The organism is Xanthomonas arboricola (assembly GCF_002940665.1).
GTDB classification, from domain to species: Bacteria; Pseudomonadota; Gammaproteobacteria; order Xanthomonadales; family Xanthomonadaceae; genus Xanthomonas; species Xanthomonas arboricola_B.
Map to the genome: position 1 here is coordinate 455,529 of NZ_MIGY01000001.1, position 57,671 is coordinate 513,199.

The window sequence follows — 57,671 nt, forward strand, 5'->3', positions numbered from 1 at the left end:
CTGGCGACTTGACCGCACGCATGAGCGGCGAATTCCGCGGTGTATTCGCACAGATGCGCGATGACGCCAACACCACGGCCAGTCAGCTGGCGCAGATCGTCGGCAACATCCAGGAATCGGCCGTGTCGATCAACTCTGCGGCCAGCGAAATCGCCGCCGGCAACCAGGATCTGTCGCAACGCACAGAGCAGCAGGCGGCCAACCTCGAAGAAACCGCAGCATCGATGGAAGAGCTGACCTCCACCGTCAAGCAGAATGCCGAAAGCGCACGCGAGGCCAATCAGCTGGCGATCGGCGCCGCACGCGTTGCCTCGCAAGGTGGCGAGGTGGTCGGCAAGGTCGTGGACACGATGACCGGTATCGAGGCCTCGTCCAGGAAGATCGCCGACATCATCAGCGTCATCGACGGCATCGCCTTCCAGACCAATATCCTGGCCCTGAACGCGGCAGTGGAAGCGGCACGTGCCGGCGAGCAGGGTCGCGGCTTTGCCGTAGTGGCCTCCGAGGTGCGCACGCTCGCGCAGCGCTCCTCCGGCGCCGCCAAGGAGATCAAGGACCTCATCGACGACTCGGTGCAACGCGTGGCCGAGGGCTCGGTACTGGTGCACAGCGCCGGCAAGACCATGGGCGAGGTGGTGGCGAGCGTGCAACGCGTCACCGACATCATGGGCGAGATTTCCGCTGCCTCGCAGGAGCAGTCGGCCGGCATCGAGCAGGTCAACCAGACCATCACGCATATGGACGAAACCACCCAGCAGAACGCCGCGCTGGTGGAAGAAGCCACTGCCGCCGCACGCGCAATGGAAGAGCAGGCAGTGCAGCTCACCGATGCGGTGGCGATCTTCAAGATCGACGCACGCCAGGCGCGGCAGTCCGCCACGCGCGCAGCGGAGCCAGTGGCACAGCTGCTGAGCAAGGTCCGCAATGCCTGAGCAAGCGGCCGGCACTGCGCCGTCGATCGGATCGTCGGTGCAGGCACGCTGATGCGACGGTGCGGATGTGCCCGCAGCCATTGACGCTATCGCACAAGAAGAAGCGCCCGTCAGGGCGCTTTCTTCGTTTTATCCCGCAAGCTCCACCGGCATCCGACGCAGACATCTCAGACACCCGTAGCGCGCGCTCAGTGCACACAAAACAACCTGGAAACCAGACACTCGAGCCACCCAAAAGCGCTGGTTTCCAGCGCCATGCCTGGCTACGCTGCGCCGGTCGAAAGAGAGCAGGCCGGAGGGTAGCCCGGCCACCGTCTGCAGCGCAGGTGGCACCGCTCGGCACGCCTTCTCAATCGCAGAAGGATCACCCCTGAACACCAGCATCGACAGTCACGATCTGCATCACCCAATCAACGACAAGCACGCCAACCTGCATGCTCGCGCTTTCGCAAGGGACGCAGGCGGTGACCGGCACGACGATGCCTTATCGCACTGGCGACGAGCCCGTCTCAACGCACGCGTGATCTGGCGGCGGCAGCTCACGCTCCAGGACGGCATGCCGGTGCTGTTGGAAGCCTGGCAGATGCCGCACTCGCTGCGCTGGGAGTGGGAGGCCGTCGACCTGCCGCAGGATCGGTAGCTGTCCGGCGGCAACTGCGATTTGTCGCTGGCGGCAATGCGCGCTGCCGATGCCTGGCCGGCGCTGTGCCGTGACGAGGTCACAGTGCTTGCCTAACACCACGCAGCCCGACAGCGCGTTGAACCGTCTTTCTGCCCCGACGCAGCCCCATGCCGGTGCGGCCGCGCAATAGCCTTGCCATCGCGGCTAGCGCGTGTAGAGGCCGGGACGATAGCGTTCCATCAGCGACTGCGGAGACAGCGGTGGTGTGAAGCCGTAGCGCGCATAGAGACCATGCGCATCGCTGGTAGCCAGGCTGAAACGGCGCAGCCCCTGCAGATCGGGGTGCGCCATGACCGCATCCATCATTACCTTGCTATAGCCCTTGCCCTGGTGCTCGGGCAACACGAACACATCGCCCAGATAGGCGACGGTTGCGTAGTCGGAAACCACCCGCGCAAACGCCACCTGCCCGCCCTCCAGAAACCCGCCGAAGCACAGCGAGTTGGCGATGGAGCGCTGTACCAGAGCAAGCGGGATGTCCCTGGCCCAATTGCTGTGCTGCGCCAGGTAGCGATGGATCAGCGCAACATCGAGCTCGGATTGATCGGTGGAAACGCGCAGCGGCGACATGACAACAACTCCGGCAACAGTGGGCCTCAGGTTAGCGCTTGCGAAGGCGGCAGCAACAGTGCGCACAGCACCAGCATGAATTCTGCGATGGCCGCATCCAGCACACGCCATGCGCGCGGATCGCGGGAGGCCGGCTGCAGCAAACGCGCGCCATAGCCCAGACCGGGAAACCAGGCGATGCTGGCCAGGCACGCACCCAATGCGAATACCCAGCGCAGCTGGCCTGAGTAGCGCGCGGCCAGACTGCCCAGCAACAGCATTGTGTCCAGATGGGACATGCGGGTTGAGAAAGGTAAATGCCAGGCACGCCAGCATGGCGCGCTGCCAGCGTTGCGCACCGGCCTGCGACGGCGTCAACCCGCTGGTGCCACGCCAGGCCCTGCGCGCAGCCATCGCTCCATATGCCGCGAGAAATGCAGCTCCCGCATAGCGAAGTCCCTGCAGCAGCTGCGGCCATCGCGTCACCAGTACGCCGATGCCGGCCACGCGCCCAGCACGATCAGCGCGATATCGCCGAACGCGCAGATGGACGACCAGGACCACACCCTGGAGCTGTTGCGCTCCGGGGCGGTGCTCGGTGCCGTCACCGCCGAGCGCAAATCGTTACAGGGCTGCAACGTGCAAGCGCTGGAAGTGATGCGTTACCACGCCATCGCATCGGCCGCATTCGTTGCGACGCATTTCAAGCAGGGCTCAGCGCAACGGCCCTGGCCCACGCGCCGATGCTGGTGTTCAACCGAAAGGACACGCTGCAAACCCGCGTTGTCCGCCGCATCACCCGCACGCAGGTAGCGCCGCCGATCCACTACCTGCCGACCTCGACCAGCTTTGTCAAAGCGGCCGCACGCCGACTCGGATGGTGCCTGGCGCCGGAATCGATGGTCGTGCCTGCCGTGCGCGACAGGCAGGTGGCCATCATCGACCCGACACGCTGGCGCGATGTGCCGCTGTATTGGCAGTGCGCTGCGGTGCGCTCGAACGCCTTGCAGCAGCTTGGCCAGGCCCTGCGCAAAACAGCGGCTGCGAGCCTGCGCTGAGATCAGCCGTGCGCACGCGAAGCGGGCAGGCAACACCGGAGCCTGAGACAACCAACCGCCGGCAGGACGTCGCACCCGATTGACGTGCAGATGCGGTCGCTACCCTGCCCGCGCACGCTTGGCACAGCCGCGTTGCCTGACATCCTGCTACCGCCGCAGCGATTGCCGGGTCGCCGTGCCACGCCGAGCCTGCTAGCCTTTCCGCCTATTCCGTTGTGATTGCCGATCCGTCATGAAAAAAGCCGTTGTTCTGTTGTCCGGGGGCATGGATTCCGCTGCCGTCATCGCGCTTGCGCAGGAGCAGGGCTTTGCCGTGCATGCCTTGAGCGTGCGCTATGGCCAACGCCATACCTCCGAGCTGGACGCCGCCGCGCGCGTGGCGACGGCGCAAGGCGTCATCGCGCACAAGGTGGTGGACGTGGACCTGCGCAGCATCGGCGGCTCGGCGCTCACCGACGACATCGACGTGCCCGATGCCGGTGGCGACGGCATCCCGATCACCTACGTGCCAGCGCGCAACACCATCATGCTGTCGCTGGCACTGGGCTGGGCCGAGGTGATCGGCGCCAACGACCTGTTCTGCGGCGTCAATGCGGTCGATTATTCGGGTTACCCCGACTGCCGGCCCGAATTCGTGCGCGCCTTCGAAGTGCTGGCCAACCTGGCCACCAAGGCCGGCGTGGAAGGCGCCGGCCTGCGCGTGCATGCACCGCTGCAGTTCCTCAGCAAGGCCGACATCGTGCGTGAAGGCGTGCGCCTGGGCGTGGACTTCGGCCTGACCGTGTCCTGCTACCGCGCCGACGCCGACGGGCGCGCCTGCGGCCACTGCGACGCCTGCCGCCTGCGTGCCGCCGGTTTCGCCGACGCCGGCGTCCCGGACCCCACCCACTACGCCATTTCGCCTTGACGCCGGTGTAGGGTAGAATGCGCACCCCGGCGCACTGCCGGGACAGTGGGCCGTTAGCTCAGTCGGTAGAGCAGAAGACTTTTAATCTTTTGGTCGATGGTTCGAATCCATCACGGCCCACCAATCACATCAGCAACTTGAAGAGCGCCGAAGGCGCTTTTTTTGTGCCTTTGAAAAACTCATCGGAATGGTGAGCGGCCGGGGAAGATGCCCCACAGTCACAAGATTGACCAGATGCTTCGCCTGCCGAAGCCGGTCAACGCAAGAAGCACAACGCTGCGACCACGGCTGCGAATAAACACGGCGAAAGCACTGCACGCGGAGCCAGCAAAACCTGAAACTCCCGCACGTCGCGCTGGGCGATCAGCTGGGCCGATGCGTCTGGCCCTCGGGACTAGTGCGACCAACTAACGCAGTGATCGTCAGGCGGGTACGGACGGCATGCCAGCAACCGCAGCGGAATGTGGCACATGCCGATTGCGGGCGACCGGCTGCGCCCGCCTGCGGGGAGCGCAGGCGTTCTATCGGTCGGGTTTAGCGCCCCGGCTCGTCGTTCCACAGCAGCTTGTGCAGCTGCATCTGGAAGCGTACCGGCAGACGATCGGCCACGATCCAGTCGGCCAGCTGCCGCGGCGTCACTTCGCTCTTGCTGGGCGAAAACCACACCGTGCAGCGGCGGTCCAGCGCATGCGCGGCGACAATCTCGCGCGACCAGTCGTAATCGGCGCGGCTGCAGATCACAAACTTGATCTGGTCGCGTGCGGTCAGCAGCGGCAGATTCTCCCAGCGGTTGCGCAGTTCCTCGCCGGATGCGGGCGTCTTGATGTCGACCACGCGCGCCACGCGCGGATCGACAGCCGACACATCCAGTGCACCGGACGTCTCCAGCGAGACATCGAAACCGGCATCGCAGAGTTTCTGCAGCAGCACCAGACAGCGCTTCTGCGCCAGCGGTTCGCCGCCGGTCACGCAGACATGGCGCACGCGGTGGCTGGCCACCTCGGCGACGATCGCATCGATGTCGTGCCATTCACCGCCGTGGAAGGCGTAGGCGGTGTCGCAGTAGTGGCAGCGCAGCGGGCAACCGGTCAGCCGCACGAACACGGTCGGCCAACCGGCGGCCTCGGCTTCGCCCTGCAGGGACAGAAAGATTTCGGTGATCTTCAATCGCGGCAACGGCGACTGGACGATCTCGCTGGGGACGGCGGCGGCGTTCATGGGCAAAGTATGCGTCACCCCCGAAGGCGCGCACGCGCGGGCTCAGCGCAGTTGCTGGCCCAGACGGATGGACTGCAGACGCTCCTGGGCCACGCGCGCTGCGTCGGAGCCGGGATACTGCGATGCGACCTGCTGCAAGGTCTGCTGGGCCTGGTCGTTCTTGCCTTCGCCATACTGCGACAGGCCAAGCTTCAACAGGCCGCCAGCGGCCTTGTCATGCGTGGGATAGCGGCTGACGAGATCGCGGAACTGCGCCTCGGCAAGCTGGAAATTTCGGGTGGCGTAATAACTCTCGCCCAGCCAGTACAAGGCATTGGGGGTGTAGACGCCATTTGGATACAGCTCCAGAAAACTCAGGAACAACTGCGAGGCATCGTCGTACTTGCCGTTCTTCAAAGCATCGAAGGCGACATTGTAGGCAGTGCGCTCCTCGTTGCTAACGGCCAGGGTGCCTGGATCGCCATGCACGCTGGGCGGCTTCTCGGAAGTTGCCGCCGCTGCAGGCCGCGCGGCCGGAGCCGGGGCGGGTGTGACGCTGCCGGTGGGCGATGGCAATGGCGGGGTTGCGCCACCTGCACCTTCCAGCCGATTCAGGCGTCCGTCCAGATCGAGATACTGATCCTTGGACTGCTGCTTGAGTTGTTCGTTGTCGTGCTGCAGTTGCTCCACGGTCGCTCGCAAGCCCTGCAGGTCAGAACGCGCCTGCTGCAGCTGATTGAGGAGATCGTTGTTGGCCTGGCTGTTGGCCTGCTGCTGCTCGAGAACGGCAACACGATCAGCGAGACTGGCTCGCTGCGCGTGCGCCGGCGCGGCGACCACAAGGGCCGCCGCGACGAACAGGGATGTCACTCGAAAGCGCATCGCTTCTTACTGAGCCGTGTACACGATTTCGACGCGACGGTTCTGCGACCAGCAGCTTTCGCTGGTTTCGGTGCAGACCGGACGCTCTTCGCCGTAGCTGACGACGGTCAGCTGGCTGGCGGAACCGCCGGCAGCCTGCAACGAGGACGACACGGCATTGCCGCGACGCTCGCCCAGACCCATGTTGTACTCACGCGAACCGCGCTCGTCGGCATTGCCCTGCAGGGTGATGCGCGAGGAAGGACGGTCACGCAGGTACTTGGCGTGGCACGCCATGATGGCCTGGAATTCCGGCTTCAGGGAGTCCTGATCCAGATCGAAGTAGACAACGCGCTGGCGCAGGCAGGCATCGGTATCCAGGTCGCCCGGGCCGTACAGGCCAGAGGTGGACGGGCCGGTGGGAACGGAGGAACCAGCGGTGGTGTCAGTCGCGGGAGGCGGAGTTTCCTTCACCTTCTTCGAACAACCGGCCAGCACGGCAACGGACAACAGGGAGACAAGCAAGACGCGGGTGGACTTGTTCATGGGATACCTATGGAGGCTCTGGGCCAATGAGTGGTTTAACGCAGCGAAATATTAACATTAATGCGCGGTTCGGTAAGGCCCCCATGCAGGTTCTCTCACATCTCCATCGGCCAGTACCAGACGCTGGCGGACGCGAGCGTCGGCGGATACCGCATAGAGCACCCCGCGACCACCCTCACGTGCGGCGTACAGCACCATGCTGGCGTTCGGTGCGAAGCTCGGCGACTCGTCCAGCGACCCCGGCGAGAGCGTGCTCCAGCTCGGCGAACCCAGGCTGCGATCCATCATGGCGATGCGGTAGCTATTGCCGCTGCCCTGTGCCACGGCAATCTTCTTGCCGTCGAACGAGACGCTGGCGGTGGCGTTGTAGTTGCCCTGGAAGGTCACGCGGTTGGCGCTGCCGCCACTCGCGGCCACTTGGTAGATCTGCGGGCGACCGCCGCGATCGGAGGTGAAGTAGATGCTGCCGCCGTCCGGCGCCCAGGTCGGCTCGGTGTCGATGCCGAAGTGATTGGTCAGCTGGGTCAACTGCTTGCTGCCCAGATCCATGACGTAGATTTCCGGGTTGCCGCTGCGCGACAGTGCCAGCGCCAGGCGGCGGCCGTCCGGCGAGAACGACGGTGCACCGTTGATGCCGCGGAAGCTGGACACCAGCTCACGCGCACCGGTGGCGATGTCCTGCAGGTAGATCGACGAATTGCCGCGCTCGAAGCTCACGTAGGCCAGCTTCTTGCCGTCCGGGCTCCAGTTCGGCGACAGCAGCGGCTCGGCCGAACGCACGATGGTCTGCGGGTTGTAGCCGTCCGAGTCGGCCACCATCAGCGCATAGCGCATCGCGCCGCCCTTGCCGCTGGCGGTCACATAGGCGATCCGGGTCCAGAACGCGCCACGCACGCCGGTGATCTTTTCGTAGATCGCGTCGGCCATCTGGTGCGAGACATCGCGCATCGCATTGGCACGTGCGGTCATCGCCAGACCGAGCAGGCGCTCGCCCTTGGCCACGTCGAACAGTTCGTACTCGACGCGGTAGGCGCCTTCGCCGGCATCCATGACGCGACCGACCACGATGTAGTTCTGCTTGAGGGTGCGCCAGGTCTGGAACTGCACCTCGGTGCCGCGGGTCGGCTTTTCGACGATCTGCGCGACCGGCAGCGTGCGGAACTGGCCGGAACGGTCCAGGTCGGCGCCGACGACGGCAGATACATCGGTCTGCGGCGCCGTGCCGGAGCCCTGGTACGGCATGGGCACGACGGTGATCGGCGTCGCCGAAGCGCTACCGCCGACGATATCGATGGTGAGCCCTTGCTGCTGCGCGAATGCGCTCAGCGGCAACAACAGGGCGGTCAAGGCAGCTAGCCAACGCAGCGGTTTTTTCATGGACGGCTCGGATCGGGCAGGAAAAGTGTGCAAGGGATACCAATCAGCGAGTGAACATACTCGCAATCGTGAACGAAACAGCGTGAAAGTGGAGCGAGTGGTCAAGCACCGGGCATTCCGTCGGCCAGATGCGTGGGCATGCGTGCGGTGGCGCAGCAATATCCACCCGGCAGAGCGCCACTCAGTCGACCACACCCCGCGAATCTATATCCCAGCCGGGGCGCAGCGCAGGTCATGCGGCCGCGCCCCTGACCTGGGGCTACTAATCCTGCGGGGTGAACACAAACGTCAGGTTGCGCTGGAACACCGATTCGAACCCACGATACGGCAATGGCTGGGCACTCAGCACCGCGGCTTCGATCGAGCGCTGGCCGGCCTCGTCGTAAGGGCAACCCGGCGCCACCTTGGCCTCCATCACCGTGCCACCCGGCAACTGACGGATGTTGATGCTGCACTTCTGGCCCGGCGGCACCGACGGCGGGCGCACCCACTGCGCCAGCACCTTCTGCTGGATCGCCGCGGCGTACTTGGCCGACAGATCGGTATTGGTTCCGCCCTGCCCTGCCGTCGGTTGCGCAGTGGCGGCGGCAGCCGACGAAGCCTGCTGCGCACGCGCGGCGGCGACCTGCCGCAACTTCTGCTCGGCCAGTGCGGCTTCCTTGGTGGCCTGTTCGCGCTGGCGGCGGATGTCTGCGATCTTCTTCTCGCGCTCGGCATCGGCAGCGGCCTGCTGCGCTGCGGCCTGCTTCTTCTTGGCGTCGGCTTCTTCCTGCTGCTTGGCCAGGCGCAGTTTCTGCTCGGCCTCTTCCTGGCGTTTGCGCTCGGTCAGGTCGATCTGCTCCTGACGGCGCTTGGCCTCCTGTTCCTGCTTGGCCTTTTCCGCCGACAGCGCCAGTGCGTCGACGCGGTCCTGGTCGACCTTGTCCGGCTGCGCGACGCGCTCCTGTGCCTGCGCCTGTTGCGGGGTGGGCGCATCCTGCGGACGCGGCTCAGGAATCGGCTGCGGCGGCGGCACGGTATCTTCGGGTGCCGGTTCGGGCAGCGGCGCCGGCGGTGGCGGCGCCTCCACCGGCGTGGCCTTCAGCGCCTGGCGCGCAACCCGCGCTTCGGCCGCGGACACGTCCAGCGAGGCTTCCATGCTGGGGTCGCCCGCTGCCGGCTCGACCGAGCGTTCGGGCGACCACAACCAGCCGGCGATGAACACCAGTGCGACCAGCACGTGCACGACCAGGGCCAGCACGACCGGCCGCAACCAGCCATCCTCGCGCGCCGTCTGAGTGGGGAATGCGTCAGCGTGCATCGCTGCCTGCAGTGCCGCCGGAGTCGGAAATCAGGCCGACCTTCTCGACCTTGGCCTGCTTGAGCACGTCGATGGCGTCCATGATCTTTTGATACGGCGCGGCACGGTCGCCGGCCACGACCACGCGCGCGTCCTTGTCCTGCGCCACGATGGCGGCCAGTTGCGCCTGCAGCGCCGCCACGTCCATCGCCTGCGGCTTGCCCTTGGGCAGCTGCAATGCGAGCTGGCCGTCGGCGGCGACCACCACCACGACCGGATCCTGCTTGCTCTCCAGCGCCTTGGCGCGTGAGCTGGGCAGGTTGACATCGGTGCTCAGGGTCAGCAGCGGCGCGGTCACCATGAAGATGATCAGCAGCACCAGCATCACGTCGATATACGGCACGACGTTGATGTCGGATTTGAGCTTGCGCTTCTTACGGCGGGAAATACCGGAAATCATCGCGGAACGTTCCTATTGATCCCCCGCACATGGATGTGCGGGCTCGTGCGAGGGACTCGCCCATCCAATCCCTCGCATACGTGTGTGCGAGCTGTCGCGAGAGGCTTGCCTGTCCAATCCCTGCGCCGCGCCAGACGCGCGTGTGCGAACGCCCCGCCTGCCACGTCCACGCACCGGAATGTGCGTGCCGTGACGGGGCATTCGCCCGGCTGCCGGCTGGCGCAGGGCATGCGCATTACTCGTCCGCGCCAGCCTGGCGCTGCAGGATCGAGCTGAACTCGTCGGCGAAGGTCTCGTAGCGCACCGACAGCCGTTCCACGCGGGTGGTGAATCGGTTGTAGGCCCACACCGCGGGAATCGCCACGAACAGGCCGATGGCGGTGGCGAACAGCGCTTCGGAAATACCCGGTGCGACCGCGGCGATACCGGCCTGCTCGCCGCTGCTGACCATGTCGTGCATGGTCACCATGATGCCGAACACGGTACCGACCAGGCCGACGTACGGCGCGGTGGAACCGATGTTGGCCAGCAATTCGAGATTGCGCTCGAGCTGGTCGACTTCGCGGGTGAAGGCAGTGCGCATGGCGCGCTGTGCGCCTTCCAGTTGCACCCGCCCGTCCAGCCGGCGGCGGTCGCGCAGGCGAGAGAACTCGCGGAAGCCGCTCTCGAACATCGACTCCAGGCCGCCGACGGTGCGGTTACGGTCGGTGGCCGACGCGTAGAGCTTGGCCAGATCGGCGCCGGACCAGAAGCGGTTTTCGAACTCGTCCGCCTCGCGGTTGGCCTGCTTGAAGGCGCGCGCCTTGCGGAAAATGATCACCCAGCTGATGAACGAGCCGATCAGCAGCAGCAATACGATGATCTTGACCGGGATACTCGCTCGCAGGATCAGATCGACATAGTTGATGCTGCTGTTGTGCGCCACGCTGGCGGTCTGTGCCGCAGCGGCGGCAACGTCCTGCGGTAGTGCTTCCACTACCGTGTCCTGCAGGGCCAGGAGCAATGCAATCGACATCCGTTTGTTCCTCAGTAATCGGATTCTGGGGTTTCTAGAGCTTTCAATACGTCATACAGCGCATCGTCCATCCCGCGCGGGCGGAAGTCGCTGGTACCGAGTGCGGCAATGCGCACCTCGGCGGTCAGCAGCACTTCGCCCTCGCGACGTACCGACTGCGCAAACAGCAGGCTGGCCCGTTTGCATCGCAGCAGTACCGCCGACACTGACAGCGCGTCGTCGAGCCGGGCCGGCTTGAGGAAATCCAGTTGCATCGAGCGGACCGCGAACACCAGGTCGTGCTGCTGGCGCATGCGTTCCTGCCCATAACCGAGTGCGCGCATCCACTCCGTGCGCGCCCGCTCCATGAAAGCAACGTAGCGCGCGTGGTAGACCACGCCCCCGGCGTCGGTATCTTCCCAGTACACGCGTGTCGGCCAACTGAATACAGGCGGGGATTGGGGACTCGGGAGTCGGGAATCGGATGTCATGGGCACGGAATGTTGGTCGAGACGGCCCGGGCGCGCGACGAACGGAGCGTCATTAGAACAAATCTCCCGGCTCGCCGATTGCAGGGGCGCGGTCGCGCGGCGGTTTCAGGCCCAGGTGCAGATAGGCCTTGGTGGTGACCATGCGCCCGCGCGCGGTGCGGATCAAAAAGCCCTGCTGGATCAGGTAGGGTTCGATCACGTCTTCCAGCGTGCCGCGCTCTTCCGACAGCGAGGCGGCCAGCGACTCCACCCCGACCGGGCCGCCGTCGAAGTGGTCGACGATGGTGCGCAGCATGCGGCGGTCAAGCTCGTCGAAGCCTTCCGGGTCGACCTTGAGCATCTGCATCGCCGCCTGCGCCACCGGCAGGTCGATATGCCCTGCCGCCTTGACCTGGGCGAAGTCGCGCACCCGCCGCAGCAGCCGGTTGGCGATACGCGGGGTGCCGCGCGCGCGACGGGCGATCTCGGCCGCGCCCTCGGGCGTGCAGTCGATGCCCAGGATCGCCGCCGAGCGGATCACGATGCGGGTCAGTTCCTGCGGCGAGTAGAACTCCAACCGCTGTACGATGCCGAAGCGGTCGCGCAGGGGTGCGGTCAGCAGGCCGGCACGGGTGGTGGCGCCGATCAGGGTGAACGGCGGCAGGTCGATCTTGATCGAACGCGCGGCCGGGCCGTCGCCGATCATGATGTCGATCTGGAAATCTTCCATCGCCGGATACAGCACTTCTTCCACCACCGGCGAGAGGCGATGGATCTCGTCGATGAACAGCACATCGTGCGGCTGCAGATTGGTCAGCAGCGCGGCCAGATCACCGGCCTTCTCGATCACCGGGCCGGAGGTCGAGCGCAGGTTCACGCCCAGCTCGTTGGCGATGACATGACTGAGCGTGGTCTTGCCCAGACCCGGCGGGCCGAAGATCAGCACGTGATCCATCGCCTCGCCGCGCGCCTTGGCCGCTTCGATGTAGATCTCCATCTGCTCGCGCACCGGCTGCTGGCCCAGGTAATCGGCCAGGCGCTTGGGCCGGATGCTCGCATCGGCGGCATCGTCTTCGCGGGTAGCACTGCTGGCGATGATGCGGTCCATTAGAGCGGGGATTGGGGATTCGTCAACCGGGATTGGCAGCGCACTAGTATGGGCCGCGGGGCGCCTCCGGCGCTACGCTCTTGCCGATCCCGAATGACCAATCCCCAATCCCGGGCCGCCACCGGCGGCCTCAGATCTCCACCTGGGCGCCCAGCTCGACCAGGCGGTTGCCGGGGATGCGGAAGAAGCCTGTGGCCGGGGCGGCGTTGCGATGCATCAGCGCGAACAGCTTGTCGCGCCAGATCGGCATGCCGCGGTTGGCGCTGGCCACGATGGTCTCGCGGCTGGCGAAGAAGGTGGTGTCCATCGGGTCGAAATGGATGCCGCCCTGGTCGCAGGAACGCATCAGCGCCAGCGGCACGTCCGGCGTTTCCATGAAGCCGAAGCGCACATAGACGCGGTAGAACTCGTCGCCGATCGATTCGATCTGCAGCCGCTTGTCCGCCGGCGCATACGGGATCGGCAAGGTGTCGACGTTGAGGAAGATGTTGCGCTCGTGCAGCACCTTGTTGTGCTTGAGGTTGTGCATCAGCGCATGCGGCACGACCATCGGGTCGGCGGTGAGGAACACCGCCATGCCCGGCACGCGCGCCGGCGGGGCCAGCATCAGGCCCGGCAGGAAGCTGTCGATGCGGATGCCGTCCTTGCGGATTTCCTCGCGCAGCAGCGCGCGGCCGCGGCGCCAGGTGCGCATCAGGGTGAACACCACGATGCCCAGCGCCAACGGGAACCAGGCACCCTGCAACAGCTTGGCGCCGTTGGCGATGACGAAGGCCAGCTCGATGAAGAAGAACACCACGCACAGCGGCAGCACCCAGTTGCGCCAGCGCGGCCACAACGAGCGCGCCACCAGCGCCAGCAGCAGGGTGTCGATCAGCATGGTCATCGACACCGAGATGCCGTAGGCCACCGCCAGATTGGTGGAACTGCGGAAGATCAGCACCAGCGCGATCACCATCACCATCAGCAGCCAGTTGATGCCGGGCACGTAGATCTGGCCGATGGTGGTGCGCGAGGTGTGCTTGATCAGCATGCGCGGGATGTAGCCCAGCTGCATCGCCTGGCGGGCCACCGAATAGGCGCCGGTGATGACCGCCTGCGACGCGATCACGGCCGCCAGCGTGGCCAGGATGATCATCGGATACAGCGCCCAACCCGGCACCGCTTCGAAGAACGGGTTCTTCAGTGCGGAGGGGTGATTGAGCACCAGCGCGCCCTGCCCCAGGTAATTGAGCAGCAGCATCGGCAACACGAAGAAATACCAGCCATGCCGGATCGGCCTGGCGCCGAAGTGGCCCATGTCCGCGTATAGCGCCTCGCCGCCGGTCACCGCCAGCACCACCGCGCCAAGAATGAACACCCCGTGCCAGCCGTGCTCCATGAAGAAGCGGATCGCCCACCACGGATTGAAGGCCTTCAGCACCTCCGGCGCATCGACGATGTTCCAGGCGCCGATCGCCCCCAGCGACAGGAACCACAGGCAGGTGATCGGGCCGAACACCTTGCCGACATTTTCGGTGCCGAAGCGCTGCACCATGAACACCACCAGCAGCACGACCACGGTGATCGGCACGATGAAGGGATGCAGGCTGGGCGCGGCGATTTCCAGGCCTTCCACCGCGCCCATCACCGAGATGGCCGGGGTGATCACGCCATCGCCGAAGAACAGCGAGGCGCCGAAGATGCCGAGGATGCCGACTACATACGCCGAGCGCGACCCGCTGCGCAGGGTGCGCTGGGTCAGCGCCATCAAGGCCATGATGCCGCCCTCGCCCTCGTTGTCGGCGCGCATGATGATGGTGACGTACTTGAGCGTCACCGTGACCATCAGCGCCCAGAACGCCAGCGACAGCACACCCAGCACGGTGTCGTGGTCGCTGGTCAGCCCGTAGTGCGGCGAGAACGCCTCCTTGAGGGTGTACAGCGGACTGGTGCCGATATCGCCGAAGACGACGCCAATGGCACCGATGACCAAGGCCATATGGCTATTGGCAGGCGCATGGCCGTGGCCAGCTGCGGAAGTGGGGGTCTGGGACATGAAGTGGGCAGGGTATCGCCAAGTGGCGTGAAGGAGAGGAGGACGGCGCGACCTAACGCAGCGCGGCCTGGAGGGCCTTGCGAATGACCGTGGCGACTTCGTCGCCTTCTGCCCCGGCCTCGCGTGCCATGCGTGCGGCCTCGGCCGGCTTGTAACCCAGTTGCTGCAACGCCACCGTGGCTTCGGACACGGCATCCGGGCCGAGCTGGCCGGTGATCGGCGCGCCACTGCTGAAGTCGGCCGCGCGGTCGCGCAGCTCCACCACCATACGCTCGGCGGTCTTCTTGCCGATGCCGGGGATGCGCGTCAGCGCGGTGATGTCGCCGCTGGTGATCAGGCGGGCGAACTCGTCCACGCTGACCCCGGACAGCACCGCCAGCGCGATCTTGGCGCCGATGCCGGTGACCTTCTGCACGTCGCGGAACAGCCTGCGCTCGCCTTCGCGCAGGAATCCGTACAGCGACACGCTGTCTTCCTTCTGCGCGTAGTGGGTAAACAGGATCACGTCGCGGCCGACATCGGGCAGGTCGTAGAAGGTGCTCATCGGCGCCTCCAGTTCATACCCCACCCCGCCCACATCGATCACCAGCCACGGCGGCTGCTTGTAGGCCAGGAGCCCGCGCAGGCGGCCGATCATTGGGCACCGCCTTGGCGGTGCCGGGAATGGGGAATCGGGAATGGGGAATCGCAACAGCGCGCGCTGCTGTGGACTCTGCGTTTGCAATTCCCGATTCCCGATTCCCGAATCCCGATTCTCATTTCTTGCGGCTCCAGGCCTGTTGGGTAGTGACGCCCAGGCGTTGCGCGGTGGCGCGTACGTGGGCGTGGGTGATGGCGACCGCCAGCGCGTCGGCGGCGTCGGCCTGCAGCTTGCCTTTCAGGTTGAGCATGATGCCGACCATGTGCTGGACCTGCACCTTGTCCGCCCCACCCTTGCCGACCAGTGCCAGCTTGATCTCGGTGGCAGCGTACTCGTGCACCGGCAGATCGCGCAGCACCACCGCGCAGATCGCCGCACCGCGCGCGTGGCCCAGCTTGAGCGCGGAATCGGCGCTCTTGCCCATGAACACCTTCTCGATCGCCACTTCCTGCGGCCGGTAGGTCTCGATCACCTCGCCCAGCCCGTGCAGCAGGCGCTTGAGCCGCTGCGCGAAGTCGCCCTCGCCCAGCAGCACCAGCGGCGCGTGATAGACATGCCGGCTGCGACCGCTCTCGTCGACGTCGATGATGCCGAGCCCGGTGCGTTGGGAGCCGGGATCGATGCCCAGGATGCGGGTCATCGAAGCGCCGGGATTGGGGATTCGGGATTCGGGATTGGTGACGCACCTGCAGTGCGGCGATCGCATTGCCGTTGCGAATCCCGAATTACGAATCCCGCCATCCCGACCTTCATCAGGCGCCGAGCGCCGCTTGATCGACGTTCGAATAGACGTCCTGGACGTCGTCCAGGTCTTCGAGCATGTCGAGCAGCTTGCGGACCTGCACGGCGGTGTCGCCGTCCACGGCGATGTCGTTTTCGGCGCGGAAGGTGATTTCGGCGTGCGCCGGTTCCAGGCCGGCGGCGGTCAGCGCCTGCTTGACCTGGGCGAAGGCGTCCGGGGCGGTCAGCACGTCGATGGCGCCGTCTTCCGGGTAGACCACCACATCGTCGGCGCCGGCTTCGATCGCCGCGTCGGTGAGGGTGTCTTCGTCGGTGCCGGCAGCAAAGCTCAGCACGCCCAGGCGCTTGAACATGAAGGCCACCGAGCCGTCGGTGCCCATGTTGCCGCCGCACTTGCTGAAGGCATGGCGCACGTCGGCCACCGCGCGCACACGGTTGTCGGTCAGGCAGTCCACGATCACCGCCACACCGCCGGGGGCGTAGCCCTCGTAGCGCACTTCTTCGTATTCCACGCCTTCCAGCTCGCCGGTGGCTTTCTTGATGGCGCGCTCGATCACGTCCTTGGACATGTTCGCCGACAGGCCCTTGTCCACCGCCACGCGCAGGCGCGGGTTGTTGGACGGATCGCCACCGCCGCCGCGCGCGGCGACGCTGATCTCACGAATGATCTTGGTGAACATCTTGCCGCGCTTGGCGTCGGAGGCGTTCTTGCGGCCTTCGATGGAGGGGCCTCTACCCATGGGTGGTTCCAGACTGGCTTGGATGACAGGGCGCGGATTTTACCTGATTGCTCGCCCGCACCGGGGCGGCGGCGTTCAGTGGCGGAACCGGCCCTGGCGCAGGAAGCGCAGCACCTGCTGCGCGGCCTCGGGCGAGCGCAACAGACCGCTATGGCTGGCCTGCACCACACAATGGTCGCGCAGCCCGGGCAGGCGGGTTTCGGCCAGCGCCACGGTGCCGTCCGAGCTGCCGTCCAGCGGCGCCAGCCAGTGCCCCACCCCACGCGCGACGGTGCCGGCGATCTGGCCGATTTCCGCCTCGCCCTCCCATTGCACGACACCGTGCTGCAGCAAGGCCGCGCTGCGCCCCAGCGCCCAGCGCCCGCCGCGGCGGGCCAGGCCGCGCGCGGCGGCACTGCCGCACAACGGCGAGCCCAGACAGACCACGCGGCGCACCGGCAATTCGGGCGCGGCGCGCAGCGCCTGCAGCGCGACCAGCCCGCCCAGGCTGTGACAGACCAGCAACTGCGCGCCGGTCGCCTGCAGGCGTTCGATCAGCCGTGGCACCGCCTGCGCGGGTCCGCCGAGGACACTGGCGTAGCCGAACAGCGCCGGCGCCAGGCCCTCGGCACGCAGCCGGCGCGCGAGCGGCAACAGCCAGTGCGCGGTGTTCCAGATGCCGTGCACCAGCAGCACGTCGGCGGTCGCGGCCGTGTCCCGCTCGCGCAGGATGCGTTGGCGGCGACCCGGAAGGATCGAGGATGCGCCGGACGCGGACGTCATGACCGCGACAGGGCGCCGGCTTCGGGTGAGCGCGACGACGTGCCGGAGCTGACGTGGGGCGCTCGCGCGCCAGTCAACGCCACCCGCGCCGGGCCGGCAGGCCGGCAACCGATGGGCGCCGGCGGTCGTGGTCGCACGCCGCATAAGCCGGGCATCGGCGCGCCGTTCAATCGGCCGCAATGCGCGGGGTGCGGCGCAGGATGAATTCGCGGTCGAGGATCTTGCCGACCGGGAAGTCGTACTCGCCGACCTTCTCGAACCCGTAGCGGGCGTAGAAGCGCTGCGCACCGAAATTTTCCGACCACACGCCGATCCACAGCGTGCGCGGGCCGTCTCGTTCCAGCCACTCCAGCGCGGTCTCGAACAGGCGACTGCCCCAGCCGCTGTTCTGGTAGTCCTTCAACAGATACAGCCGCTTGAGCTCACCGTCGCCGGGACGCACGTCCTGGTGCGGCAGCCCGCAGGGGCCGGCGGCGGCGTGGCCGACCAGCAGGTTGTCCATCTCCAGCAGCCAGATCGCATAGTCCGGATGCGCCAGCACGATGCGTGCGCGCTCGACCGCATAGGTCTCCTGCAGAAAGCCGTGCAGTTCCTCCTGCGGATACAGGTGCCCGAAGGTTTCGGTGAAGGTCTGCGCAGCCAGCAACGACAAGGCTTGGGCATCGTCCGGTGTGGCGCGGCGGATGCGGGTCATGCGGACGTCTCGTGCCGGGGGGACGTGGCAGCTTCGCGCATGCGGTGGTGGGGTCGCAAGCGGGGATTCGGGATTCGGGATTCGGGATTCGGGATTCGGGATTCGGGATTCGGGATTCGGGATTCGGGAATCGGGAATCGGGAATCGGGAATCGGGAATCGGAAGAGCATCTGCGATCCGATCCGCGTTTGCGGGTGGGCGCAGGTTTGGACTGCGCGCAGTGCGTTGTTGAGGGCGAGCGCGGGGCGCGGCCCTGCGTCGCGGCTGCGGCAGGCACCGCCGCCGGTGTGGGCATCGATCGTTGGGCCGGGCGCGACGCGCCCGCGGCATCCCTGCATGCGACACGCTGCGCGGCGCAGCGTGTCGGCTGCACGGCCACGCTGGCGTGGCCGTGTGGCTGGCAGGTCAGACCTGCTTGGGACGTACCTGCACGTGCACCTCGGCCAACTGGTCGGCGGCGATCGGCGACGGGGCGTCGGTCATCAGGTCCTGTGCGCCGGTGGTCTTGGGGAACGGAATGACGTCGCGGATGGAGTCGGTGCCTGCCATCAGCGCGGCGATGCGGTCGATGCCGAAGGCGATGCCGCCGTGCGGCGGTGCGCCGTAGTTGAGCGCATCCAGCAGGAAGCCGAACTTGGCGCGCGCCTCCTCGGCACCGATGCCGAGCAGCTCGAACACCGCGCTCTGCATGTCCGGGCGGTGGATACGGATCGAGCCGCCGCCGATTTCGTTGCCGTTGAGCACCATGTCGTAGCCGCGCGACACCGCGGTGCGGGCGTTGGCGCGCAGGTCGGCGATGTCGTCCACCGCCGGCGCGGTGAAGGGGTGATGCAGGGCCACGTAGCGCTGCGCCTCCTCGTCCCACTCGAACATCGGGAAATCGGTGACCCATAGCGGCGCCCAGCCATCGGCCACCAGGTTGAAATCCTTGCCGGCCTTCAGGCGCAGCGCGCCCATGAAGTCGGACACCTTGTTGTAGCCGCCGGCACCGAAGAACACGATGTCGCCGTTGCCGGCCCCGACGTGCCTGAGCAGCGCAGCGAAGGCCTGCTCGCCGAAGAACTTGGCGATCGGCGAGCTGACTTCCCCGGTCTCCGACAGCTTGACGTAGGCCAGGCCCTTGGCGCCGTACTTGGCGGCGTGGGCGGCGTATTCGTCGATCTGCTTGCGCGACAGCGTGGCGCCACCGGGGATGCGCAGCGCGGCCACGCGGCCGTCGGCATCGTTGGCGGCGGCGGTGAACACCGGGAACTCGCTGCTCTTGACCAGTTCGGCCACGTCGACCAGTTCCAGCGCGATGCGCAGGTCCGGCTTGTCCGAGCCATAGCGGCGCATCGCCTCGGCCCAGGTCATGCGCGGGAACTGCGCGGCCAGTTCGACGTCCATCACTTCGGCGAAGATGGCGCGGATCATGTCTTCGACGAAATCCTGCACGTCGCGCTCGCGCACGAAGGCGAATTCCATGTCGAGCTGGGTGAATTCGAGCTGGCGGTCGGCACGCAGCGCTTCGTCGCGGAAGCAGCGCGCGATCTGGTAGTAACGGTCGAAGCCGGCCACCATCAGGATCTGCTTGAACAGCTGCGGGCTCTGCGGCAGGGCGTAGAACTCGCCCGGATGCATGCGCGCCGGCACCAGAAAGTCGCGCGCGCCTTCCGGGGTGGCCTTGGTCAGGATCGGGGTTTCGATGTCCTGGAAATCGCGTGCGTCCAGGTGCCGGCGCAGCGCCTGCACCAGCTTGATGCGGGTGCGCTGCATGCGCTGCATTTCCGGACGGCGCAGGTCCAGATAGCGGTACTTCAGGCGCGTCTCCTCGCCCGGGTTCTCGTGCGCGTGGAACGGCAGCGGCGCGGCCTTGTTGAGGATGCTGATGCGGGTGGCGATCACTTCCACCTTGCCGGTGCGCAGCTTGTCGTTGACCGCGTGCCGCGCACGCACCACGCCTTCGACCTGGAGCACGTCCTCGTAGCCGAGGCTGGCGGCCACCTTGAACAGCTCGGCGCTGGCGTCGTCGCCGGCCACCGGTTCCACCGTCACCTGCACGATGCCTTCGTGGTCGCGCAGGTCGATGAAGCACACCCCGCCCAGGTTGCGGGCCACGTCGGTCCAGCCGGCGAGAGTGACGGTTTGGCCGATCAAGGTCTCGTCGACCAGGCCGCAGAAGTGGGTACGCATCGAAAGCTCCGCTGAAAAACCCGACACAGGACAGCGCCGGAGAGCCGGATATTCTGGGGCCGGCGGGCGGCAGGAGCAAATGCGCGGGCGCTCATGGTCGCTTAAGTCAGTGCCCGGCTGAATAGGCGCCAGACCCTTCCGCACCAAGGACGCCACGATGCTGCGCACCGCCCTGCTGCTCTCCGGCTTCGGCCTGATCACCCTGACCGGCCTGCTGACCAGCGCTGCTGCCGCCGCGCAGGACCGCGGCTGGAACGGCCCCAGCATCACCTGCTCCAGCAACGACAACCGTCGCCGCGAGTGCGATACGCCGTTCCGCGGCCGCGCGGTGCTGGTCGAGAACATCTCCGGCACGCGCTGCATCGAAGGCCGCAACTGGGGCAGCGAGCGTGGCCGCGTCTGGGTCGACAACGGCTGCCGCGCGCGCTTTGTCGATGGCCGCAACGGCGGCGGCGGTTGGGGCGGCGACAGTGGCGCCGGCGCTGGCGGGGTCGCCGGCACGGTGCGCTGCGAGAGCAACGACCAGCGCCAGAAGATCTGCAACACCGGCTGGCGCCGCGCCATGCTGGTGCGCCAGCTGTCCAACACGCCCTGCGTGGAAGGCCGCACCTGGCGCCAGGACGGGGGCCGGATCTGGGTGGACGACGGCTGCCGGGGCGAGTTTGCGCAGGCACGCGGCGGCGGCTGGGACCGGGGTGACGGCGGCTACGGTGGCCGCGACGACCGCCCGCGCAACGATTACGCCATCACCTGCGCCAGCGACGACCGCCGCCTGCGTACCTGCGGCTGGGATGGCCGCTACGGCCGCCCGGTGCTGACCCGCCAGCTGTCCGACACCCGTTGCGAGGAAGGCCGCAGCTGGGGGTACGACGACCGCCGTGCGACGGTATGGGTCAACGATGGCTGCCGGGCACGCTTCGAGGCGCGTTGAGGCGGCGAACGGGCGCGCCGCGCGCGGCTGAGGACGGGGATCACGGCGTCGGCACTGCCAGCGTTGTGGCGCGCCGGTCCGGCTCAGACAGGGTCGGACGCAGGCTTGGCAGCGGGCTTGCTCTCGGCGGCGGGCGCCGGCTTGGCATCGCCACCGGCACTGCTGCTTTCGGTGAGGTTCTTCTTCTTCTCGCCCGCCGACTTGAAGTCGGTTTCGTACCAGCCGCTGCCGGACAGACGGAACGCGGGCGCGGTGATCTGGCGCTTGATCGTGGCCGCCGCACAGGCCGGACAGGTCTGCGGATCGGGGTCGGCCATCTTCTGCAGGCGGTCGAAGGCGTGACCGCAGGTGGTGCACTGGAAACCGTAGATGGGCATGGCAGGATCAGCTGAAGACGATGCAGGGGCGCAGATTCTAGACGGATGCGGGCAGGCAGGTGCAGTGGTCTGTCCGTGCGGTTGACCACGCGTGGACGTGTTGCGGGCGAGAGACATCGATCGATGGTCGCTGCGTTACGACTGCACGCCAGGTGCGCACGTTCAGTACCGCAGTTCTCATCGGCAGATACACGAGGTTGAGCAGATACACGAGGTTGAAGCGTCCGCGCGCATGCCGAAGAACGCCGATCTACGTATCGAGTGGTCATCAGGTCGGCATGACCGCGCGAATTGCGCAGACAGCCGGGGCAGCCATTTGCACGCCAGATACCCACGTTTCGCATCGACCTGACACCACATCAGCCGGCATCGGGAGCCGCAGGCCAGGTCGCTGCAATCAGGCCGCACGACCCGGGCTGCTACACTCGGACACGTGATCGACGTGCCTCTTCCCCCACGAGGACCGCATCCATGTTGCGGCTGACTGCCTTATTGCTGGGCGTTGCCCTGTTGCTGACCGGCAGCGGGCTGCTCGGCACCTTGCTGGCCGTGCGCGGTGGCCAGGCCGGCTTCGATGCGCGTGCGCTGGGCCTGATCATGTCCGGCTATTTCGCCGGCTTCTTTCTCGGCACCTTCTTCGCACCGCCGCTGATCCGGCGCATCGGGCATATCCGCGCATTCGCCTTCTACGCCGCGCTGGCGGCGATCGCGGTGTTGCTGCATCCGATCTGGTTGAACGCCTGGGGCTGGGGCCTGCTGCGCCTGGTCACCGGTGCGGCACTGGTCGGCCTGTATACGGTGATCGAAAGCTGGCTCAACGCCGAGCCGGATGCGCGTCGGCGCAGCCGGGTGTTCTCGGTGTACATGGCGATCAATCTGTCGGCGTTGGCGCTGGGCCAGATATTGCTCACCGCAGGCGATGCGGGCGCATCGGCGATGTTCACGCTGACGGCGATCCTGATCTGCGCGGCGGTGATGCCGGTGATGACCACGCGCCTGATTCCGCCCGAAGTACCGCACGTCTCGCGCCTGCGCCTGAAAACGCTGTACGCGTTGGCGCCGGTGGCGACCATCGGCGCGGGGCTGTCGGGTCTGGCGATGGGGGCGTTCTGGGGCTTGTTGCCGGTGTACGCCAACCGCATCGGACTGGATGCCGATGGCGTGGCCATGTTCATGCTCACCGCCATCATCGGCGGCGCGGTGTTGCAGTGGCCGATCGGGCGCATCAGCGATGGCCATGACCGGCGCATCGGGCTGGTCACGATCAGCGTGCTGGCGGCAGGCATTGCGATCGCCGCCGCGGTGCCGATGGTGCAGGCGCAGACCACCCTGTTGTTTGTGTTGTTCTTCGTGTATGGCGGGTTGGCGTTCTCGCTGTATCCGTTCGCGGTGGCGCATATGCTTGATTACCTGCCGAGCGAGGATCTGCTCTCCGGCTGCAGCAGCCTGCTGCTGGTGCATGGCGTGGGCGCGGCGATCGGACCCGCCCTGGCCGGTGGCGCAATGCAGAAATTCGGACCTGCGGCACTGCCGGTGTATTTCGCGTTGATGCTGCTGGCGCTGTCCGGATTTACGTTGACACGCTTGCTGCGCTTCACGCGCCGCCGCACCCATCCGATCTCGTTCCGCCCGATGCTGCGCACCACACCATCGGCGCTGGAGTTGATGCCGGAAACGCAGCAGTCCGAAGCACCGCCGCACGCCAAGAGCGGCTAGCACACCTGTTTCGCTGTCGTCAGTCGCTGCGCTGCTGATCATGTGATCTGCGGCGTTGCTGTAGGGGCCCTTGCCCGCCCACCGTCGCGGGACACGCCGCAAGGCAGAGCAGATGGTGGGGGACTTTTTGGATGGATCAGCTATGGAGCGGTCTATCTGCCGCTTGGCTGCAAGGCCCTTGCCCACCCACCCTCGCAGGACACGCCGCAAGTACGTCCATGTCGGCTCTTACGCGGCATCCATGCCGCGTAAGGTCCCGCGACGGTGAGCGGACAAGGACCAGTCAAGGTGGTCGGTGTGCATGGTTAAGAGCAGTGCGTGATGCGCGTTGCTCGATACTGGCGTGCCGCTCGAAACCCGACACATGTGCGACAAGCGGCTTTTCACGCGGCCACCGACCAACTGTCTGGTGCGGTGTCCTTACCGGTTGCGGGACCCTTGGCGGCATGGATGCCGCCAAGGAGCCTCCACGGACGGATTCACGGCGTGTCCCGCAAGTGGTGAGGGCACCGCGCACTCGACTCACCAGGCTTTTGACCTGAGCACTGAGTGCATCTACAACAACGCGACGACTCGGAATCGCTTGTCTTGAAGTGGAGACAACGCTGCAACACGAAACTTCGGGTGTCTTGCAATAGCGCGACCCAGAAACATCGAAAAAGCGCTGAATCGCCATCGTCCCGACGTTAGGACTTGCTAAGTCCATCCGGTGATCCCGGCCACACCTTTAGCGCGGTCATGATCACGCAATGCAAGCGCGTCAGTCTCTGCAGACCCTCCCCGCTTGTTGGATTGCAATGGATTCGACGTCTTCCTCGCGCGTGCGCCGTCCTGCCACGCTCGTGTTGTTGCTGGTCCCGCTCACTTTGCCCGCTTACGCACGAGACATCCCGGATGGTGCGGCGTCTGGCGCGGCTGCGGCCGAACCGAGTGCCGCTGGCGAGCAGGTGTCCACGCTGGATCAGGTGCAGGTGGTCGGCCAGGCAATGACGTATTCCAAGACCAATGTCAGCAAGGAAATGCTGGACCGCCAGTTCGTGCTCGGCAGCGTCAACGATGCGCTCAACGAACTGCCAGGCGTGGTGGTCACCGAGGCCGACGCCTTTGGTTCGTCGGATTGGGGCACCCAGATCAGCATGCGCGGCTTCGTCAGCAACCGCGATACCCAGCAGATCGGCACCACCATCGATGGTGTGCCCAACGGCGGCTCGGCGTATGGCGGCGGCTCCAAGGCCAACCGTTTCATCGACATGCCGGACCTGGAAACGGTGGAGGTCAGCCAGGGCACCGCCGACATCGCCTCGCGCTCCAACGAAGCGCTGGGCGGCACCTTGAACTATCTCACCGGCGACCCGCTGGAAGAGCAGCGCGTGCGCGTGATCGGCGGCATCGGCGACAACCAGGCGCGCAAGTATTACGCGCGCTACGACACCGGCCTGCTCGGTGGCCACACACGCGCCTGGGTCAGCGGCTCGTCGGCACGCAACGACGACTGGATCGACGGCAGCGGCCATACCAGCCGCGATCACCTGGCCGGCAAGTTCGTCAGCGTGTTGGACAACTGGACGCTCAGCGGCTATGCGTCCTACGACGATGCCGACGAATCCGAATACACCAGCGTGACGCCCGAACAGTTCGCGCGCGACCCCGAGCACGATCTGTTGACCGGCACGCTCACCGGCATTCCGTACCTGGACCAGAACTACCGCTCCGGCTCGCGTGCGCTGCGCAAGAACACCTTTGGCTACCTGCGTGGCGCCTTCGATGGCGGCAATGGTTTCAAGACCACGCTCACCGGCTATGCTCATCGCATGCAGGGCCGCGGCGACTGGATTCCGCCGTATCTGGTGGATGTCACCAACGATGGCGCCGGCGCGCCGGAATCCGAAGCCCGCGGCGGCAACACCGTGTACGCCGGCAGCGACCTGGGCAAGCTGTATTACCTCACGCCCGGCGGCGCGGCCGCGACCCTGCTGGCCGGTTGCGCCGGCAGCGATGCGGTGCCGGCCGAATCCAACCCGGCCTGCTATCCGGCCGGCTCGGTGCCGGTGCAGTCGTATCGACACAGCCACTACGACAACCACCGCGCCGGCGCGATGGCCGATGTGGAATGGCGCGCCGATCTCGGCGCCATCGACAACACCGTGCGCGCCGGCGCCTGGCTGGAGCGCTACGACCGCAGTGTCACCCGCGACTGGCATCGCCTGCTCAACGTCGGCACCAACATCAGCTTCGATCACCAGCCGTACTGGGTGCAGTTCAAGGACGACTACCAGACCGACGAGCAGATGTATTACGTCGAGGACGTGATGCGCTACGGCGCCTTCGCCTGGCGCGTGGGCGTCAAGCAGTTCTTCGTCGACCAGACCCGCGACCGCCGCATCGGCGATGCGCAGCATGTGGAATCGGATGCGCATTCGGACCCGCTGCTGTCGGCCGGCCTGACCTGGACCACCCCGGTGCAGGGTCTGGAAGCCTTTGCCGGTTACTCGCAGAACTTCGCCGCGATTCCCTCCGGCGTGCTCGGCGAAACCGATCCGGTCGCACTGAGCCGCGTGCAACCGGAAACCGCCGACAACGTCGAACTCGGCCTGCGCCTCAGCCGCTGGCCGCTGACCGGCAGCGTGACCCTGTACGACATCCGCTTCGACAACCGCATCGTCTATGTGCCGGCCAACTTCGTCACCGGCATCGACTACCTGGGCGAAACCGACGGCGTGTACGAGAACTTCGGCGGCGTGCATGCGCGCGGCGTGGAAGCGGCACTGTGCTATGGCTGGGACAACGGCTGGCGCATCAACGGCGCCTATACCTACAACAAGGCCGATTACCTGGGCAGCGGCGATGCCGCACGCGACACCGCGCTGGAGATCACCCCCGGCGCGCAGGTGATCGGCCAACCGCGCAACACCCTGGTGATGTCTGCGGACTGGCGCGGCCAGGCGTGGCGCTTCGGTGTGTCCGGGCGCTATCTGGGCAAGCGCTACCTGGATGCCTCCAACCGCGCCGCACTCGATGGCGTGACCACCTTCGATGCAAACCTGGGGGTGGAGCTGTCGCAGCTGTCGTCGCAGCTCAAGGGACTGCAGCTGGCGCTCAACGTCAGCAACCTCACCGACAAACGCTATCTGGAAGGCGTGGACGGCAGCGACAGCGCCTTTATCGCCGCGCCGCGCACGGTCGGGCTGACGTTGACGCTGGATCTCTAGCGTCGGCGGCGCGTTGCCGAGCTGCATTAGATGGCCATTGCGACGTGCGCGAGCGGATCGGGCGGAAGACACGCCACCCGATCCGCTCCCTGCATCGGCTGCCCGCAGGTGCAAACGGAAAGGGTCGGCGGTGTTGCAAGCACGCAAGAGAACACACGCGCTGACGCGTCGGGTACGCTCGACCCGCTCCAGCGCAGACAGGATGGGAGCGCCAACCAGGTGACACGATGATCGACCTTCCCCGCCGCCGCGTCCTGCAGACCGGGCTTGCCGGTGCCGCCGCCGCGCTGCTGCCCCCCAGCATCGCGCGGGCCGCCGCCATCGCGCCCGACCGCCGTACTGGCACGCTGGAGGATCTGCAGCATGTGGTGATCCTGATGCAGGAAAACCGCGCCTTCGATCATTACTTCGGCAGCCTGCCCGGCGTGCGCGGGTTCGGCGATCGCTTCCCGATTCCCGCACCGCCGCTACCGGGCGCGCCCGCGCGCACGGTGTGGCTGCAGCCCAGCGAAGACGGCCGCCAATGGCTGACGCCGTTTGCGCTGGATACGGCAGCGCAATTCGGCTTCATGCGCGTGCAAGGCACGCCGCATAGCTGGGTGGATGCGCAACGCGCCTGGGATCACGGCCGGCTCGGGCATTGGGCCGCCGCCAAGCACAACCACGCGCTGGGCTACTACCGGCGCGCGGATATTCCGTTCCAGTACGCGCTCGCCGACGCCTTCACCATCTGCGATGCGTACCACGCCTCGATCCAGACCGGCACCAATTCCAATCGCGTGTTCCTGTGGAGCGGCGGCAACGACCCGCAGGCGCGTGCCGGTGGCCCGGTGATCGGCAACTCGCACGACAACTTTGCGGAGCTGGGCGGTTTTGCCGAACCCTACCGCTGGGCGACCTACGTCGAGCAGCTACAGAACGCCGGCGTGTCCTGGCAGATCTATCAGGACATGGCCGACAACTTCACCGACAACCCGCTGGCAGGATTTGCGCCGTTCCGGCAGGCCTTCACTGCTGCGCCCGGACACGATGCGCAACTGCGCGCGCGTGGTGTCAGCACGCGCGGTGTCGAGCAGCTGCGCGCCGATGTGTTGGGCGGACGCCTGCCATCGGTGAGTTTCATCATCGCCGATGCGGCCGGCAGCGAACATCCTGACCCCTCCAGTCCTGCGCAAGGCGCGGCCTACACCGCAGGCGTGCTGGATGCGCTGACCGCCGATCCGCAGGTGTGGAGCCGCACCGCACTGCTGTTGATGTTCGACGAGAACGACGGCTTTTTCGATCACATGCCGCCACCGGCGCCGCCGTCGCCGGACCCACGCGTGGCCGGCGGCTTTGCGGGCGCATCCAGCATCGCCACCGACGACGACTACCATCGCCACCCGGCACCGGGCGAACAGAAGGTGGATCTGCCCGAGCTGCGTGGCCGCCCCTACGGCCTGGGTCCGCGCGTGCCGCTGTACGTGATCTCGCCGTGGAGCCGCGGCGGCTGGGTGGATTCGCAGGTGTACGACCACACATCGGTATTGCGGCTGCTGGAACGCCGCTTCGGCGTGCCCGCACCGGAAATCACGTCGTGGCGGCGTGCGGTCTGTGGCGACCTCACCAGCGCATTCGACTTCCTTCATGCCGATGCGCGCCCGTTCGTCGCGGCGCTGCCCGATGTCAGCGCAACCGCAGCGCGCGCGGCAGCCCTGCGCGAACACGCACTGCCGCCGTTGCCTGCCGCTTTGCAGCCGCCGCAGCAGCCGTTCGGTGCACGCCGTTCGCGGGCGCTGCCGTATCGCCCAATGGTGGAGCTGGCCCATCTGCCAGAGTGTGGCGAGGTGAAGCTGCGCATGTCCAACGCGGGCGCTGCGGTGGTGCTGCATGTCTACGACCGCTTCGATCTTGCGGCGGTTCCGCGCCGTTACACCGTAGGGAACGGCGCAGCAGTGGACGCCACATGGACCACCGACGATGGCCGTTACGATCTGTGGTTGCTCGGCCCCAATGGATTCCATCGCCACTACCGTGGCGACCTGAGCGCACCGGTGCTGGTGACCGAGATCACCCAGGATGCAAACGATCCTGCGGCCGTGTCGTTATCGCTGCGCAATGCCGGCAGCACTGCCGTGCAGGTGGAGCTGCAACCGGCCGCATATTCAGCCGCGCAGCCGCACGAACGCCTGCGCGTTGCACCCGGCACCACCGAACGGCGTGGCTGGAAAGCGGCGGCAACTGGCGGCTGGTACGACCTGTGGGTGCACCACGACGGCGCAGCCCAGCGCCTGGCCGGACGCATCGAAACCGGCACAGACAGCGTCAGCGATCCGGCTATGGGTGGGCCGGCGCGGCTGCAGCAAGACCTGCCTTTGCCGATCGGCGCACCCGGCTGAACCTTGCAGCCAGGCATGCGGTGAAAACGCAGGCGGCTGCGGGATCAGCATGCTTGCGCACGGTCGCGCTCAGTGCGCGTCTGCCGCATCCAGCATGCCGATGGTCCCCAACCAGGTTTCCACCAGATGCGGCCATTGCGCAATCGGCAATGCGTCCGCGCGCAGACCGAACGCATGCCCGCCTTCGGCATAGAGATGCATTTCCACGGGTACGCCGGCTTGCTTGAGCGCCACGTAGTAGGCCAGCGACTGACTCACGCCATCCACCGCATCGTCTTCGGCCTGCAGCAAAAAGGTCGGCGGCGTCCGTGCAGTGACGGCGATGTCCGGCCGCAGCGACAGATGGGCAGGATCGCGTGTGGCGCTGTCTTCGTCCTCGTGCGCCCACAGATGGCCCGGATAGACCGCAATGGCGAAGTCCGGCCGGCAACTCTGCGCATCGGACGCGTCCACCGACGGATACGTGCGCGTTGCAAAATGCGTACTGACCGCCGCCACTAGATGACCGCCAGCAGAAAAACCGAGCACACCGATCTTGTGCGGATCAACGCCCCACTGGCCTGCCTGCGCGCGCACCAACCCTAGCGCGCGCTGCGCGTCCTGCAGGCCCGTTTGCACTCTTGGGTAATAGCGGCGGCCGTTGGTCCAGGTCGGCCCCGAATTCGGTACGCGGTATTTCAACAGCACGCAGGTGATACCGTGCGCGGTCAGCCAGTCGCAGATTTCCGTGCCTTCCAGATCCATGGCCAGCACTTGATAGCCCCCGCCGGGGAACACCAGCACCGCCGCACCGGTGGTGTGCTGTCTGGGCGTGTAAACCGTCATCGTCGGGCGGCTGACATCGCTGACCTTGGTCCATGGGAAGCGCCCCTCGCCGCTGCCCACCGATTCGGGCTTCGGGTGGCGCACCGCATCCGGCACCGCGCGCGGCCAGAGCGGTATCTCTACCTGGCCAGGCGCTGGTTGCCAGGCAGCAGCCGTTGCGAGCCCATGAACCAGCAGCAGCGCAACGGCCACAGACCAATGACCTATCCTGATTCGCACTGTCGGACCTCGAAAAGCTGAAGGGAAACAGCAAGCACCTTGTGGACTCGCACGCGACATAACGCGGGAAACAGCAGGCCGTTGCACTCAACCCACGAAGCTGTCGCGCACCGCGGCCGCCACTGCCTTCAACGTCGCATCGCGCGCATCGCTGTCGACGCTGGCGCCATTCAAGTACGCGGTGAGCAGCAACGGCGCCTTGCCTGCCGGCGGCCAGATGATGGCGATGTCGTTGCGGGTGTCGGTGCCGTTGTTGCCGGTCTTGTCGCCGATCTTCCAGCCGCGCGGCAGGCCGGCGCGCAGGCAGGCATCGCCGGTGCGGTTGTCGATCATCCAGTCGGTCAACTGCTTGCGCGAAGCCGGCTGCAAGGCGTTGCCGAGCAGCAAGGTGCGCAGTGTGGCGGCCATTGCCGCCGGCGTGGTGGTGTCGCGCGGGTCGCCTTCGACATAGCGGTTCATCTCCGGCTCGTGACGGTCGCTGCGGGTGTGCGCATCGCCGATGCCGCGCAGGAACGCGGTCAGGCCGGCCGGCTCGCCGACCAGCGGAAACAGCAGGTTGGCGGCCGGATTGTCGCTGTAGATCATCGTGGCCCGGCAGAGCTCGGCCACGCTCAGCGACCCGCCGACATGGCGCTCGGTGACCGGCGCGTGGGACACCATGTCCGCAGCACGGATCTTCACCTGTTGCGCCAGCGTCAGCCTGCCCTGGTCTACCCGCTGGAATACTGCCGCAGCCAATACAAATTTGAAGGTGCTGCACATCGGAAAGCGCTCGTCCTCGCGCTGGCCGATGCGCTTGCCGGTGGCGCTGTCGAGCAGGCTGATGCCCAGACGGCCGCCGCTGCCGCGTTCGATCTGGGCCCATTGCGCTCGCAACACATCGCCCGGGCGCATTGCGGGAGTCAGCGCCCATGCGGATCTGGACGCTGCAAGCAGCGCACTTGCGCCGCCTGCGTACGAGAACTGTCGACGGTTCAACAATGGAGCAGCCTCCCGGGGAGAGCCCGCAGTATCGGCGCCTGCTGGCCACCGGACTATTGCGATGTTTCGATCCCTGGCATGAATTGAACTAATCTCTGCGCATGCCCCGCCCCCGCCTCCCGCTCAACGCCTTGCGCGCCTTCGAGGCCGCCGCGCGCCACCAGAACCTGACCCGCGCGGCCAGCGAGCTGTGCGTCAGCCAGGCCGCGCTCAGTCACCAGATCAAGGCGCTGGAACAGCAACTGGGAACCAGCTTGTTCCACCGCCTGCCGCGCGGCGTGGCGCTCACCGACGAGGGCGCGGCGCTGGCGCCGGTGCTGGGCGAGGCCTTCGACCGCATCGCTGCCACCCTGGAGCGCTTTGCCGAGGGACGCTATCGCGAGGTGCTCAGCGTTGGCGTGGTCGGCACCTTCGCCACCGGCTGGCTGCTGCCGCGACTGCCGGCGTTTCATGCCGCGCATCCGGATATCGAATTGCGCCTGTCGACCCACAACAACCGCGTCGATCTGGCCGGCGAAGGCCTGGATCTGGCGATCCGTTTCGGCGACGGCGACTGGCAGGGCCAGATCGCGCATGCGCTGATGGAGGCGCCGTTTGCGCCGGTGTGCGCGCCCAGCATGGCGCGGGGCCTGCGCACACCGGCCGATCTGGCCCAGCTGCCGTTATTGCGCTCGTACCGTCTGGACGAATGGCCGCAGTGGTTTCGCGCGGCGGGCGTGGCCGAAGTCGCCGCACGCGGGGCGATGTTCGATTCGTCGTTGACGCTGGCCAGCGCGGCGGCCGCCGGTGCCGGCGTGGCGTTGTTGCCGTTGCCGATGTTTCGCCAGGATCTGGATGCCGGGCGCCTGGTCTGCCCGTTCCCGATCCAGATCGACGCCGGACGCTATTGGCTCACCCGGCTGCGCTCGCGCCCGGAAGGCGATGCCGATGCGCGATTGCGCGACTGGCTGACAACGGAGCAACAGCGCTCCGGTTGAGCGAGCCCGACGCTGCGCTCAGCGGCGCGCGGATGCCGCGATCGCCTGCACCGCCACGCGGCGAAACGCCTCGTAGTGCGCCCTGTCGGCGAACCAGTGCGGGGCGAACAGCTCGAACAAGCGGTCGTTGTGATACAGCAGCAGCACCCGCTCGTTCTCGCGGTAGCGGATGTAATCGGACCAGGGCCGGCGCAGTCGCCCGTCTGCCCAGGTGATCTCCAGCCCGGTCTCGTCCCACGCAAAGGTGTAGGTATGCCGCAGCGCGGCCTGCTGCGCGTGCAGGCGTTTGATCTTCCGCGGCAAGCCCCAGACGTGCAACACCACCAGGCCGATCAAGCCGCCGCCTCCGGCACCGATCAGCATCGGGCCGATGATTTCGCCGGCCCCGATCAGTTGCAGCAACCCCGCCCCGATCAACAACAGGACCACCAGGATCACGATCAACAGCTTGGCCGTCTGTCTGGCATGCAGGCGCTGCGCAGCCAGATGATCTTCCAGACTGATGGTGGCGCTGATCATGTTGCCTACCTCCCTGTGCCCGGCCCCACGCGCATCTTAACGCCTGCGCGTTACGCGCCTTCGATCAACTCCATCCACGCCGCCTCGGCGGCGGCCAACTGCTGCGCCGTGGCCTCACGGTCGCGGCCCAGCACGGCCATCTTGTCGCTGTCGGCATAGTTGCCGGGGTTGGCCAGTTCGCGGTCCAGTGCCGCCAGCGCCGCTTCCAGTTCGCCGACGCGCTTTTCCGCGCTGGCCAGCTTGTGCGGGTTGACGGCTTTCTTCGGCGGCAGCGGCTTGGTCGGCGGCGGCGGGGTGGGCGCCACTTCGGCCATCTTCTGCTTGGTGCCCTGGGCGGCCGGGCGGCTGCGCAGCCAGGCGGCGTATTCGTCCAGATCGCCAGCGAACGGCTCGACCACGCCATCGGCCACGCGCCAGAAACTGTCGCAGACCAGGCCGATCAGATGGCGGTCATGCGAGACCATCACGATGGCGCCTTCGAAGTCGCTCAGCGCTTCGGCCAGGGCCTCGCGCATCTCCAGGTCCAGATGGTTGGTCGGTTCGTCGAGCAGCAGCACGTTCGGCTGCTGCCAGGCGATCAGCGCCAGCGCCAGGCGGGCGCGCTCGCCGCCGGAGAACCCATCCACCACTTCGAATGCGCGGTCGCCGGCAAAATTCCATTTACCCAGGAAATCGCGGAACGCCTGGTTGGAGCCATCCGGCGACAGCTCGCGAAAGTGATCCATCGGCGACTGGCCCTCGTGCAGCGACTCCACCGTGTGCTGGGCGAAGTAACCGATCCGCAGATCCGGATGCGCACTGCGCTCGCCCGACAGCGGCGCCAACTCACCGACCAGGGTCTTGACCAACGTGGACTTGCCCGCACCATTGGGCCCCAGCAACCCGATCCGGTCACCCGCCTCCAATCCGAATCCAACATCGTGCAACACGGTAATCGCATCGCTGGACCCCAGCTTTTGCGATTCCCCATTCCCCATTCCCGAATCCCGCGGCGCAGCCGCATACCCGCAAGCGGCGTGATTCAGCCGGATCAACGAAAACGGCAACCGATTGGGCTGGGCGAACTGGATGCGGAACTCGCGCTCGGCGCGCACCGCCTCGGTGCCGGCCATCTTGGCCAGGCGCTTCATGCGGCTCTGCGCCTGGGTGGCCTTGCTGGCCTGCGCCTTGAAGCGGTCGATGAAGCTCTGCAGATGCGCGCGCTCGGCCTGTTCCTTGTCGTGGGCGATCTGCTGCTGACGCAGGTGCTCGATGCGCTGGCGCTCGAAATCGGTATAGCCGCCGACGTACAGCTTGGCGGTGCCGCCGTGCAGATGCAGCGTATGCGTGGCCACGTTGTCGAGGAACTCGCGGTCATGCGAAATCAGCAGCAAGGTGCCCGGGTACTTGAGCAGCCATTGCTCAAGCCACAGCACCGCGTCCATGTCCAGGTGGTTGGTCGGTTCGTCCAGCAGCAGCAGGTCGCTGGGCATCATCAGCGCGCGCGCCAGATTCAGGCGCACACGCCAGCCGCCGGAGAACGAGGAGACCGCGCGGTGATGGGTGTCGGCCGGGAAGCCCAGGCCGTGCAGCAACTTGCCGGCACGCGCCTCGGCGTCGTAGGCGCCGAGCTCGGCCATCTTCTGGTGCGCGTTGGCGACCGCTTCCCAGTCTTCGCGCGCGGTGGCCGCGGCCTCTTCCTGCAGGATCGCGGAGACCTCGATGTCGCCGCCGAGCACGAACGACAGCGCCGGATCGGGCAGCGACGGGGTTTCCTGCGAGACGCTGGCGGTGCGCACCTTGCCGGGCAGGTCGACATCGCCCTTGTCCGCTTCCAGTTCGCCCTTGACCGCGGCGAACAGGCTCGACTTGCCGGTGCCATTGCGGCCTACAACACCGACGCGGTAGCCGGCATGCATGGTCAGGTCGACGTTGGACAACAGCAGACGCTCGCCGCGTCGCATGGAGAAGTTGCGCAGGGAAATCATTGATGGACAGTCCGATAGAACGAAAAGGAATGAGCAGATGAGCAGCACTCCTGCGACGCCATTCTAGCGTTAACGAATAATTAGCGCCTTCGGGCTGGCCGTCGTTCCCTTCGCGTTACCGCGACCAGATCCCGCCCAGCCTTGCTGGTCCTGCCTGGACCCCCGTTCGGAGTTGTCATGAATTACCCGCTGTCCACGCTCGCAGCCGCCGTCGTTGCGGCGCTGCTCGCCTCCCCCGCCTTCGCCCAGACCGCCACCCCGGCCAGCGCGCCCGCCAATACGCTCGATACCGTCATCGTCACCGGCACCCGGGTGTCCGACCGTACCGTGGCCGAGTCGCAGTCGCCGATCGACATCATCAGCGCCGAGTCGCTGCAGGCCACCGGCACCTCGGAGCTGGCCACCGCGCTGGCCCGCGCGCTGCCGTCGCTGAACTTCCCGCGCCCGGCCCTGAGCGACGGCACCAGCGCGATCCGCCCTGCGCAGCTGCGCGGCTTGTCGCCGGACCAGGTGCTGGTGCTGGTCAACGGCAAGCGCCGCCACACCTCCTCGCTGCTCAACCTCAACGGCACCATCGGCCGTGGCGCCGCAGCGGTGGACCTGAACACCATTCCGGTGGCGGCGATCGCGCGCGTGGAAGTGCTGCGCGACGGCGCCTCGGCGCAATACGGCTCCGATGCCATCGCCGGCGTGGTCAACATCGTGCTCAAAGGCGCGGAGAAGGGCGGCAGCCTGCAGGCCGGCTTCGGCCAGTATTCGGCCGGCGACGGCAGCAACTACGAGTTGTCCGGCGACACCGGCGTGGCCTACGGCAACGAGCGCGGCTGGCTGCATGTAGCCGCCCAGCTCAATCAGCAGGACCCGACTGACCGCGCGCGCGGCTATGCCGGCGCACCCAGCGCCTCGCAGCCGGCCGTCGGCCAGAAGGCGTTCAAGATCGGCGACCCGGACGTCAACGCGCAGGCGGTGTCGGCCAATACCGAGTTCGCCTTCAGCGACAGCATCACCGGCTACGCCTTCGCCACCGCCAGCAACCGCGACATCACCTCGTTCGCGTTCTTCCGCGCACCGGGCAGCACCACCCAGAACATCCTGTCGGTATATCCGCAGGGCTTCCTGCCGGAAATCCAGACCTACGCCAAGGACCGCTCGCTGGTGGCCGGCGTGCGCGGCTCCACTGCCAGTGGCTGGGACTGGGATGCGAGCTACAACTACGGCTACAACCGGATCGATTTCCACACCCGCAACACGCTCAACGTCAGCCTGGGGCCGAGCTCGCCGACCTCCTTCTACGATGGCGCGCTGGAGACCACGCAGAACATCGTCAACCTGGACGTCAAGCGCGGCTTCGACTGGGGCCTGGCGTATCCGGTGACGGTGGCCTTCGGTGCCGAGTACCGCAACGAGAAGTGGAACCAGTCGCCGGGCGAAGTGGGCTCGTATTTCCAGGCCGGCACGCTGGCCGGTGGCGCGCAGGGCTTTGGCGGATTCGCGCCCAGCGTCTCGGGGCGGTACTCGCGTGACAGCTACGCGTTGTATGCCGACCTGGAAGCCGATTTCACCGACAAGTTCTCCGCCGGTCTGGCCGGGCGCTACGAAGACTTCAACGACTTCGGCAGCCAGGCATCGGGCAAGTTGTCCGGGCGCTATGCGTTCACCGACAAGGTCGCGCTGCGCGGCACGGTGGCGTCGGGCTTCCGCGCGCCGTCGCTGGCGCAGCAGTATTTCCAGTCCACCAGCACCACCTTCCTGGCCGGCAATCCGAACCCGTTCGAGATCCGCACCTTCCCGGCCGACAGCAACGTGGCGCGCGCGCTGGGTGCAGAGCCGCTGGATGCCGAGACTTCGCTGTCGTACAGCCTGGGCCTGGTGCTGCAGCCGACCGATGCGCTCTACCTCACCGTGGATGCGTACCAGATCGATGTGGACGACCGCATCGTGCTGTCGTCCAACCTCACCGGCACCGGCGTGCGTAACCTGCTCGAAGCACAGGGCATCTTCGGCATCAACGGTGGGCGCTACTTCACCAATGCGGTGGACACGCGCACGCGCGGCGTGGACGTGGTCGGCAGCTACCGCTGGCAGCTCGCCGCCAGCAGCGTGGACCTGACCGCCGGGTACAACTACTCGGAAACCGAGGTGCGCAGCGTCGCCGCCAACCCGGCCGCGTTGTCGGCCAACGGGCTGAGCCTGGAGCGCATCGATCGCACCGAACGCGGCCGCATCGAAGAAGGTTTCCCGCGCGACAAGTTCCTGGTCAACGGCAGCTGGAACCTGGAGCACTGGACGCTGGCATTGGGTGCCACGCGCTATGGCAAGTACAGCACGCGTCCGGCTGCGGCGATCAACGACCAGACCTTCGGCGCCAAGTGGGTGGTGGATGCCTCGGCCAGCTACAAGATCGATCGCTGGACGCTGACCCTGGGTGCGGACAACCTGCTGGACGAGTACCCGGACGAGAACAACTTCGCCAACTCTACCAGCGGGCAGTTCCCGTACAGCAATCTGTCGCCGTTCGGCTTCAACGGTGCCTACGTGTACGGCCGCATCAACTATCGCTGGTAACACGGCAATCCATCTTGCTGCGGTGTTGCTCGGCGCTTGTTGCTGACGCACGCGGCACCATCGCATCCTGACGCTTGACCACACGCCCCGGCCTGCCCGGGGCGTGTGCGTTTTTGCCCGTTGTACGTGCAGCGTCTTGATGCAGCCATCTAACCGCAGGCATCGGCGCGCCGTGAAGAGCTGCCGGCAGCCGCGGTGGTATCAACACCGCTTCCACCCTGCCGGAGCACCCACCATGGACGCAGCGCAGCTCTCACGCGGCCGCCTGATCGATCACCTGCATCTGGTCGTCCGCGACCTGGCGGCGAGCCGACGTTTCTACCAGGCGGTGCTCGATGCCCTGGGCGTTCCCATCGGTGGCGAAGGTCAGGGATTCTTCTGGACCGACGAGCTGTTCGTGTCCGATCGCGACACGATGGCGCAAGGCGAACTCACCGGCCGCCACCATCTGGCCTTCCAGGCGCATGACGTGGCCATGGTGCATGCGTTCCATCAGGCCGCCCTCGCCCATGGCGGCCGCGACAACGGCGCGCCGGGCGTGCGCCCGTATCACCCGAGCTATTACGCTGCGTTTGTGCTCGACCCCGATGGCAACAACATCGAGGCGGTGTTCCATGGTCCTGCGCAACGCAGTGCCGATGCGGTGCAGATCACGTTCTGATGCAGAAGTTTCATATCTGGCAGCGATGTCCATGATGGTGCAGGCAAGCGACTGATCCCGCAGGTCTGGTGCAAACGACGCATCACTTTGGTGCACGATGACAACGATGGCAGTAACACGTCATGCATGACAGTTACTTGCACAACGTAACCAAAATTTGACATGTGGTTAGACGTGGTTAATGGTTCCGAACGCACCGCAGCTGCCGCAACGGACGCGGCCCGGGAGGGGGCCCCCCTGCGATGCATCCGTTCCCCACTCGGAGTTGTCACCGCATGAATTGCAAGACCAGTCCACTCGCAGTTGCCGTCGTTCTTGCACTGTCGTTTTCCGCGTCAGACGCATCCGCGCAGTCACAGGCTCCCACCCAGAAAACCCTCGACACCTTGATCGTGACCGGCACGCGCGTGGCCGATCGCACCGTGGCCGAATCGGCATCGCCGATCGACATCATCTCGCCGCAGGCACTGGAATCGACCGGCACCACCGAGCTGGCTACCGCGCTGTCACGCGCGATCCCCTCGTTGAATTTCCCCCGCCCGGCCATCTCCGACGGCTCGGACGCAGTGCGCCCGGCGCAGCTGCGCGGCCTGTCGCCCGACCAGGTACTGGTGCTGGTCAACGGCAAGCGCTATCACACCACCGCGTTGATCAATCTCAACGACACCCAGGGGCGTGGTTCGTCGCCGGCCGATCTCAACACCATTCCGATCGCCGCAGTGGAGCGCATCGAAGTGCTGCGCGACGGTGCATCGGCGCAGTACGGCTCGGATGCGATTGCCGGCGTGATCAACATCGTGCTCAAGGGCAGCGGCGAAGGCGGCAGCGTCAATGGCCGCTACGGCAAGTACAGCGCCGGCGACGGCGAGCAGTACCAGCTGTCCGGCGATGCCGGTTTCAGCTTTGCCGGCACCGGCAAGGTGCATCTGGCCGCGCAGGCCGGTCACTCGGACCAGACCAACCGCGCATTGCCGTTCGGCGGCCGCGTGGAGCAGCGCTACGGCGATCCGGACATCGACCAGGGCGCGATCTCGTTCAACGGCGAATACAGCCCCACCGATTACCTGACCTTCTACTCGTTCGGCATGGTTAGCCGCCGCGAAGTGCTCTCCAACGGCTACTTCCGCTTTGCCGGCGACAACCGCAACCGCCCGGAAATCTATCCGGACGGCTTCCTGCCGCAGATCTACAACGTCAGCAAGGACGTGTCGTGGGTGGGCGGCTTGAAGACCTCCACCGAAGGCGGCTTGAACATCGATCTGAGCTACAACTACGGCCAGAACAACCTCACCTTCGATGTACGCAACAGCTTGAACAACAGCCTGGGCCTGACCAGCCCCACCGACTTCCATGCCGGCACGCTGGAAGTGACCCAGAATGTGCTCAATGCCGACTTCACCAAGACGCTCGACTGGGGCCTGGCGTATCCGGTCACGCTGGCCTTCGGTGCGGAATGGCGCGGCGAGAAGTTCAACCAGTCGCCCGGCGATGCGGCGTCCTCGGCCAATGGCGGTATTCCGTCGGCCAACGGCGCGTTGATCCCCGGCGCGCAGGTGTTTCCGGGCTTCAAGCTCTCCGACGCCGGTTACTACAACCGCAATAGCCACTCGGCCTATGTGGATCTGGAAGCCGATCTGACCGACAAGTTCTCCGCCGGGCTGGCCGGACGCTACGAGAAGTACAGCGACTTCGGCGATACCGCCACCGGCAAGCTGTCGCTGCGCTATGCGTTCACCGACAAGATCGCGCTGCGTGCCACCGCCTCGACCGGTTTCCGTGCGCCGTCGTTGCAGCAGCAGAACTTCCAGTCGATCGCCACGCAGTTCCTCAACGTGGCGCAGCCCAACGGCACGGTCACCGCGATCCCGTTCGAGATCGGCACCTTCCGTACCGACAATCCGGCCGCCATCGCACTCGGCGCCGAACCGTTGAAGGCCGAGGAGTCCAAGAACTATGGTCTGGGCGTGGTGCTGCAACCGGTCGAGAACCTGTACATCACCGTCGATGCGTATCGCATCGAGATCGACGACCGCATCGTGCTGTCGGAAAACCTCACGTCCATCGCGGCGCGCAATTATCTGCAGGCCAATGGCTTCCCGGGTATCGGTGGCGGGCGCTACTTTACCAACGCGGTGGACACCAAGACCCAGGGCGTGGATGCGGTCGGCACCTATCGCTGGAACCTGGACGGCGGCAGCGCAGAACTGACTTCCGGCTACAACTACAACAAGACCGAAGTGGAACGGATCGCCGACAACCCGGCAGCGCTGGAAGCGATCGATCCGGGTGCGGTGCGCATCGGCCGCGCCGAACTCGGTCGCATCACCGAAGGCACGCCGCGCGACAAGTTCTTCCTGGGCGGCACCTGGTCGCCGGGCAACTGGTCGTTCACCGGCACCGCCACGCGCTGGGGCGAGTTCAGCACCTTCGGCACCAACGCCGGCAGCGACCAGACCTATGCGGCGAAATGGACATTGGATCTGGCCGCGTCCTACAAGTTGAACGACTGGAACTTCACCATCGGCGGCGACAACGTGCTCAACGAGTATCCCGACCGCCAGGAAGCCGGCCTGGGCACGCGCACCTACCTGCCCTACAGCAGCGCCTCGCCGTTCGGTTTCAACGGCGCGCTGGTATATGCCAACGTGAGCTACAAGTGGTAAATCGCCGCGTGCCGGTCGGCAGCGGCCGGCATGTCGATCGTCTCGTCCCACGTCGCTGAGACCAGGCAACACCCCGCAGCATCGCTCGCCCTTTCCGATTGTGGCCAAAGGGCGAGTTCCCCCCTCTTTCGCAAGGATGCGCCACGCAGCAGACGCTGCGTCGCAGTCTGATGTCTTGCTGTGCACGCCGCCTCGCCAGCGCATACACGCTGCGCGCAGGCAACCCGGATCACGCAGTCCGCCGTCATCTTCCCCCGGCAACACGCGCAGCGCATCGCTGCGTCCACATCCCCTTTGAGTCTCCATTCCCATGCACACCTCCAACGCACTCTCGCTTGCGATCTCGGTCGCACTCACCGTCTGTACGTTCGCTGCCAGTGCGCAATCGCAGCCTGCCCAGCCGCAGAAAACCCTGGACACCCTGATCGTCACCGGCACGCGCGTCAGCGACCGCACGGTGGCCGAATCCGAATCGCCGATCGACATCATCACCGAGCAGTCGCTGCAGGCCACCGGCGCCACCGACATCGCCACCGCGCTGGGCAAGCTGCTGCCGTCGCTGAACTTCCCGCGCCCGGCGATCTCCGACGGCAACGATGCCGCACGCCCGGCCACGCTGCGCGGCCTGTCGCCGGATGCGGTGCTGGTGCTGGTCGACGGCAAGCGCTATCACACCTCCTCCCTGATCAACTACAACCCGTATGTCGGCCGCGGCTCGGCACCGGCCGACCTGAACTCGCTGCCGATGTCGGCGATCGCGCGCATCGAAGTGCTGCGTGACGGCGCCTCGGCCCAGTACGGCTCCGATGCGATCGCCGGCGTGGTCAATATCGTGCTCAAGCATGGCGCCGATACCGGCAGCAACAGCGTGTCGATCAATGGCGGCATCATGGACAAGGGCGACGGCGAGCAGAACGGCATCGACGGCTCGGTCGGCCTGCCGTTCGGCGGCAGCGGCGGCGATGCCGCACCGGGCTGGGTGCGGTTGTCGTGGAATTACCAGAACACCATGAGCACCAACCGCGGCGAGAACACCAACCGCGCCACCACCGTGCCGGGCACGCCCAATCCGGGCGGTGTGCCCTACCAGCGCCACGGCGACCCGGCCTCCACGTTCTATCAGGGGCTGGCCGCATTCGGCTACGCGTTCTCGCCGAACCTGGAGCTGTACGGCCATCTCAGCATGAGCCGTCGCGAGGTCACCTCCAACGGCTATTACCGCGCGGCCGACAACACCGCGCGCAATGTGCAGGCGATCTACCCGAACGGCTTCCTGCCGCAGATCTACAACCCCACCAACGACCGCTCGGCCGTACTGGGTTTGAAGGGCAGCACCGAGAGCGAATGGAACTGGGACGTGTCGGCCACCTACGGCAAGAACGACATGACCTTCAACATCCTCAACAGCATCAACACCAACCTGTACTACACCACCGGCAGCTCGCCGACCAACTTCAATTCCGGCGGCTTCGAAACCGAACAGGGCACGATCAACCTGGACGTCAACAAGTCCTTCGACTGGGGCCTGGCGTATCCGGTCAACGTGGCCTTCGGCGCCGAGCATCGCCAGGACCGCTACCAGATCACCGCCGGCTCGCCGGAGTCGTACTTCTTCGATCCCAATACCATCAATCCCGACGACGGCGCGCCGTATCCGGGCGGCGCACAGGTGTTCTCCGGTCTGGAGCCGACGGTGGCCGGCAAGTTCGGACGCCACAGCAATGCGGTCTACGCCAACCTGGAAGCGGACATCACCGACAAGCTGTCCGGCGGCATCGCCGGGCGCTACGAAAACTACAGCGATGCCGGCTCCACGCGTTCGGGCAAGCTGTCGGCGCGCTACGCCTTCAGCGACACCTTCTCGCTGCGCGGCACCATCTCCAACGGCTTCCGCGCACCGTCGCTGGCCCAGCAGAACTACGCCTCGGTGGTGACGCTGATCCAGAACGGCGAGCTGGTGCAGGTCGGTACCTACCGCACCTCCGACCCGGTCGCGGTGGCGCTGGGCGCCGGCCCGCTGAGCCCGGAGAAATCCACCAACTACGGCCTGGGCGGTGTGTGGCAGCCGACCGCCAGTTTCACCTCCAGCCTGGACGTCTACCAGATCCGCATCTGGGACCAGATCCTGTATTCGGACCAGTTGCAGCTGGCGCAGCCGATCGGCCAGGTGGCCGCGGTGCAGTTCTTCGTCAACGGCGCCACCAGCCGCACCCGTGGCGTGGACTGGATCAACAGCTATCTCGCCGACCTGGGCAGCTACGGCAAGCTCAATCTCAGTGCAAGCGCCAACTACAACAAGACCACGATCCTGGAACTGTCCAACCCCAACTTCGGGCGCGCCAGCCAGGGCCTGCTCACCGACGCCACCCCGCGCACCAAGTACATGGCGGCGGCGGACTGGACGCTGGGCGGCTTTGCGCTCAACTTCAATGCCACCCGCTATGGATCGATCAAGCGCATCAGCGACCCGGCCGATGGCAGCCAGGACCAGACCTACGACGCGCGCTGGCTGTTGAACCTGGCTGCGAGCCAGACCTGGAACGCGTTCACCGTCACCGTGGGCGCGGACAACCTCACCAATCAGTATCCGACCAAGGCGCAGCTGACCACCGCCTACGATGATCGCGCCGGCGGCCTGCAGTATTCGTCGCTGTCGCCGTTCGGCTTCAACGGCCGCTACTGGTACGGGCGGGTCACCTACCGGTTCTGATCGGCGGTTCCGAGCGGACGTGCTGAGCCGCTCCCGCGTACACGCCAACACCGCCGATCACTCGGCGGTGTTTTTCGTTGTGGGCATCTCGATTCGCGTGCATCGGATGCAGCATGCCGCCCGGGGAACCGCCACGCTCTCGATCTCGATCTCGAAATCCCGCAACACCGTGCCCTTGGCCTGGATGAGGCGCGCGATCAGATCGTCGTCGCCATCGCAGCGAGGTTGCGCGCTCACGCCGTGGAAAGACGTGCCAACCGGTCGTACGCAATGCTGGTCGCCTGCAGTTCTTCAACCGTCGTGCGCTGCGTGTCGCATCGCGTTAATCGAGCGCTGTGTAGTATGGACACCCGGCCAACCGGACCAGTACCGCGGTCCTGGTTTCCCCCGCGCCGGACTCCAGCCATGACCACGCAATGCCCACAGGCGACGCCCGGCGCAGTGCCGTCGGCTGGTCGCGCCCGCGACGCTCTCTCGGACACTCTCACAACGGATTGGAATGCATCACGACACCAGCCTCATCGACATCATCGCCGTCGGCCTCGCGGTCGCTTTCGTGCTGGGCACGCTCGCACAGAAAGTGAAACTCTCGCCGCTGGTCGGCTATCTGCTGGCCGGCGTCTGCGTCGGGCCGTTCACGCCCGGCTTCGTGGCCGACCAGACCATGGCCAACCAGCTGTCCGAGCTGGGCGTGATGCTGCTGATGTTCGGCGTGGGCCTGCACTTCTCGCTCGACGATCTGATGGAAGTGAAATGGATCGCCATTCCGGGCGCGTTGGCGCAGATCGTGGTCGCCACGCTACTCGGCTGGGCGCTGGCCTGGAGCATGGGCTGGCCGTTGATGCATGGGCTGGTGTTCGGCCTGGCGCTGTCGGTGGCCAGTACCGTGGTGCTGCTGCGCGCACTGGAAGAGCGCCGCCTGCTGGAAACCCAGCGCGGCCGCATCGCGGTGGGCTGGCTGATCGTCGAAGACCTGGTGATGGTGATCGCGCTGGTGATGTTGCCGGCCCTGGCCGAGGTGCTTGGCACCGCCGCGCCGGCCGTGGCGCACGCGGGCGAGTCCACCTCGCTGCTGGCTGCGCTGGGCCTGACGCTGTTCAAGATGGTGGCGTTCGTGGCGGTGATGCTGGTGGTCGGGCGGCGGGTGATCCCGTGGTCGCTGGAAAAGGTCGCCGCCACCGGCTCGCGCGAGCTGTTCACCCTGGCCGTGCTCGGCATCGCGCTGGGCGTGGCGTTCCTGTCGGCCACGCTGTTCGGGGTGTCGTTCGCGCTGGGCGCGTTCTTCGCCGGCATGTTGCTGAAGGAATCGGAGCTCAGCCACAAGGCCGCCAGCGATTCGCTGCCGTTGCGCGATGCGTTCGCGGTGCTGTTCTTCGTCTCGGTGGGCATGCTGTTCGACCCGATGATCCTGGTCGAGCATCCGTGGCAGGTGCTGGCCACGTTCCTGACCGTGACCCTGGGCAAGTCGCTGGCCGCGTTCGTGATCGTGCGTGCGTTCGGCCACCCCACCGGCACCGCGCTGACCATTTCCACCAGCCTGGCGCAGATCGGCGAGTTCTCCTTCATCCTGGCCGGGCTGGGCGTACAGCTGGCGATCCTGCCAGAAACCGGGCGCGACCTGATCCTGGCCGGCGCGCTGTTGTCGATCATTGCCAACCCGTTCCTGTTCTCGTGGCTGGATCGCTGGCAGGCCCGGCAGGCGCAGGATGCGCCCGCCACGGTGGAACCGGAACTGCCGCCCGGCCCGCCGTTGCAACTGGACGGCCATGCCATCGTGATCGGCTATGGCCGCGTCGGCAGCGCGCTGGCGCAGTTGCTGCGCAGTCGCGGCGTGCCGGTACTGGTGATCGACGACAACGGCGATCACGTGGCCAAGGCACATGCGGCCGGCATTCCCGGCATCCGCGGCAGCGCGGCGGCCGACCGCGTACTGGCCGAAGCCCGCCCGGAACACGCCAAGATCGCGATTCTGGCGATTCCGCAGCCGCTGGAAGCCGGCGAGGCGTTGGCCAAGTTGCGCGCGATCAACCCGTCGTTGACGCTGCTGGCACGCGCGCACAGCGATACCGAGGTCAAGCACCTGCTCGAACACGGCGCCGACGGTGCGGTGCTGGCCGAACGCGAGCTGGCCTATTCGCTGGCCGAGATGGTGATGTCCACGCCGCCATATCGGGCCTTGCGCGTGCCGGCGTCGTAACTGCGAGGCGGGATGAGGCAGCACCGCACGAAACGACAACCCGCAGGCAGCGCCTGCGGGTTGTTTGCTGCCTGCAGATGGTTCAGTGCGGAATGGCTCGCCATCCGCCAATGATCAAACTGCGACCAGGGCACCGAAAACTGCCCACCGAATACACTTGATAATCATTCCCATCCGGAGCAGGATGAGCGCCCGTTCCCCTACGGCCTCAGCCATGACGCTTGCGGTTGGCGTTCTCAATGCAGTGCCAAGCGTGCAGCTGTGCGAGCTGCTGGGCCGCATCGGCTACGGCTTCGTGGTGCTCGATCTGGAACACGTGTTGCGCGCTCCCGACGAACTGGAGCACGCCATCCGTGCCTGCGAGCTGTCCGGCTGCGAGGCCTGGGTGCGCGTGCCGGAAGTGGACGAAAAACTGATCGGTCGCGTGCTGGATGCCGGCGCGCGCGGCATCGTGATTCCACGCGCCGAATCGGCCGCGCAACTGGCCGCTGCCATCTCTGCCGCACGGTTCCCGCCACTGGGCCGGCGCGGCATCACCGGCGGGCGCGTCACCGGCTTCGGCAACGTCGATCTGCCTACCTACATCGCGCAGGCCAATCGCACTATCCGCATCGTGCCGATGATCGAAAGCGCGGCCGGCATCGCGGCATTGCCCGAGCTGCTTGCGCTGCCCGGCGTGGCCTTGGTGATGGAAGGCGCACTGGATCTGGCGCTGGATCTGGGCCTGGGCCCGCAACCGACCCATCCACAGGTGTGGCAGCTGCTGCTGCAACTGCATGCGCAGTGCGCTGCGGCCAACGTGCCGTTCTGCCCCAATCCGCGCACCGATGCGCAACGCGCGCACTGGCTGCAACAGCCGGATTTGCGCTGGCTGCTTGCCGGCGAAGACCGCGCGCTGATTCAACGCGCACTGCGCGGTCACCTGGCCACCTTCGCTGCGCCCACGCCGCCACCCGTCTGCAGGAGCACGCCGTAGATGTCGACGTTCCGTTTCCACACCCTGACCATCGCCATCGCTGCGGCCGCCCTGACCCTGCCGCCGCTGGCATCCGCCGTCGAGTCGCCGGACGCGGCGGCCACCGATACGCAAACACCGATCCGCGTACTGGACGCGATCCAGGTGCAGGGCAGTCTGCTCGGGCGTTCCAAACCCGACGACGTGCAGCGCTATGCCGGCAGCCGCCAGGTGATCGACCGCGAGCAACTGCGCAATGGCGGCAACCGCTCGCTGGACGATGCCTTGCAGCGCGTGCCGGGCATCAAGATCTTCGACGAGACCGGTACCGGCGCGTTGCCGCAGCTGATGCTGCGCGGCCTGTACGAAAGCCGCAGCGGCCGCGTGCAGGTGCTCGAAGACGGCATTCCGCTGGCACTGGCGCCATATGGACAGACCAGCCTGTCGTTGTTTCCGGTGGGGCTGAACCAGATCGACCGCATCGATATCGTGCGCGGTGGCGCGGCCGTGCAGTACGGGCCGAACAACGTCGGCGGGGTGATCAATCTGGTCAGCAAGGAGATCCCAAGCCAATGGAGTACCACGCTGGCGCACAAGGTCACCGCCGGCGGCCAGGGCCAGTTTCTGCAGGACAGCGCGCTCAGCAGCGGCGGCTACCTTACCGACAACCTCGGCCTGCAGGTCGATGCCAATCGCACCTACGGAGAGTACTGGCGCGCGCACAGCGATACCGACATCAGCAATCTGCGCGTGCGTGCGGAGTGGTGGCTGGACGACACCAAGTTGCTCAAGGCCAGCGTGCAACGCTACCTGGTCGACATGGATCTGGCCGGCGCGCTCAGCCCGGACGATTACCGGCGCGACCCGCGCCAGTCCACCCGCCCGCTGGACAGCTTCAATGGCCGTACCACGCGTGCGTCGTTGGGGTATGAGCAGCTGTTCGGAGACTGGGGTCCGTTGAAAGATGTTCGGTTGTCTTGGACCAACTTCAGCGCGCGCAGCAGCCGCAACTTCATCGTCGGCATGCGCCAGGCCGCCACCGAAACCTGGCGTTCGGACCTGCCGCCGCAACTGCGCCAGACCGCACCGCGCGACTTCCGCGTGGTCGGCAGCGAGCCGCGGCTGAGCTGGAGCATGGGCGATGCCGGTGGCGTGCGTCAGCAGTGGACCGCTGGCGTGCGTGCGGTGAACGAGGACATCGACTTTTTGGTCGGCAATCTGCGCCTGCGCGATGGCCTGTTCACCAGCGTGCGTGACTGGCAGTTCGAAGACCGCGCCCTGGCCGCCTACGTCAGCAATGCGATCACCCTGCCCGACGAACGCCTGACCATCACCCCGGGCCTGCGCTACGAGCGGTTGGATTCGCGCTATTTCAATCGCGCCACCGGCCTGCGTACGCGCAACCAGACCCGCGATGTCTTGCCGGGGTTGACGGTCGGCTTCCAGGCCAACGCACACTGGTTCTTCTACGCGGACGGGCAGCGCTCGCTGCGTGCGCCGCAGGTCACCCAGATCATCTTCGGCAACAACCTGGATGCCGAACTGGCGTGGAACTACGAAGCCGGCACGCGCTACCAGCCCAACGACCGCACCCGCATCCAGCTCGGTGCGTATCTGATCGATTTCGATCAGCAGATCCAGCTGGACAACACCACGCGCGTGTTCCGCAACCTCGGCAAGACCCGCCATCAAGGCGGCGAGCTGGAACTGCAATGGAGCCCGGAGAACCTGCGCGCGCTCACCCTCAACGCCGGTTATGCGTATCTGGATGCCAGCCAGGAATCGGGCGCATTCCGCGGGCTGCGCGTGCCGTATACCTCGCGCAACCAGATCACCCTGGGCGGCAACTACACGCTCGGTCACACCACTGTCGCACTGTCGAGCTACTACTTCAGCAAGGCCTACAGTGATGCGGCAAACACCGTGCAGGAGAACGCGGTCGCCTCGGTCGGCGAGTTGCCGTCGTACTGGGTGTGGAACACGCAGGTAAGCCATACCCTGTTCGAACGCGACGGACAAAAGTTCAGCGCGTCGCTGGCGATCAACAACCTGTTCGATCGGCAGTACTGGTTCCGCGGTGTGGATACCAGCCCGTGGGGCCGCCAGGCCGCGCCGTCGCGCACCGTCACCGCCGGGCTGGAGTACACGTTTTAGGGCTTCGGCCCGGCACATGCCGTAACGACCGACGTACAGGGGCGTCGGTCGGCTGACGGCAACGGCGCTCGCATTGGCGAGCACCGCAGACGACACGGCGTGCATGACGCACGTCTCCCTGCCGCAGCATGCGGCATGCGATCACCATATCGCAGGCCACCCAACGCCCCGCGGCGCCAGGCAGCCCGTTTCAGTACCGGTTTTTCCACCGTCCTGTTGAACGAGAGCTGCCATGACTGCGACATCCGCTGCACCGTTGGTGATCCTCACCCATGTCTGCCATCCGGCCATCACCGAAGGGTTTCTTCCGGCCGCGCATGCGCTCGGCCTGCCGGTGTGGCTGCTGACCGACCACCGACTCGATCACCTCGGCCATTTCCGCGAGCATCCGGCGCATGCACCGCAACGGGTGATCGAATGCGATGTGTTCAATCCGCTCGGCGTGCTGGATGTGCTGCACGACGCCGGTGTGTCGCCGCGCGCGGTGTTCAGCAACAGCGATCATCTGCAGACCAGCACTGCGCTGGTCGCGGCGGGTCTTGACCTGCCCGGCAAGGACTGGCAGGTCTGCTACGCGGCCAAGAACAAGGCGGCGATGCGTCAGCGCCTGCGTGCACGTGGGCTGCCGTCGCCGTGGTTCTGCACGCTGGCGCCGGGCGCCGCACTGCCGGCCGACACGCCGTGGCCGGTGGTGGCCAAACCGCGCGAGGGCGTGGCCAGCCTGGACGTGCGCCACTGTGCAGATGCCGCGCAGCTGCAGGCCTATCTGGACGATGTGTGGCAGCGCCATCCGCAGCGCACCGTGCTGCTGGAAGGCATGCTGGGAGGCGCGCTGTTTACGCTGGAAACGCTGGGCGACGGCCATACGTTGCAGGCGCTGGGCGGCTTCAAGGTGCGCTTGTCACCGCCGCCGCACTTCGTGGAATGCGAGGCGCAGTGGGATGCCCGCGTGGACACGCCGGTGATTGCGCAGGCGCTGCAACAGCTGCGCAGCTTCGGGGTCGGCTTCGGGCTGTGCCATAGCGAATTCATCCTCACCAGCGACGGCCCGGTGCTGGTGGAGATCAACTACCGCAGCATCGGCGACCGCCGCGAGTTCCTGCTCGACGACATGTTCGGCAGGCAGTGGTTTACCGCCGCGCTGGCGCCGCATCTGGGCCTGCCGCTGCCGCAGCTGCGCTGCGATCGCGCCCATGCCTTGCTGCGTTACTACGTCGCCGCGCAGGACGGCGAGCTGGTGACCGCCAGCGAAGATCGCCGCCACCACGATGCGCATAGCGATGTGCACTACCGGCGCATGCGCGCACCCGGCGAGCGTATCCGCCTGAGCCATTCCAACAAGGATTACCTGGGTGTGCTGAGCGCGGTGGCCAGCGATGCACAGGCGCTGCAACAGGCGGTGGTGCATGCCGAAGCGGGGCTGCAGTGGCGGATCGATGGCGCGGAGCTGCGCGCATGAGCAGTGCCGCCGACCAACGCTATATCGCCACCCGCATCATCGATGCCTGCCTGCGCGAGGACCTGCGCGGGATCGCCACCCGCGGCAGCGCCGCAACGCCCGAGGCAGGCGTGCTGGCGGCATGGACCGACCCCAGCCCGGTGGAGGGTTGGTGGCGCATCGCGCATCTGCCCGATGGCACGCTGTGGTTGCCGATCCATCGGCAGGGCTATCTGCAGGACATCAGTGCCTGCGGCGACAGCTGGATCGTGCAGGGCGCCGATGGCGCGCATGTCGAACGCGGTGCGCAGGCGTGGCTGCAACGCATGAGCGCGCAACTGGACACGCAGACCCAGCAGCTGCATCGCGCCTACGCCGAAGAAGCCGAATGCGCTGCCGCCCACCTGGGCCTGGCGCGCCAGGCCTACGACGCGCAGGCGCCTGCGCTGCTCAACGCATTGCAGCACGCAGATGCGGCCGAGCGTGCGTACCGCTGCGATCAACTGGCCAGCTATCGCGATCATCCGTTCTATCCCACCGCACGTGCCAAGGCCGGGCTGGATGCCTCGGAACTGCGCGATTACGCGCCGGAATTTGCGCCCACCTTCGCGTTGCGCTGGCTGGCGGTTCCGCGTGCGCAGGTCAGCTGCACCAGCGCCACGCCGGCCGAGTTGTGGCCGGACTTCGCCACGCTGGGCCTGCCGCCTGCGTTGGCCGGCACGCATGTCGCCTGGCCGGTGCATCCGCTGGTGTGGGCGCGGCTGGAGCAGGACGGGTTTGCACTGCCGCCAGGCACACTGCGGGCGCCGCAGGCCTGGCTGGAGGTGCGCCCCACCCTGTCGGTCCGCACGCTGGTGCCGCTGCAGCATCCGCAGCTGCATCTCAAGCTGCCGATTCCGATGCGCACGCTGGGCGCGCTCAATCTGCGCCTGATCAAGCCCTCCACGCTGTACGACGGCCACTGGCTGGAGCGCGCACTGCGGCGCATCGATGCGCTGGATCCGGCCTTGCGCGGCCGTTGCGTGTTCGTGGACGAGTCGCATGGCGGGCATGTGGGACAGACCCGTCATCTGGCCTATCTGCTGCGGCGCTACCCACCGCTGGGCGACGCCACGCTGGTACCGGTGGCCGCGCTGTGCGCGCGCTTGCCCGATGGCCGGCCGATGGCGATCCACCTGGCCGAGCGCTTTGCGCAGGGCGATGTGCTCGGCTGGTGGCGCGCGTACACCGAGCTGATGCTGGCGGTGCATCTGCGCCTGTGGCTGCGCTACGGCATCGCCCTGGAAGCCAATCAGCAGAACAGCGTGCTGGTCTACGCCGATGGCCAGGCGACGCGGCTGCTGATGAAGGACAACGACGCCGCGCGCATCGCAATGCCGCAGTTGCGCGCACAGCTGCCGGATCTGGACGCGTTGGGCCCGCTGCACGATGCGCGCATCGCGGTGGACGCGCCGCAAGCCCTGGCGCAGATGTTCTGCACCATCGTGCTGCAGCTGGACCTGCAGGCAGTGCTGGAAGGCCTGGCCGAATGGCAGCCGGCGTTGCGCGCGCCGCTGTACACGCAGTTGCAGACGCAGTTCGCATTGACGCTGGCGCAACTGGACGTCGAGGGCATCGACACCGGCCCCGCACGCCGCCTGCTGGCCGCACCGCGGCTGCCGGTGAAGTACCTGCTCAGCGCCGGCAGCCTGCTCAGCAAACAGCTCACTGGTGCGAGCGACATCAACAAGTTCTACGGCGATAGCGCGCCCAATCCCTTCGGCGACGCCTTCGCTGGCGTGCAGCGGAGGCCGACCCGGCAGGCCGGTGCCCAGCGATGAAGCGCGTCCTGGGCCCGGTGCTGGCCGCGCATTACCTGGCCGCCTTCACCGCATTGGGCATGCCGTTGTTTCTGCCGCAGGTGCTGGCCGAACTGGCACCGTCTGCGGCGGTTGGCTGGAGCGGCGTGCTGTACGTGTTGCCGACGCTGTGCACCGCGTTGACGGCCGGCACCTGGGGGCGCCTGGCCGACCGCTATGGACGCAAGCGCTCGTTGCTGCGTGCGCAACTGGGGCTGGCGCTGGGCTTTGCGATCGCCGGCTTCGCGCCGTCGCTGACCTGGCTGGTGATCGGCCTAATCGTGCAGGGCACCTGCGGCGGCTCGCTGGCGGCGGCCAATGCGTACCTGGCCAGCCAGCCGCAGGCCGGCCCGCTGGCGCGCGCGCTCGACTGGACGCAGTACTCGGCGCGCCTGGCGATGGTCAGCGCGCCTGCGTTGCTGGGCCTGGCCGTGGCGCTTGGCCCGGCGCAGTCGCTGTATCGCGCGCTTGCGCTGCTGCCGCTGTTGGCGTTCGCGCTGACCTGGCGTCTGCCAGCCGACCGGCCTGCACAGCGGCCGACAGCGTCCGCTGCGCAGCCGACACCCCCCGGGCTTGCAACTGCGTCGGCGCGGTCGGCGTCAGCACCCACCACCACAGCGGCCAGCGCACTGTGGCCTGCGTTGCTGATCGCGCAGTTTCTGTTCTGCTTCGCGATGGTGGTGACCTTCCCCTACTTCATCCCGTATGCGCTGGCGCGCGGCGCCGGCCACGACGCGCTGGCCGGCCTGCTCTACAGCCTGCCGCACCTGGTCTATCTGGTGGTGCTGCCTTGGTGGCGGCGCGGTGATGGCGAGGCCTGGCTGGTGCCCGGCCTGGTGCTGTTCGCGCTGGCCTGCCTGTGGCAGGCGATGCTGCACGACGCCATCGCATTGGCAGCGGCACGGCTGCTGTTCGGGTTCGGCATGTTGTTCGGCCTGCGTGGGCTCAACCGCAGCCTGGCGCTCGTCGCCAGCGGGCATGGCGCCGGGCGTTTGTTCGGCCGCTTCGATGCGTGCGGCAAATGGGCCGGCGTGTTCGCCGGTGCCGCTGCCGGCGCGCTGGCCCAGGCGGCCGGCCCTGCCACCCCCTTCCTGGCTGCCGCGCTGGCTGCGGCGGCCGCTGCGCTCACCGTTCTGGTGCGCTTCCCCTCGAGGAGATCCGCCGATGTCGCCGCACACGATGCATGACCCCTGGTACGACAGCATGGCCGACGCGCAGGCCTGCAGTTGCTGGTTGAACTGCTACCTGCGCGAGTTCGCGATTCCGCAGCGCGCAGTGGACTTCGATTACCGCGGGCTGGACCGCCCCGGCCCGCGCGTGGCCGAGCAGCGCTGGCTGCGGATCGCGCTGGGCGATACCGGCGCGCTGTGCGTGCGCATTGCCTATGCCGATCGCCTGGGCCGCTGCCGCTTTGCCTCCACGCCATTTCTCAAGGGCGCCGGCCAACCGTGGCAGAGCCTGGATGCGCATGCCCTGGCGCGTTGCCTGCTGCAGGCGCTGGGCAGCACGCAGGCGGTCAACCCGGAACTGCTCGCGCAAAGCGCCAACAGTGTGGCGATCACTGCCGCACTGCTGCGCCAGGCACATGGCACCGCCGCGACCGGCGAGGCGATGATCGACGCCGAACAATCGATGCTGTGGGGGCATGCCTTGCATCCCACGCCCAAGAGCCGCGAAGGCGTCGACCTGGCGCAGGTGCTTGCCTGCGCGCCGGAAGCGCGCGCCGCGTTCCAGCTGTTCTGGTTCCGCATCGACCCACGGCTGCTGCGCATGCAGGGCCGCGATGTGCGTGCCAGCCTGCGGCAGCTGTCCGGCAGCGACGCGTTGTATCCCTGTCATCCGTGGGAAGCGCAGCGCCTGCTCGACGACCCGCTGCTGCGCACCCTGCAGGCGCGCGGGCTGATCGAGCCTGTCGGCATGCTGGGCGAGGCACTGCGCCCCACCTCGTCGGTGCGCACGCTGTATCACCCGGAACTGGACTATTTCCTCAAGTGCTCGGTGCACGTGCGGTTGACCAACTGCGTGCGCAAGAACGCCTGGTACGAGCTGGAAAGTGCGGTCGCGCTCACCGAGCTGCTGGCACCGAGCTGGCGTGCGCTGGCGGTGCAGGTGCCGGGCTTCGATGTGATGCTGGAGCCTGCGGCCACCTCGCTGGAGGTCGCCCAGGTCGATCCCGCCTTGCACGACGCCGACCCGCTGGCGGCGCGTGGCCTGTCGGAGAGCTTCGGCATTTTGTACCGGCAGACCGTGCCCGCCGCGCAACGCGCGCGCTGGCAGCCGCAGGTGGCCGCCGCGTTGTTCACCTGCGATGCGCAGGGCAACAGCGTGTGCGCGTCCAGGCTGCAGGCATTGGGCGGCGCGCAGATGGATCGCCACACCGCCACGCTGCTGTGGTTCCGCGCCTATGCCGGCTTGCTGCTGGATGGGGTGTGGAGCGCCCTGTTCCAGCACGGCATCGCGCTGGAACCGCATCTGCAGAACACCGTGATCGGGTGTGCCGATGGCTGGCCGACGCGGGTATGGATCCGCGACCTGGAAGGCACCAAGCTGCTTGCACATCACTGGCCCGCCACGCGCTTGCAGGGCGTGGGCGAACGCGCGCGGCAATCGCTGTATTACACGCCGGAACAGGGCTGGAATCGCGTGGCGTATTGCGCGCTGGTCAACAATCTGGCCGAGGCGATCTTCCATCTGACCGAAGGCGATGCCGCGCTGGACGCGCGCCTGTGGCAATGCGTGGGCGAGCTCGCCGCGCGCTGGCAACAGCGCCATGGCACGCAAGCCGCGCTGCAGGGCCTGCTCGACGGCGCGCCGCTGCCCGGCAAGAACAACCTGGGCACGCGGCTGTGGCAACGCGCCGATCGACACTCCGACTACACACCGCTGCCCAACCCGATCCCACGCATCGCAGCGGCGCGGCGGGTGGCTGCATGAGCCTGCGCATCGACACTGACGCAGTGATGCAGGCGTTGCCGGGCATCCGCGACCAAAGCGATGGCCCGCTGTGCGCCTACGTCTACGACCTGGCCGCGCTGGATGCGCATGCGGCCTGGATGCGCGCGCAACTGCCGCCCGCCTGCGAGCTGTTCTACGCGGCAAAAGCCAATGCGGAGCCGCCGATCCTGCATACGCTCGCCCCGCACGTGGATGGTTTCGAGGCGGCCTCCGGCGGCGAACTGGCCTGGCTGCATCGGCAACAACCCCGGGCCGCGTTGTTGTTCGGCGGCCCGGGCAAGCTCGATAACGAACTGGCCCAGGCCGCCGCGCTGCCCGACTGCACCGTGCATGTGGAAAGCCTGGGCGAACTGGAACGCCTGGCTGCGATCGCCGCGCAGGCCGGCCGCTGCATGCCGGTGTTCCTGCGCATGAACATCGCCGTGCCCGGCGCGCAGAGCACGCGCCTGATGATGGGCGGGCAGCCCTCGCCGTTCGGCCTGGACCCGGACGACCTGGACGCGGCGATGCAACGGCTGCGGGCCAGCCCCTCGCTGCGGCTGGAAGGCTTCCATTTCCACCTGATGTCGCACCAGCGCGATGCCGGCGCGCAACTGCATCTGATCGCCGCCTACCTGCGCACCGTGCAGCAGTGGCGGCAGGCCTACGCGCTCGGCCCGTTGCGGGTGAATGCAGGCGGCGGCTTCGGTGTGGATTATCTGGCGCCGGAATCGTCGTTCGACTGGGCCGGCTTCTGCGCCGGCTTGCCTGCCTTGCTACGCGACCACGGCCAGGCGCTGCGGCTGCGGCTGGAACCCGGGCGCTATGTCAGCGCCAGTTGCGGCTGGTATCTGATGGACGTGCTGGACCTCAAGCGCAGCCACGGCGCGTGGTTTGCGATCGCCCGCGGCGGCACCCACCACTTCCGCACCCCGGCCGCGCAGGGCCACGATCACCCGTTCCGTGTGTTGCGTGGCGGGCGTGCGCCCGTGCTGCGCGACACACCGGTCACCCTGGTCGGGCAGCTGTGCACGCCCAAGGACGTGCTGGCGCGCAACCAACCTATCGCGGCGCTGGCACCGGGCGACTGCCTGGCCTTCCCGCTGGCCGGGGCGTATGCGTGGAATATCTCGCACCAGCAGTTCCTGATGCATCCGCCGCCGCAGATGGTGTTCCTGCCGGTTGCGGCGTAGGTGGCGGCATCGGCGTCCGTCGCAGGCCTGACCGGCACGCGGATGTCGGCACGCAGTTCTGCAGCTGCCTCCGCTTCGGTGGTCGTCCAGGGAGAGATGGCGCATCGCGCAGCACGCGGCGGCTATCGGGTGACCACTGCGCGAGCGCCAGTCGAACGCGTCTTCCAGACCCGCATGCGCGCCCACATGACGCAGCACCGCATGCGCGCCGCCGTCGAGCTGGCGCAGTCGCAGCATCGTACAACGCCGCGCCCGGCCACCGGCCGCGCTTACTGCGCGGCCTGATAACGCAATGTCAGCAGATAATTGCGCCCCGGCTGCGCATACCAACGTGCGGTTTCGTACTGGCGATCGAACACGTTGTTGGCGGTGAGCGCCACCTTCCAATTCGCAGTCACTGCATAGCTCACGCGCAGATCCAGCAACCCGTAACCGGCCAGGCGCTCGGTGTTGGCCAGATCGTCGAAGCGCTTGCCGGACCCGAACAGGCTCGCGCCGACGCCGAATGCACCGAAGTTGCGGTCCGCATCGATGCGCCCGCTCTGCCGCGCACGCCGCGGCAACCAGTTGCCGTTGTTGACCTCGCCATCGGCCTGCGGCTGCAGCCAGGTCAAGGCGCTGCGCACGGTCCAGCCGGCCAGCTCGGTGGCGTAGCCGGCTTCCACGCCGCGGATGCGCGCCTGATCGATATTGTTCGGCTGCCCGAACGGATGCGCCGCATCCACCAACGACGCGTCGTAGGCAATCAGATCGTCGATGCGGGTCTGGAACGCGCTCAGCGTCCAGGTGCCCCAGCCGTAGCTGCCGCGCAGGCCAAGCTCGGCGCTGCTGGAGGTTTCCGGCCCCAGCAACGGGTTGCCGAAGTCGGGGTAATACAACTCGTTGAAGGTCGGCGCCTTGAACGCGGTGCCGTAGCTGGCGGTCAGGCGCAGATGCTCGGCAACATCCCAGCCCCACAGCAGGCTGCCGGTGGTCTTGCCGCCGAACTGGCTGTTGTCGTTGCGACGCAGGCTGGCCTGCAACGACTGCGCACCGAAGCTCTGCTGCCACTGCGCGAATGCGGCGCGGTCGATGCGGCTGTCGGCATCGTAATTGTCGCTGCTGGTGATGGCGTCGCGCTGCCAGTCGAAGCCGACCGTGAACAGGCCCGCGCCGGCAGCGATATCGGCCTGCAACGCGCCCTGCTTGCGGCGGGTGTCGTAGGTGGACAGATACGCACCGTCGTAATACGCATCGCTGAAGTCGGAACTGCTGCCGACGCTGGCAGTGAGCTTGAGCGCATCGGTGGGTGCGTAACGCACACGGCCACCGACCGCCTGCTGCACGCCCTTGGACAGGTTGCCGCCGAAGGCCGAGCCGTCGTATTCGTTGCGGCTTTGCGCGCGCAAGGCATGCACGTCGGCGTCCCACTGGCGATTGAAGCGCCAGCCGCCCTGCACGCTCAGCGAATCGTTGCGGTAGCCATCGCGATCCGCGTCGTAGTCGCTGGAACTGGTGTCCAGATACGCGTTGATGCCATCGGTTTCGTCATGCACCGCATTGGCCGAATACCAGCCACCGCTTTCGCTCAGATCGCCTTCACTGCGCCCGGCCAGGCCCGCGCTATAGCGGCGCGCATTGTCGCTGCCGGCCGCTACGCTGAAGGTGGGCACGACGCGGCCTTGCGGGCGCCGGGTAAAGATCTGGATCACCCCGCCCAGCGCCTCGGAACCGTACAGGCTGGAGAACGGGCCACGCACGATTTCGATGCGCTCGATCTGCTCGATCGGCAGGTCCTGCAACGCCGCGCCGCCCGAGGTGGCCGAGCCGATGCGCACGCCATCGATCAGCACCACCACCTGGTCGGATTCGGTGCCGCGCAGGAACAGCGAGGTCGGCTTGCCCGGGCCGCCGTTGTTGGCCAGCGCCACCCCGGCTTCGCCACGCAGCAGGTCCTGCAGCGAATTCACCTGGCGACGCTCGATCTGCGCGCGGCCGATCACGGTGACCGGCGCCAGCGTCTGGTCCTGGGTCTGCGCAGTACGCGAGGCAGTGACCACGACCTGGTCGAGATCGAT

The 57,671-nt window shown here is 66.8% G+C and carries 43 protein-coding genes, 1 tRNA gene and 2 pseudogenes (2 of these 46 cut by a window edge); 21 read left to right on the forward strand and 25 right to left on the reverse strand.

The genetic code is table 11. The features are described 5' to 3' along the window. Nucleotides 1-932, forward strand: the end of a protein-coding gene (locus XarjCFBP7645_RS02080; RefSeq protein ID WP_104536056.1) for a methyl-accepting chemotaxis protein. The gene continues 1,237 nt to the left of window position 1, outside the view; only the last 932 of its 2,169 coding nucleotides appear in the window; its start codon lies off the left edge, out of view; it ends in the stop codon at nt 930-932. 826 nt (nt 933-1,758) lie between these two features. On the opposite strand, the gene XarjCFBP7645_RS02085 is transcribed toward XarjCFBP7645_RS02080, so the two are convergent. Together XarjCFBP7645_RS02085 and XarjCFBP7645_RS02090 are read right to left on the reverse strand one after the other, a co-directional pair. Then, nucleotides 1,759-2,184, reverse strand: a complete 426-nt coding sequence (locus XarjCFBP7645_RS02085; protein ID WP_104536057.1) for a GNAT family N-acetyltransferase — start codon at nt 2,182-2,184, stop codon at nt 1,759-1,761. A 26-nt stretch (nt 2,185-2,210) separates the two neighbouring features. Then, nucleotides 2,211-2,714, reverse strand: a pseudogene (locus tag XarjCFBP7645_RS02090) (LysE/ArgO family amino acid transporter); the annotation flags it as partial. Here XarjCFBP7645_RS02090 and XarjCFBP7645_RS02095 point away from each other — a divergent pair. The 3 genes and pseudogenes from XarjCFBP7645_RS02095 to XarjCFBP7645_RS02105 form a co-directional block, all read left to right on the forward strand. Beyond that, nucleotides 2,701-3,221: pseudogene (locus XarjCFBP7645_RS02095) on the forward strand (LysR substrate-binding domain-containing protein); the annotation flags it as partial. The pseudogenes XarjCFBP7645_RS02090 and XarjCFBP7645_RS02095 overlap by 14 nt on opposite strands. 232 nt (nt 3,222-3,453) lie before the next feature. Further along, complete coding sequence (gene queC, locus XarjCFBP7645_RS02100) at nt 3,454-4,128, forward strand: 7-cyano-7-deazaguanine synthase QueC (protein ID WP_104536058.1); 675 nt, start codon at nt 3,454-3,456, stop codon at nt 4,126-4,128. Between the two features lie 47 nt (nt 4,129-4,175). Continuing rightward, nucleotides 4,176-4,251 (forward strand) — tRNA-Lys (locus tag XarjCFBP7645_RS02105). Between the two features lie 411 nt (nt 4,252-4,662). On the opposite strand, the gene queE is transcribed toward XarjCFBP7645_RS02105, so the two are convergent. From queE to aspS, 16 genes are all read right to left on the reverse strand, one after another. Beyond that, nucleotides 4,663-5,346, reverse strand: a complete 684-nt coding sequence (gene queE, locus XarjCFBP7645_RS02110; protein ID WP_047127026.1) for a 7-carboxy-7-deazaguanine synthase QueE — start codon at nt 5,344-5,346, stop codon at nt 4,663-4,665. Nucleotides 5,347-5,388: 42 nt separating this feature from the next. Next, entirely contained in the window at nt 5,389-6,207 is an 819-nt protein-coding gene (gene ybgF, locus XarjCFBP7645_RS02115; RefSeq protein WP_047127027.1) for a tol-pal system protein YbgF, read from the reverse strand. A gap of 6 nt (nt 6,208-6,213) precedes the next feature. Continuing rightward, nucleotides 6,214-6,732: a peptidoglycan-associated lipoprotein Pal gene (gene pal / locus XarjCFBP7645_RS02120; RefSeq protein ID WP_016904129.1), complete on the reverse strand. Its 519-nt coding sequence runs from the start codon at nt 6,730-6,732 to the stop codon at nt 6,214-6,216. A 57-nt stretch (nt 6,733-6,789) separates the two neighbouring features. Next, a complete protein-coding gene (tolB, locus tag XarjCFBP7645_RS02125; RefSeq protein ID WP_104536059.1) occupies nt 6,790-8,109 on the reverse strand; it encodes a Tol-Pal system beta propeller repeat protein TolB in 1,320 nt (439 codons plus the stop codon). 262 nt (nt 8,110-8,371) lie between these two features. After that, nucleotides 8,372-9,409, reverse strand: a complete 1,038-nt coding sequence (gene tolA / locus XarjCFBP7645_RS02130) for a cell envelope integrity protein TolA (RefSeq protein ID WP_104536060.1) — start codon at nt 9,407-9,409, stop codon at nt 8,372-8,374. Further along, complete coding sequence (gene tolR, locus XarjCFBP7645_RS02135; protein ID WP_016904126.1) at nt 9,399-9,848, reverse strand: protein TolR; 450 nt, start codon at nt 9,846-9,848, stop codon at nt 9,399-9,401. The genes tolA and tolR overlap by 11 nt, the downstream gene beginning before the upstream one ends. A 235-nt stretch (nt 9,849-10,083) precedes the next feature. Further along, nucleotides 10,084-10,863, reverse strand: coding sequence for a protein TolQ (gene tolQ, locus XarjCFBP7645_RS02140; protein WP_016904125.1), 780 nt, complete (start codon nt 10,861-10,863; stop codon nt 10,084-10,086). 11 nt (nt 10,864-10,874) lie between these two features. Continuing rightward, nucleotides 10,875-11,333 carry a tol-pal system-associated acyl-CoA thioesterase gene (gene ybgC / locus XarjCFBP7645_RS02145; RefSeq protein ID WP_104536061.1) on the reverse strand — a complete coding sequence of 153 codons (459 nt, stop codon included), beginning with the start codon at nt 11,331-11,333 and terminating at the stop codon, nt 10,875-10,877. Nucleotides 11,334-11,385: 52 nt separating this feature from the next. Continuing rightward, a complete protein-coding gene (gene ruvB / locus XarjCFBP7645_RS02150; RefSeq protein WP_104536062.1) occupies nt 11,386-12,420 on the reverse strand; it encodes a Holliday junction branch migration DNA helicase RuvB in 1,035 nt (344 codons plus the stop codon). 130 nt (nt 12,421-12,550) lie between these two features. After that, nucleotides 12,551-14,458, reverse strand: coding sequence for a potassium transporter Kup (locus XarjCFBP7645_RS02155; protein ID WP_104536063.1), 1,908 nt, complete (start codon nt 14,456-14,458; stop codon nt 12,551-12,553). Between the two features lie 52 nt (nt 14,459-14,510). After that, entirely contained in the window at nt 14,511-15,095 is a 585-nt protein-coding gene (ruvA, locus tag XarjCFBP7645_RS02160; protein WP_016904121.1) for a Holliday junction branch migration protein RuvA, read from the reverse strand. A 118-nt stretch (nt 15,096-15,213) separates the two neighbouring features. Then, the gene (ruvC, locus tag XarjCFBP7645_RS02165) at nt 15,214-15,738 is read right to left on the reverse strand and encodes a crossover junction endodeoxyribonuclease RuvC (protein ID WP_047127032.1); all 525 of its coding nucleotides are present in this window, start codon (nt 15,736-15,738) and stop codon (nt 15,214-15,216) included. Nucleotides 15,739-15,850: 112 nt separating this feature from the next. After that, nucleotides 15,851-16,579 carry a YebC/PmpR family DNA-binding transcriptional regulator gene (locus XarjCFBP7645_RS02170; protein WP_024940614.1) on the reverse strand — a complete coding sequence of 243 codons (729 nt, stop codon included), beginning with the start codon at nt 16,577-16,579 and terminating at the stop codon, nt 15,851-15,853. A 75-nt stretch (nt 16,580-16,654) separates the two neighbouring features. Beyond that, complete coding sequence (locus XarjCFBP7645_RS02175) at nt 16,655-17,341, reverse strand: alpha/beta hydrolase (RefSeq protein WP_258079488.1); 687 nt, start codon at nt 17,339-17,341, stop codon at nt 16,655-16,657. Between the two features lie 166 nt (nt 17,342-17,507). After that, nucleotides 17,508-18,035, reverse strand: a complete 528-nt coding sequence (locus tag XarjCFBP7645_RS02180) for a GNAT family N-acetyltransferase (protein WP_104536064.1) — start codon at nt 18,033-18,035, stop codon at nt 17,508-17,510. A 405-nt stretch (nt 18,036-18,440) separates the two neighbouring features. Further along, nucleotides 18,441-20,207 (reverse strand): aspartate--tRNA ligase, encoded by a 1,767-nt coding sequence (aspS, locus tag XarjCFBP7645_RS02190; RefSeq protein WP_047127034.1) that lies wholly within the window; start codon nt 20,205-20,207, stop codon nt 18,441-18,443. 157 nt (nt 20,208-20,364) lie between these two features. On the opposite strand from aspS, the gene XarjCFBP7645_RS02195 reads away from it, so the two are divergent. Then, complete coding sequence (locus XarjCFBP7645_RS02195) at nt 20,365-21,138, forward strand: DUF3011 domain-containing protein (protein WP_104536065.1); 774 nt, start codon at nt 20,365-20,367, stop codon at nt 21,136-21,138. Between the two features lie 83 nt (nt 21,139-21,221). Here the strand turns inward: XarjCFBP7645_RS02195 and XarjCFBP7645_RS02200 are convergent, their stop codons facing one another. Further along, nucleotides 21,222-21,515: an FmdB family zinc ribbon protein gene (locus tag XarjCFBP7645_RS02200; RefSeq protein ID WP_104536066.1), complete on the reverse strand. Its 294-nt coding sequence runs from the start codon at nt 21,513-21,515 to the stop codon at nt 21,222-21,224. Between the two features lie 471 nt (nt 21,516-21,986). Here XarjCFBP7645_RS02200 and XarjCFBP7645_RS02205 point away from each other — a divergent pair, with 471 nt between their 5' ends. From XarjCFBP7645_RS02205 to XarjCFBP7645_RS02220, 3 genes are all read left to right on the forward strand, one after another. Next, nucleotides 21,987-23,231 (forward strand): MFS transporter, encoded by a 1,245-nt coding sequence (locus XarjCFBP7645_RS02205; protein ID WP_104536067.1) that lies wholly within the window; start codon nt 21,987-21,989, stop codon nt 23,229-23,231. A gap of 797 nt (nt 23,232-24,028) precedes the next feature. After that, entirely contained in the window at nt 24,029-26,440 is a 2,412-nt protein-coding gene (locus tag XarjCFBP7645_RS02215) for a TonB-dependent receptor (protein WP_104536068.1), read from the forward strand. A gap of 227 nt (nt 26,441-26,667) precedes the next feature. After that, entirely contained in the window at nt 26,668-28,818 is a 2,151-nt protein-coding gene (locus tag XarjCFBP7645_RS02220; protein WP_104536069.1) for a phosphocholine-specific phospholipase C, read from the forward strand. Nucleotides 28,819-28,887: 69 nt separating this feature from the next. Here XarjCFBP7645_RS02220 and XarjCFBP7645_RS02225 read toward each other — a convergent pair whose 3' ends face one another. Together XarjCFBP7645_RS02225 and bla are read right to left on the reverse strand one after the other, a co-directional pair. Then, on the reverse strand, nt 28,888-29,835 hold the full coding sequence (locus XarjCFBP7645_RS02225) for an alpha/beta hydrolase (RefSeq protein WP_181126138.1): 948 nt from the start codon (nt 29,833-29,835) through the stop codon (nt 28,888-28,890). Between the two features lie 114 nt (nt 29,836-29,949). Then, a complete protein-coding gene (bla, locus tag XarjCFBP7645_RS02230) occupies nt 29,950-30,843 on the reverse strand; it encodes a class A beta-lactamase (protein WP_104536071.1) in 894 nt (297 codons plus the stop codon). A 101-nt stretch (nt 30,844-30,944) separates the two neighbouring features. Here bla and ampR point away from each other — a divergent pair, with 101 nt between their 5' ends. Beyond that, complete coding sequence (gene ampR / locus XarjCFBP7645_RS02235; RefSeq protein WP_104536072.1) at nt 30,945-31,820, forward strand: LysR family transcriptional regulator AmpR; 876 nt, start codon at nt 30,945-30,947, stop codon at nt 31,818-31,820. Between the two features lie 18 nt (nt 31,821-31,838). Here the strand turns inward: ampR and XarjCFBP7645_RS02240 are convergent, their stop codons facing one another. Next, nucleotides 31,839-32,339, reverse strand: a complete 501-nt coding sequence (locus tag XarjCFBP7645_RS02240) for a YcxB family protein (RefSeq protein WP_104536073.1) — start codon at nt 32,337-32,339, stop codon at nt 31,839-31,841. Nucleotides 32,340-32,389: 50 nt separating this feature from the next. Next, nucleotides 32,390-34,306, reverse strand: a complete 1,917-nt coding sequence (locus XarjCFBP7645_RS02245; RefSeq protein WP_104536074.1) for an ABC-F family ATP-binding cassette domain-containing protein — start codon at nt 34,304-34,306, stop codon at nt 32,390-32,392. A gap of 177 nt (nt 34,307-34,483) precedes the next feature. Between XarjCFBP7645_RS02245 and XarjCFBP7645_RS02250 the strand changes: the two genes are divergently transcribed. The 4 genes from XarjCFBP7645_RS02250 (at nt 34,484) to XarjCFBP7645_RS02265 (ending at nt 42,905) form a co-directional block, all read left to right on the forward strand. Beyond that, the gene (locus XarjCFBP7645_RS02250) at nt 34,484-36,871 is read left to right on the forward strand and encodes a TonB-dependent receptor plug domain-containing protein (protein WP_104536075.1); all 2,388 of its coding nucleotides are present in this window, start codon (nt 34,484-34,486) and stop codon (nt 36,869-36,871) included. Between the two features lie 235 nt (nt 36,872-37,106). Beyond that, nucleotides 37,107-37,532 carry a VOC family protein gene (locus XarjCFBP7645_RS02255; protein ID WP_181126140.1) on the forward strand — a complete coding sequence of 142 codons (426 nt, stop codon included), beginning with the start codon at nt 37,107-37,109 and terminating at the stop codon, nt 37,530-37,532. A gap of 275 nt (nt 37,533-37,807) precedes the next feature. Further along, nucleotides 37,808-40,195, forward strand: a complete 2,388-nt coding sequence (locus tag XarjCFBP7645_RS02260) for a TonB-dependent receptor plug domain-containing protein (protein ID WP_104536076.1) — start codon at nt 37,808-37,810, stop codon at nt 40,193-40,195. Nucleotides 40,196-40,505: 310 nt separating this feature from the next. Then, nucleotides 40,506-42,905, forward strand: coding sequence for a TonB-dependent receptor plug domain-containing protein (locus XarjCFBP7645_RS02265; RefSeq protein WP_104536077.1), 2,400 nt, complete (start codon nt 40,506-40,508; stop codon nt 42,903-42,905). A gap of 57 nt (nt 42,906-42,962) precedes the next feature. On the opposite strand, the gene XarjCFBP7645_RS21850 is transcribed toward XarjCFBP7645_RS02265, so the two are convergent. Then, nucleotides 42,963-43,142 carry a hypothetical protein gene (locus tag XarjCFBP7645_RS21850; RefSeq protein ID WP_258079489.1) on the reverse strand — a complete coding sequence of 60 codons (180 nt, stop codon included), beginning with the start codon at nt 43,140-43,142 and terminating at the stop codon, nt 42,963-42,965. 262 nt (nt 43,143-43,404) lie between these two features. On the opposite strand from XarjCFBP7645_RS21850, the gene ybaL reads away from it, so the two are divergent. The 8 genes from ybaL (at nt 43,405) to XarjCFBP7645_RS02310 (ending at nt 55,614) form a co-directional block, all read left to right on the forward strand. Then, nucleotides 43,405-45,102, forward strand: coding sequence for a YbaL family putative K(+) efflux transporter (ybaL, locus tag XarjCFBP7645_RS02275; protein ID WP_104536078.1), 1,698 nt, complete (start codon nt 43,405-43,407; stop codon nt 45,100-45,102). A gap of 214 nt (nt 45,103-45,316) precedes the next feature. Then, nucleotides 45,317-46,078: an aldolase/citrate lyase family protein gene (locus XarjCFBP7645_RS02280; protein ID WP_104536079.1), complete on the forward strand. Its 762-nt coding sequence runs from the start codon at nt 45,317-45,319 to the stop codon at nt 46,076-46,078. After that, nucleotides 46,079-48,211 carry a TonB-dependent receptor family protein gene (locus tag XarjCFBP7645_RS02285; RefSeq protein ID WP_104536080.1) on the forward strand — a complete coding sequence of 711 codons (2,133 nt, stop codon included), beginning with the start codon at nt 46,079-46,081 and terminating at the stop codon, nt 48,209-48,211. Nucleotides 48,212-48,443: 232 nt separating this feature from the next. Continuing rightward, the gene (locus tag XarjCFBP7645_RS02290; RefSeq protein ID WP_104536081.1) at nt 48,444-49,670 is read left to right on the forward strand and encodes a siderophore biosynthesis protein PvsA; all 1,227 of its coding nucleotides are present in this window, start codon (nt 48,444-48,446) and stop codon (nt 49,668-49,670) included. Further along, complete coding sequence (locus tag XarjCFBP7645_RS02295) at nt 49,667-51,469, forward strand: IucA/IucC family protein (RefSeq protein ID WP_104536082.1); 1,803 nt, start codon at nt 49,667-49,669, stop codon at nt 51,467-51,469. Before XarjCFBP7645_RS02290 ends, XarjCFBP7645_RS02295 begins: the two co-directional genes overlap by 4 nt. Then, entirely contained in the window at nt 51,466-52,674 is a 1,209-nt protein-coding gene (locus tag XarjCFBP7645_RS02300; RefSeq protein WP_104536083.1) for an MFS transporter, read from the forward strand. The genes XarjCFBP7645_RS02295 and XarjCFBP7645_RS02300 overlap by 4 nt, the downstream gene beginning before the upstream one ends. After that, entirely contained in the window at nt 52,652-54,421 is a 1,770-nt protein-coding gene (locus tag XarjCFBP7645_RS02305; RefSeq protein ID WP_104536084.1) for an IucA/IucC family protein, read from the forward strand. The genes XarjCFBP7645_RS02300 and XarjCFBP7645_RS02305 overlap by 23 nt, the downstream gene beginning before the upstream one ends. Continuing rightward, nucleotides 54,418-55,614 (forward strand): type III PLP-dependent enzyme, encoded by a 1,197-nt coding sequence (locus tag XarjCFBP7645_RS02310; RefSeq protein ID WP_104536085.1) that lies wholly within the window; start codon nt 54,418-54,420, stop codon nt 55,612-55,614. The genes XarjCFBP7645_RS02305 and XarjCFBP7645_RS02310 overlap by 4 nt, the downstream gene beginning before the upstream one ends. 269 nt (nt 55,615-55,883) lie before the next feature. On the opposite strand, the gene btuB is transcribed toward XarjCFBP7645_RS02310, so the two are convergent. Beyond that, nucleotides 55,884-57,671, reverse strand: the 3' portion of a protein-coding gene (gene btuB / locus XarjCFBP7645_RS02320; protein ID WP_104536086.1) for a TonB-dependent vitamin B12 receptor. Its footprint extends 90 nt past the window's final position; only the last 1,788 of its 1,878 coding nucleotides appear in the window; its start codon lies beyond the right edge, outside the window — the gene reads right to left on this strand; it ends in the stop codon at nt 55,884-55,886.

What these genes read in the sequence shown, in the direction of transcription:
- XarjCFBP7645_RS02085 (WP_104536057.1), bottom strand. Translation starts at nt 2,184, where the DNA reads ATGTCGCCGCTGCGCGTTTCCACCGATCAATCCGAGCTCGATGTTGCG.
- queC (WP_104536058.1), top strand. Translation starts at nt 3,454, where the DNA reads ATGAAAAAAGCCGTTGTTCTGTTGTCCGGGGGCATGGATTCCGCTGCC.
- queE (WP_047127026.1), bottom strand. Translation starts at nt 5,346, where the DNA reads ATGAACGCCGCCGCCGTCCCCAGCGAGATCGTCCAGTCGCCGTTGCCG.
- ybgF (WP_047127027.1), bottom strand. Translation starts at nt 6,207, where the DNA reads ATGCGCTTTCGAGTGACATCCCTGTTCGTCGCGGCGGCCCTTGTGGTC.
- pal (WP_016904129.1), bottom strand. Translation starts at nt 6,732, where the DNA reads ATGAACAAGTCCACCCGCGTCTTGCTTGTCTCCCTGTTGTCCGTTGCC.
- tolB (WP_104536059.1), bottom strand. Translation starts at nt 8,109, where the DNA reads ATGAAAAAACCGCTGCGTTGGCTAGCTGCCTTGACCGCCCTGTTGTTG.
- tolA (WP_104536060.1), bottom strand. Translation starts at nt 9,409, where the DNA reads ATGCACGCTGACGCATTCCCCACTCAGACGGCGCGCGAGGATGGCTGG.
- tolR (WP_016904126.1), bottom strand. Translation starts at nt 9,848, where the DNA reads ATGATTTCCGGTATTTCCCGCCGTAAGAAGCGCAAGCTCAAATCCGAC.
- tolQ (WP_016904125.1), bottom strand. Translation starts at nt 10,863, where the DNA reads ATGTCGATTGCATTGCTCCTGGCCCTGCAGGACACGGTAGTGGAAGCA.
- ybgC (WP_104536061.1), bottom strand. Translation starts at nt 11,333, where the DNA reads ATGACATCCGATTCCCGACTCCCGAGTCCCCAATCCCCGCCTGTATTC.
- ruvB (WP_104536062.1), bottom strand. Translation starts at nt 12,420, where the DNA reads ATGGACCGCATCATCGCCAGCAGTGCTACCCGCGAAGACGATGCCGCC.
- XarjCFBP7645_RS02155 (WP_104536063.1), bottom strand. Translation starts at nt 14,458, where the DNA reads ATGTCCCAGACCCCCACTTCCGCAGCTGGCCACGGCCATGCGCCTGCC.
- ruvA (WP_016904121.1), bottom strand. Translation starts at nt 15,095, where the DNA reads ATGATCGGCCGCCTGCGCGGGCTCCTGGCCTACAAGCAGCCGCCGTGG.
- ruvC (WP_047127032.1), bottom strand. Translation starts at nt 15,738, where the DNA reads ATGACCCGCATCCTGGGCATCGATCCCGGCTCCCAACGCACCGGGCTC.
- XarjCFBP7645_RS02170 (WP_024940614.1), bottom strand. Translation starts at nt 16,579, where the DNA reads ATGGGTAGAGGCCCCTCCATCGAAGGCCGCAAGAACGCCTCCGACGCC.
- XarjCFBP7645_RS02175 (WP_258079488.1), bottom strand. Translation starts at nt 17,341, where the DNA reads ATGACGTCCGCGTCCGGCGCATCCTCGATCCTTCCGGGTCGCCGCCAA.
- XarjCFBP7645_RS02180 (WP_104536064.1), bottom strand. Translation starts at nt 18,035, where the DNA reads ATGACCCGCATCCGCCGCGCCACACCGGACGATGCCCAAGCCTTGTCG.
- aspS (WP_047127034.1), bottom strand. Translation starts at nt 20,207, where the DNA reads ATGCGTACCCACTTCTGCGGCCTGGTCGACGAGACCTTGATCGGCCAA.
- XarjCFBP7645_RS02195 (WP_104536065.1), top strand. Translation starts at nt 20,365, where the DNA reads ATGCTGCGCACCGCCCTGCTGCTCTCCGGCTTCGGCCTGATCACCCTG.
- XarjCFBP7645_RS02200 (WP_104536066.1), bottom strand. Translation starts at nt 21,515, where the DNA reads ATGCCCATCTACGGTTTCCAGTGCACCACCTGCGGTCACGCCTTCGAC.
- XarjCFBP7645_RS02205 (WP_104536067.1), top strand. Translation starts at nt 21,987, where the DNA reads ATGTTGCGGCTGACTGCCTTATTGCTGGGCGTTGCCCTGTTGCTGACC.
- XarjCFBP7645_RS02215 (WP_104536068.1), top strand. Translation starts at nt 24,029, where the DNA reads ATGGATTCGACGTCTTCCTCGCGCGTGCGCCGTCCTGCCACGCTCGTG.
- XarjCFBP7645_RS02220 (WP_104536069.1), top strand. Translation starts at nt 26,668, where the DNA reads ATGATCGACCTTCCCCGCCGCCGCGTCCTGCAGACCGGGCTTGCCGGT.
- ampR (WP_104536072.1), top strand. Translation starts at nt 30,945, where the DNA reads ATGCCCCGCCCCCGCCTCCCGCTCAACGCCTTGCGCGCCTTCGAGGCC.
- XarjCFBP7645_RS02240 (WP_104536073.1), bottom strand. Translation starts at nt 32,339, where the DNA reads ATGATCAGCGCCACCATCAGTCTGGAAGATCATCTGGCTGCGCAGCGC.
- XarjCFBP7645_RS02245 (WP_104536074.1), bottom strand. Translation starts at nt 34,306, where the DNA reads ATGATTTCCCTGCGCAACTTCTCCATGCGACGCGGCGAGCGTCTGCTG.
- XarjCFBP7645_RS02250 (WP_104536075.1), top strand. Translation starts at nt 34,484, where the DNA reads ATGAATTACCCGCTGTCCACGCTCGCAGCCGCCGTCGTTGCGGCGCTG.
- XarjCFBP7645_RS02255 (WP_181126140.1), top strand. Translation starts at nt 37,107, where the DNA reads ATGGACGCAGCGCAGCTCTCACGCGGCCGCCTGATCGATCACCTGCAT.
- XarjCFBP7645_RS02260 (WP_104536076.1), top strand. Translation starts at nt 37,808, where the DNA reads ATGAATTGCAAGACCAGTCCACTCGCAGTTGCCGTCGTTCTTGCACTG.
- XarjCFBP7645_RS02265 (WP_104536077.1), top strand. Translation starts at nt 40,506, where the DNA reads ATGCACACCTCCAACGCACTCTCGCTTGCGATCTCGGTCGCACTCACC.
- ybaL (WP_104536078.1), top strand. Translation starts at nt 43,405, where the DNA reads ATGCATCACGACACCAGCCTCATCGACATCATCGCCGTCGGCCTCGCG.
- XarjCFBP7645_RS02280 (WP_104536079.1), top strand. Translation starts at nt 45,317, where the DNA reads ATGACGCTTGCGGTTGGCGTTCTCAATGCAGTGCCAAGCGTGCAGCTG.
- XarjCFBP7645_RS02285 (WP_104536080.1), top strand. Translation starts at nt 46,079, where the DNA reads ATGTCGACGTTCCGTTTCCACACCCTGACCATCGCCATCGCTGCGGCC.
- XarjCFBP7645_RS02290 (WP_104536081.1), top strand. Translation starts at nt 48,444, where the DNA reads ATGACTGCGACATCCGCTGCACCGTTGGTGATCCTCACCCATGTCTGC.
- XarjCFBP7645_RS02295 (WP_104536082.1), top strand. Translation starts at nt 49,667, where the DNA reads ATGAGCAGTGCCGCCGACCAACGCTATATCGCCACCCGCATCATCGAT.
- XarjCFBP7645_RS02300 (WP_104536083.1), top strand. Translation starts at nt 51,466, where the DNA reads ATGAAGCGCGTCCTGGGCCCGGTGCTGGCCGCGCATTACCTGGCCGCC.
- XarjCFBP7645_RS02305 (WP_104536084.1), top strand. Translation starts at nt 52,652, where the DNA reads ATGTCGCCGCACACGATGCATGACCCCTGGTACGACAGCATGGCCGAC.
- XarjCFBP7645_RS02310 (WP_104536085.1), top strand. Translation starts at nt 54,418, where the DNA reads ATGAGCCTGCGCATCGACACTGACGCAGTGATGCAGGCGTTGCCGGGC.